The sequence below is a fragment of the Enterococcus wangshanyuanii genome, from assembly GCF_002197645.1.
Taxonomy (GTDB): Bacteria; Bacillota; Bacilli; order Lactobacillales; family Enterococcaceae; genus Enterococcus_L; species Enterococcus_L wangshanyuanii.
This window is the reverse complement of record NZ_CP021874.1, coordinates 1,614,804-1,671,690: the sequence shown is the minus strand read 5'-3', so window position 1 is coordinate 1,671,690 and position 56,887 is coordinate 1,614,804. Positions and strand designations below refer to the sequence as shown.

Below are 56,887 nucleotides of genomic sequence, written 5' to 3'. Positions count from 1 at the left end.
ATTAAGCGGTGGAGGCGGCTATGGACTTACACAGTGGACGCCTAAATCTAAACTAGTTGATTGGTGTGCTGAGCGAGGAATTGACCATCGAACAATGGATGCACAATGTCAAAGAATCCAATGGGAAATGGAAAATAATGTCCAATGGTTTTATAATCCTCAACGTCCGGATATTGGCTATATTTCTTTTAAAGAGTTTACCCAACTTACAAATGTCACATTAGCCGCAGACTATTTTATCGCATTGTATGAGCATCCAGCAGATCCATATCAGCCGATTCGAAGTCAACAGGCTCAATACTGGTATGACAAATTAAAAAATTTGAAACCCGGTGCATCTACAGGTGAAGCAGGTTTAGCGCATTTAGACTCTCTATATATGCAACGTTTAGGTAATGGACAGTGTTACGCTGTTTCCGCCGAATATTCAGGCTTTTTAGGAGGTTGCGGCTTAGGTGCGGGTACACAATATGGGTTAAGTCATGTGATTGGTAATACAGAAGCAGCGGCAGATATCGGTAGAGCATATAATTGGGCTGCTGTAGGCTGGAATGTGATTGAAAATCCAGAATATAAAGACTTAGTTGTGGGAGCAATAATCAACTGGAAACGTGGTGGGAACATTGGCGGCTTCAACGTTGATTATAGTTATGGACATACTGGCGTGATTAGAGGAATCAGTAATGGTGGTTTCCAAACTTATGAACAAAATATCGGCTTAGGACAAGTCGTAGGGAAATACGAACGTACATGGGTCGGATCGAGTGAAATCAGTTCAATCGTCATCCCGCCCAAATAATCGATTTTTAGAAAGGAGTGAGTGAATGTCTATCGTTTATCCAATTTTTTTATCCATCACACAACCGAATGACAATATTCCAACGATGGTCATACGTCAATTCGACGAAGGCACTCAAGTGTTGGATGTTACGATCACAGAACATGGCAAACCAAAAGACATTTCAAATTTAACCCCATTTTTCTGCGTAAAGCAAGGACATCATGCTGGCTTAGGGTTATCTGAACAAAAAGTCACTAAGATCATTGATGCAAAAAAAGGGAAAATTCAATATACATTAACCAATTATGATATGCAGTCAGTGGGAGAAAATACAGCCTACTTCAGCTTTAGAGAACTCCAAAAGGATCTAAGCTGGCGTCAGCAATTTTCAACGAGAGATTTTGCATATCAAGTCAAAGAAAGTATTTACGAAGACGGAATCAAAGACAGTAATTATATTTGGACCTTTGAAGAAATTCTTCGCTATTTTACAGAGTGGGTGAAAACCTGTCAGGAAATTTATGATGACTGGTATCTTGTTGCGCAAGCTGAATTACAGCGGATCATCAATGAATTTCAGGGCTGGATTACGTCAAATCAAGAACGCTTCGATCAGTGGACTGCTGTTCAAAGAGCAGCTTTTGATGACTGGTTTGCTTCTATTAAAACCATTCTAGATGAGAATGCAGCGGGAAATCTGCTGCATTTAATCGAAGATCTAAAACAATCTCATTTCACGTTGAAAAGCGGAGAAACAGGTATTTTACGAACGATTCGTGATGATAATTTCAGCTTGAATCATCATATGACAAAAGTAGAAACAGTTCCGCACAAAAAAGAAGCATCAGCATTGGTCATTGCTGAAATCGACAGTCAAAAACAAGATACGTTCTTTTTACGAAAGGTGGGTTCCGTTTAATGGCAAATGAGGTAGAAATTAAAAAAGTCATGGAAACAGATACGACAGGTGTGAAACGTCAAGTATTTCCGGAAACGCATGTAAGTGCAATTCTAGGACTTGAGAGTATCGAAAATGTAGGAACAGGTGTGACATCGATCAATGGTAAAACTGGAGATATCACGTTGACAGCAAAGGATTTAGGCGTCGAAGGAACAGGAATCACAATAGATAAGGTGGGATCAGTATGACAGATATCGTTGAATTAAAAAGCGATGGCATCGTTGTTTTTCCAAAAACGCACGTAAGTGCAGTTGAAGGGATCACAACGATCAAAGGGGAAAAAGGAGATACAGGACCAGCAGGCCCGCAAGGACTAACAGGAGCCCAAGGTCCTCAAGGTGTCCCAGGCGAAAAGGGCGCACAAGGAGCAACTGGCCCTCAAGGACCTGCTGGAACAAATGCAACAACGACTGCTGCCGCAACTCAAACAGTAAACGGGTTGATGAGCGCGACAGATAAGAAAAAATTAGATACATTACCAACAATAACATTTAATAAGGTGGGATCAGTATAATGGCAGATATCGTACAATTAGAAGAAAAAGGGAACTTGCTCTATCCAAAGACACATACAAGCGCGATTGATGGGTTAGATGAAACATTGGTGAAAAAAACGGGCGATGAAGATATTGCTGGTGTGAAGAATTTTACGGATGGATTGAAAATTAGTAATGAGGAAGTAGTATCGGGATACGATAAATATAGCCTTAATGACAAGCTAATTAATACTGCCGCTAAGGCTAACGTTTCTGAGTTAGCTGGAACTTTCGTTAAAGTGGGAAACATTGTTACTTTCAATGGTAGAATGAATATCAGTACAGTTATGACTGCGGGTCAGTTTGTAGAAGTATGTGATATCCCCAGTCAGTTTATCCCAAATTCGGCTGGATATTGGAATACAGCTGTTACAATTAATCAATTCAGTACTGCTGAGGCTAATAGAGTTGCTTTTCTTGATGGTGCTGCAAAGACTTTGAAAGTTTATACAAATAAAATAGGAAATCACTATTTGACAGCATCATGGAGTATATCTAAATAAAAAAACAGCTTGGAGCATATGCTCCAAGCTGTTTTCCATTTTTAATTGATACGCCAAGAGAGATTCGAACTCCCGACCGCTCGCTTAGAAGGCGAGTGCTCTATCCAGCTGAGCTATTGGCGCATGAATAACGCAACAAAATTTATTATAATGAACATGGAAAACAAAGTCAATCATTAATTAGAAATAACACCAAAAATTTTTGAAACAAGTATTAAACGATAGAGAAATCAAGTTTTCATTGACTCTCTTATCTTATTTTGATATAGTATTACTGTTGTAATTGTGGTCTCCACAGCTACAACCGCACAGAACAAGTCTTAAGCATGAGATTCTCATCACTTGGGATGGCGAGTCTAAGTCTAGAAGAAGGAGGTGCTGTATAGCATGTACGCAATTATCAAAACTGGTGGTAAACAAGTAAAAGTTGAGGTAGGTCAAGCAATTTACGTTGAAAAATTAGACGTAGAAGCTGGCGAAAAAGTTGTTTTTGACGAAGTTATCTTAGTGGGTGGCGAGTCTACGAAAGTAGGAGCTCCAACTGTTGCAGGTGCAACTGTCGAAGGAACTGTTGAAAAACACGGCAAACAAAAGAAAGTCGTGACTTTCAAATACAAACCTAAAAAACACACTCACCGTAAACAAGGTCATCGTCAACCATATACAAAAGTCGTGATCGAAGCAATCAACGCATAATTCTTTTAAGTTGCATAGGAAAGAAGGCCTATCAATGATTAAAAGTTCTTTTAAACGAAATGATGCAGGTCAGATCATTTCTTTTGAAGTAACTGGGCATGCTGAAGCTGGACCTTATGGCAGTGACATCGTTTGTGCAGCAGTTTCTGCATTAACGATCAGTACGGTCAATGGTATCGATGCTCTAGCTGGTTTTGAACCGATCGTTGAAACCAATGAAGATGAAGGTGGCTACCTTTATGTTGAAATGATTTCAAAAGCGAATCAGGAACAAACCAATATCGCCCAAATTCTCTTGGAAAACCTTTTATTAGGTTTACAAGCAGTCGAGCAAGAAAATCTTGAATTTATTCAAGTCAAAACCATAAACGAAAAATAGGAGGTGCAGACGATGTTACTAAATATGAATTTACAATTATTCGCCCATAAAAAAGGTGGAGGTTCTACTTCCAACGGACGTGATTCAGAATCTAAACGCTTAGGCGCTAAGAGTGCTGATGGCCAAACTGTTACTGGTGGATCGATTTTATACCGTCAACGCGGAACTAAAATTTATCCAGGAGCTAACGTAGGTATTGGTGGCGATGACACTTTATTTGCTAAAGTTGATGGCGTAGTACGTTTCGAACGTAAAGGCCGTGACAAAAAACAAGTGTCTGTTTATCCAGTAGCTCAATAATTTTAGAACGAATGAACTCTGTCTCTTATAAAATAAGAGACAGAGTTTTTGCGTTATTATCCTTTCCAATCTATGTATGTAAGAATAAACTCATTCACTTCATTCTTCACTAGGAGAAGAAAAAGCTTTATGGTATGATAGATTTGTTTGGTATAAACGTTAAACGGAGGCTATGAAATGTTCAAGTTATCGTCAATTAAACACTCGAAAAAACAAATTCTTCAAGCAATTATTATTATTGGGTTATTATCTTTTCTGATACTTTCTCCTCAATTATATAAACATGCATTGATTATCTCTAATGATTTTATATTCCATATGAATCGTTTTTATGACTTGAGTCAACAATTGAAGACAGGTCATTTTAATTACTTTCAATCTTTATATGGTTTTGCTCAGTCTGGTAGAATCGTCAATGCGATGTATGGCATGGATTTTGCTTTTATACAAGCAATTCTATTGACTATTTTTGGTACCTGGTTCAAGTTTCAATTAGTTTCATCATTTTTATGTTTTTTTGTCAGTGGAATCTCAATGTATAGTTTGGCGCGCTACGCAAAAGTTAAGCATTCTTATTCTCTAGTAGCTGCTATCTTTTATATGTCGACCTCAACGATTGCTTATTATGCATTAGTAACAAACTTTTCCGGTTGGGGAGCAGCTTTTTTACCACTGGCTTTTCTTCCAGTAGTCTATATGTCCCAAAATAAAGAACGACCGATCAAACCTTTGTTATTGGGTCTACCGATAGCATTACTGCTTTCTGTTCATTTATTTTCAACGGTATTGGCAGTATTGGCTTTGATTCCTTTTTATATATATACTTTCTTTACTTGTAGAAATAAACTAGCTATGATCAAAGATACATTGTTAGCTATTTTGATTGCTGTCTTGCTTTCTACTAACACGTTTGGTGCTATATATGATTTATCAAGTGACAACTTAATTAGCCCTTATGCGGTTAAGGATATGATGGCCAATAGCACTTCTTTTTCAATTGGGATGCCTGGATGGGCAACGCTTGGTTTGATTTTTTCTTTCTTGTTCATTTTTCAGGCAGTTTCAACAGGTGTCTTTTGGAAGCAACTTTCTCATTTTGAACGATTACTTAATTCAGTAGGAATTTTCTTTTTATTCCTTTCTTCAAAATTCGTTCCTTGGAATAGTATTGCAGCTCGATTTACGTTTATTCAGTCGATGCAGTTTCCTCAAAGATTTGTCTGCGTAGCGTGTATCTTATTGTTATTAGGTTGGGCAATTAGAATGCAGAGAATGAGTGAAGATTCATCCATAACCAATCAAACAGTTCAGCGAATCGTTATGATTTTCTTTGCTACACTAGCCCTTATCAGCTGTAATAACATTAATTTACAAATTTCTTCAAGCTCAGATGCTTGGAGCTCGGAACAACCTATCAAAGACAAAGCAGCAACTATTCTTGAAAATGATCCGGAAAAAATTCGACAAGCTTTTGGGGGGAATAATCCTTTAGGAACTGCTTTTAAAGCTGTTGATAAATCAACAGCTGATTATTTGCCAAGATATACTGACGAACAATTTAAGACATACGGAACTTATGCAGAAGAAATTCTCCAAAATGAAGTGAATTTGACACGAAAAATAACATCTGACAACCGGATAGAATTAACGTGGGAGAATAAGTTGCCAAATGATAAGAACTTACTTCCAGTAATTATCTACAACCGGACTTCCGTAGAGTTAAATGGTAAAAAGCTATCAAAAGCAGATTATGAAGTTTCTAATATTGGCAGCCTGATCATAAAAGCTCCTAAAGGTGAAAATACAGTTGTTGTAGGATATGATCCTAGTATTATCTTCAAAATATCTATAGTTATTAAGGTTTTATCCTTGTTAGCTTTGTTGATTTATGGCGTGAAAACTTTTATGAGGCTTTCTCTCAAAAATAAGAAGTAAAATAAAACTCTAGTAGTCTAAATTGTTCTTTGGGCTATTAGAGTATTTTTTATTGAGAAGATAAAAAATACTTACGAGAAACTTTTTTTTATGGTAGCATAATCTCTGTTATGAAAAAAAGAGGAGTGTATGTATGCCGAAAACAAAAAAAGAAAGTTTATTTTTTACAACGATTGTCTGTTTTTCCATGGTGTTTTCAATGAGTCTTTATAATTTGCTGTTGCACGATCAATTGTCATGGAGCCATCTAGTGGGTGGGTTAATTCCCGGTTTTCTAGTGGCTTTTTTAGTCGACGTGTTCATTGTGGCGAATACCGCAAAAAAAGTTGCTTTTGCTTTACCGATCAATAGAGAAAAACAGCTTCATATGATTGTTGCTGTTTCTAGTTGTATGGTGTTCGGAATGGTCTTTTTCATGTCCATTTACGGTGTCGTGATTCAAACTGGTTTTACAGAAGAATTTTTTAGCAACTATATAGGAGCGTTTAGGCAGAATTTAGTAATGGCCCTACCGTTGCAACTATTGATTGTTGGTCCTATATGCCGCTTGATTTTGAAGAAAAGCCGTCAAAGAGATTGGTTGAGTCAAGAAACGATCAATTGATTTGTAGTGGAAAATAAGCAGAAAATGTATCTCCTAAAATGCTTTCAAAAGGGTTTAGCTTTTCAAAAATAGCAGATAGTTGCTATAATTGAGTGAATAGCGATAAAAGAGGAGGCCTTTAGAAATGGAGATACATGAACGAATTGTGAGATTACTAAATTCCAGTAAAGTATTTTTACTTGCGACCATCGATAAAAGGGAATTTCCAACAGTGATTACCGTATCTACACCCTTATGGAGAGAAGGATTGTTGAAATTACAATTTTATTTGGATGGGGAAGGAGAAACAGTCAAAAATATTCGTTGTAACCCCAATGGGTCTGTTTGTTGCTATGAAGAAATTGCCCATGAAAGCTTGTTGCTAAAAGGAAAATTTTCTGTTGAAGAATTAGATTCTAATGATGAGATCGCCTCTAAATTATCTGATTATCAAAAAGAACTGAATCATCAAACACCAGTCTTAGTGACCTTTGAAACTTGGACAGCAAGAATCCATATGGATAAAAAAACAAAAGATATCATTGTTTAATGAATCAATGATCAATGAAAAGGAATAAGTCTGAGCATTTTTTGCTTGAGGCTTTTTTTCTTTTTTCTTAATAACTCTTCATAAAATATTCGAACCAATTTATGCTTTCGTTAAGCTTTCTAAGGTATAGTGATTATATTATCAGGAAGAGCAATAAGAAGGAGGGATGGCAATGTACGCTGTAAAAGTATTACATGGATATATTAGTAAAGACGGACAACGTACAAGAGATAAAAATCGAGCACGAGTCTTTGTTGATAAAAATTATGCAGAAAAATTTGCCAATAAAATTGGTGGACGAGTCAAAGAATTTTCTAGATAAATAAACAGGAAAAAGATAGAGGCTGAAACAAAAGTGTTTAGTTCCGAGAATCGAGTAGGTACTGTGCAAGACTGTTTATCTGCGACGAGTCTTTGACGAGAAAGCATCAACTTGTTCCTCGCTGTGTTTTACAGCAATTTCGGCTTATTTCGAAGCCTCCAACTCTTAGGGCTTTAGCACTTGGAATTTTGCTAGTTTCACTTTGTTCTTTGAACGATAGTGAAACTTTATGCGTTAGCTGATGTGATCGAAGCATAGCGTAGTAGTTGCTTTTTTCACCGTTTATTCGATTTTAGAGAGCAAGACAAAACTGAAAATCAGTTTTGTCTTGCTCTCTACTTTTTTTAAATATACAAATCAAATACAGCAATTTCCGGTGGTACTCTAAAACGGGCAGGTATTTTCGTTGTTCCTAATCCTGTATTGACATATAGCGTTGTGTCACCTGTTAGATTGTAAAAACCGCTAAAATACTTTTCTGCCATAACATTTTTGATCGTTAGAAAAGGAATATTGATTTGTCCGCCATGACTGTGACCGGACAAAATCAGCTGGATATTTTGATCCACTAATTGATCAGCTACATCTGGTTCATGACTAAGTAAAATCGTGTAATCGCTTTGACGGTTGCTCAAAGCTTCTTCAATAGAAGAGTTTCCTAATAAAGAATCATCTAAACCACTGATAAAAATATTTTTTCCATCTGCATTAGCAACGTTGATCCCTGTATTTTCCAATAATTGAAAACCAGCTGCAGCTAATATTTCCGGGTAAACACGAGAGGCTCCGCCGCCATAATCATGATTGCCCCAAACAGCGAATTTTCCTAGCGGAGCAGTTAATCGACTTAAGGCAGCTGTGACTTCTTCAGCAGGTCCGTACGTTGCATAATTATCAAATAGATCACCAGTAAATAAAATGATATCCGGCTTTTCCTGATTCACCTTTGTAACAATTTTTTCAAGCTGAGTCGTTGGATAGTTTTTTTGAATATGTATATCCGAAAGTTGAACAACTTTGACTGGTTTTTGTCCTTGATTATTTCCGAGTGTATAGTTGTGAGTGACGATTCGTTTTGGTTCTATCAAAAAGGCATAGAAGATCATACCAATAATTGCTAAAAATAGGACGAGAAAGAATATAGATCGTTTTTTCATTGATTACCTCGCTTTCTGTACAAAGTGTATCAAAATTATCTTAAAGAATAGTAAAGAATGTAGTGTAGAGTGGAAGTTTTAGAATAACTTAGAGGTTAAATTTTCTTTTAGATAAATTAATTTTTCCGGATTAAAACTAAAATAAAAAGATTCCCTAAATTGAACCGAATAGGTAACAAACAAAGTGAAAATTTGCTACAATTGAAGAGGATGCTATAAAGAAAGAAGGAAAAACAATGATGAGCAGAGTAAATAAATTAAGAACTCTAATGAAGGAAAACAATCTAGATGCCTTTTTAATCACCAGCGCGTATAATCTACGGTATTTAACAAACTTTACAGGAACTACAGGATTAGCAGTGATCACATTAGACAAAGCATTTTTTGTCACAGATTTTCGTTATACAGAGCAAGCGGCAGCACAAGCACAAGGCTACGAAATCGTTCAAAATGCAGGGCCGATCTTTGATGAGGTTGTTGCGATTGCAGAAAAAGAACAGCTGAAAAATATCGCTTTTGAAGAGTTATTTGTCAGCTTTGCTGAATATAGTGTGCTGGAAGAAATCACCCCGTGTGAATTAGTTCCAGTAGCTGGTTTGATCGAAGAACTACGTGAAGTGAAGGATGAAGAAGAGATTGCGATCATTGAGAAAGCATGTAGCATTGCTGATCTTGGCTTCAAACATATTTTAACAGTCATCAAACCAGGGATGACAGAAATTGAGATCGCCAATCAATTGGATTTTTATATGCGTTCATTAGGAGCAACTGACGTTTCATTTGAAACGATCGTTGCCAGTGGGGTGCGTTCGGCTATGCCACATGGCGTTGCCAGTGAAAAAATCATTGAAAAGGGTGATTTGATCACGTTAGATTTTGGCTGCTACTACCAAGGCTATGTTTCTGATATGACAAGAACGTTTTCAATTGGTGAACCTGATCCTAAGTTGAAAGAGATCTATCAAATCGTTTTAGAAGCACAATTGAAAGTGTTAGATGAAGCAAGACCGGGATTGACAGGTATTCAACTGGATGCGATCGCTCGTGATCATATTGCTTCTTATGGTTATGGAGAAGCTTTTGGTCATAGTACAGGACACGGAATTGGTTTAGAGATCCACGAAGGACCTAATGTTTCATTTAGAGCAGAGAAACAATTCGTGGCAGGGAATGTGATCACAGATGAGCCTGGGATTTATTTACCAGGACTTGGCGGTGTCAGAATCGAAGATGATCTACTGATCACGAAAGACGGCAATCGTGTATTGACACATTCACCGAAAGAATTGATTATTTTATAATTTGTAGAACACGTTTTCCTGACTCTTTTTTTGGTAGCGAAAACGATCATTTAATGATAAACTAGGTGTGAATGTAAACTTAGATAGGTATATGGACGAAAGCTTGAAAATAGAAGGAAAGTTTCTCGAACATAACTATTGAGGAGGATAAAAATGACTGACGAAAAAAATCTAGTGATTAATACAAAAGATGCTTTAGGTGAAATCGTGATCGCACCAGAAGTAATTGAAGTCATTATTGGTATTGCAGCTTCTAAAGTTGATGGCGTATATGGCATGCGCGGAACATTTGCTAATAATGTAACAGAGTTCCTTGGTCGTGCTGCTCACGGCAAAGGTGTCTTTTTAAGAGCGGAAGAAGAAGGCTTGAAAGTCGATATTTATTGCTACTTGAATTACGGGATCTCTGTACCGAAAGTTGCCTTAGAGATGCAGGATCGTGTAAAACAGCAAGTATTGTTTATGACTGATATCGATTTAGTCGAAGTAAATATCCATGTAGTGGCAGTCGTTCCTGAAAAGCTTCCTGAGCCAGATTTCGATGAATTATTCCCAGAGGAAGAGGGAGAAAATGAGTAAGCCGAGCTTTACTCGTCATGAGATTCGTGAAAAAGCACTACAAGCTTTATTTCCTTTGGATTTTAATATCGATTTGACGAAACAAGATGCGATTTATTATGCTTTAGAATTAGATAACCGTGATATCATCAGCGAAGATGGGGAAGAATTTGTTCCAACTTATCTAGATTTATTGGTTGGTGGCGTCTGTGACCGTAAATCAGAGTTAGATGAGGTCATTAAGAAACATTTAGGTACGAATTGGACGATCAATAGGATCGCTAAAATGGACTTGATCATTCTACGTATGGCTATTTTTGAAATGATCTATGCAGGAGATGTGCCTAATACAGTAGCATTGAATGAAGCAATTGAATTAACCAAAAAATTTAGTGATGACCGCTCAAGAAAATTTGTCAATGGCGTACTGTCAAATGTCATGAAGGATCTTGAAGAGTAAGAAGCGTTCGTTTCCTTTAACGAATAAAATTTAAAATGACTAAGGATGGCTCAGAGAGTTGCTCTTAGTCATTTTTTTTGTACATAAATCAGATAACAGACAAGATTATACAGTGTAAAGACTCCCTAATCTATGCTAAAATGAAACAATACAAACAAAAAAAGAGGAGTGATCTCATGGGAGAGTTAATCAACGGTCGTGAATTAGCAGACAAAATGCAGGCGCAAATCAAAGAAGAAGTAACAGAACTTGAAAAAAAGGGCATTAAACCGGGTTTAGTCGTGTTGTTGGTCGGTGAAAATCCAGCGAGTCAAACGTATGTGAAGAACAAAGATTTAGCAGCAGCTAAAATCGGGATTCGTTCAAAAATCGAACGTTTGCCTGAAACGATTTCAGAAGCTGAGTTACTTGAGGTGATCGAACGCTACAATCAAGATCCCGAATTTCATGGTATTTTGGTTCAGTTACCGTTACCAAAACATATCGATGAAGAAAAAGTCTTACTTGCTGTTGATTCGAACAAAGATGTTGATGGCTTTCATCCAATGAACATGGGACACTTATTTATCGGTGAGCCGACAATGGTTCCATGTACGCCTTACGGCATCATGAAAATGTTTGAAGCCTATAATATCGACTTAGAAGGGAAACGAGCAGTAGTGATCGGACGGAGTAATATCGTTGGTAAACCGATGGCTCAGTTAATGATGATGAAAAATGCGACTGTGACGATCGCTCATTCTAGAACTGTAGATTTACCGGCTGTTACCAGAGAAGCAGATATTCTTGTTGTTGCGATCGGTCGCGGCCATTTCGTGACAAAAGAGTTCGTGAAGCCTGGTGCAGTCGTCATTGATGTGGGCATGAACCGCGATGAAAACGGGAAGCTGATCGGTGATGTGAAATTTGATGAAGTCTCAGAGATCGCCAGCTATATCACGCCTGTACCAAAAGGTGTTGGTCCGATGACGATCACGATGCTGATGTATCAAACAGTCGAGGCTGCTAAAAAACAAAAGTAAGGTGAGAAGATGGAACAGCAATATTTAACAGTCACAGCTTTAACCAAATATTTAAAACGTAAATTCGATGCTGATCCATACTTGGAACGAGTATATTTAACAGGAGAAATTTCTAACTTTCGCTTACGGCCAAACGCCCATCAATATTTTAGCTTAAAAGATGATGGTGCAAAAATTTCTGCAATTATGTTTAAATCAGCCTTTCAAAAGCTGAAGTTTCAACCTAAAGAAGGAATGAAGGTCTTAGTTGTCGGTCGCGTATCTCTATATGAAAATGGCGGCTCGTATCAAATTTATGTTGAACATATGGAGCCCGATGGTGTTGGCGCGCTGTATCAGGCATTAGCCGAATTACGTGAAAAACTAGGAAAAGAAGGCTTATTTGAAGGACCTAAAAAAATGCTGCCTCGTTATCCTAAACGAATTGCAGTGATCACTAGTCCTAGCGGGGCAGTTATTCGAGATATTATTACAACGGTGAAAAGAAGATATCCGATTGCTCAGCTGGTTCTTTTTCCTACGTTAGTCCAAGGAGACCAAGCAGCAGATGATATTGTACGGAATATTCAACGAGTGGAAGAATTAGGTACTTTTGATACAATGATCATGGGTCGAGGCGGTGGTTCTATTGAGGATCTGTGGCCTTTTAATGAAGAACGGGTGGCCAGGGCGATTTATCAGGCGAAAACGCCGATCATTTCTTCTGTCGGGCATGAAACGGACGTGACGATCGCGGATATGGTTGCAGACGTTCGTGCTGCGACACCAACTGCGGCGGCAGAATTAGCGGTTCCGGTTTTAAATGAAGAATTATTGAAAATCAACGATCGCCAAACACGTTTAGAACAAAGCTTTATTTACCAATTGAAGCAAAAGACTGATCGCTATCAGCGTTTAAAAAATTCGTATGTCTTCAAACAGCCGGATCGTTTATATGAAGGACAAACCATCAAGTTAGACCGAATCACGCAACGTTTGATTCAGTCGATGGAAACTGTTTATCATCAAAAACAACGGACAGCGCAAGAAATCATAGGTCAGTTCAGACAACAAAGTCCTCAAAGTCAGATCAGAGAAGGACAGCAGCAATTAAAATTTTTGGACGAATCCTTGCATAATCGCATGGAACAGTACATGAAAGACAAACAAAAGCAATTTAGCTCTGCTGTGCAACAGCTAGATCTATTAAGTCCTTTAAAAATCATGGGTCGTGGCTATAGCTATACAACGAAAGAACAGCAAGTGATCAAATCGGTCACTGAACTAAAACCAAAAGAAAAAATCCAGATCCATTATGTTGATGGAGTCGTAGATACGGTGGTAGAAAAGGTTTTACCCGTGGAAGAGGAGCAATAAAATGGCGAAAGAAAAAACAGTCGAAAAAACTTTTGAAGAATCATTAACCGAATTAGAAGAAATCGTTCAGCGCTTAGAGCGCGGTGATGTTCCCTTGGAAGAAGCTTTAGCAGCTTTCCAAGAAGGAATGGCATTGAGTAAACAGTGTCAGGATACCTTGCAAAAGGCTGAAAAGACCTTAACAAAAGTGATGACAGAAAATAATGAAGAAGTTCCATTCGAAGAAGGCGGGGAAGCTTGATGGAAGATTTCACCAGTTTCCGTAAGCAAAGTTTACCGCTTATCGAAAAGGAAATGGAAGATTTTATCAATCAGTACACGTCGAATGAACAATTGAAAGAAGCGATGCTATATTCGATTCATGCTGGCGGGAAACGATTCCGTCCACTATTAGTTTTAGCTGTACTTCATTCATTTGATCGTTACCCGAAAACATACGATTATCAAATTGCTGCGGCATTAGAAATGATTCATACGTATTCGTTGATTCATGATGATTTGCCTGCAATGGATGATGATGATTTGCGTCGTGGAAAGCCGACGAATCATAAAGTATTTGGTGAAGCGCATGCTATTCTAGCGGGGGATGGATTGTTGACAGCTGCTTTTCAGCTTGTATCACTCAGTCAGATCCAGTCAGATCAAAAAGTACTATTGATCCAGCTTTTGAGCAAAGCTGCTGGAACACAAGGCATGGTTGCTGGTCAGGCTGGGGATCTTCAAGGAGAAAAACGTTCTTTGACTTTGGCTGAACTAGCGAATGTTCACGAAAAGAAAACAGGAGCGTTGATCGAATTTGCTCTTTTAGCTGGCGGGATTTTAGCTGAACAGCCGGAAGAAGTCGTTGATTTATTAGGCATTTTCGCTAAGCATCTAGGGTTAGCTTTTCAGATCAAAGATGATTTACTTGATGCGACAAGTTCGGAAGCTGAGTTAGGCAAACAAGTTGGACGTGATGAAGCTTTAAATAAAAGTACTTACCCAAGTCTGCTTGGTCTAGAAGGTGCAAAAGCTGCATTAGTAGAACAGCTGACATTAGGAACGAAAACTTTAGAATCTGTAAAAGAAATCAGCAGTGAATTTCAACCAGCATTCTTACAAGAATTTTTAAATCAACTGCATTTATCATAGAAAGAAGGCACTTATGAAAAAAGAGCGCGTAGACAGCTTAGCGTTTAACCAAGGATTATTTGAAACAAGAGAAAAAGCCAAACGTGCGGTGATGGCTGGTTTAGTTTATAACGATAAGAATGAACGGCTAGATAAACCTGGCGAAAAAATTTCAGTGGAAACTCCGCTTCAAGTCAAAGGCCAAACGTTACCTTACGTATCACGCGGAGGATTGAAATTAGAAAAAGCTCTAAAAGTTTTCGACATTGACGTAGCCGGTCAGACAATGCTGGATATTGGAGCATCGACTGGCGGTTTTACAGATGTCGGGTTACAAAACGGTGCTCGTTTAAGCTATGCTTTGGATGTAGGGTATAATCAGCTTGCCTGGAAAATTCGTCAAGACGAGCGAGTGGTGGTGATGGAGCGGACCAACTTCCGTTATAGTACGCCTGATGATTTTAAAGAAGGGGTTCCGGATCTTGCAACGATCGATGTTTCGTTTATCTCACTCAAGCTGATATTACCGCCATTGCATGCAATTTTAAAACCAGGGGGTCAGGTCGTGGCGTTGATCAAACCTCAATTCGAAGCAGGGAAAGAATTGGTCGGTAAAAAAGGGATCGTACGTGAGCCGGAGACACATAAGCTTGTTCTGAACGATATTTTATCGTTCGCTCAAGAGCATGGCTATACGATCAGTGGCTTAGACTATTCGCCGATTACAGGCGGCGAAGGAAATATCGAATTTTTAGCTTACTTGACATCTGTTGAAGGAGAAGGTGGCATAGTAGACTCGGTCGATATCGATGAAACAGTTGCAGCTGCCCATAATAAGCTAAAGAAATAAGCAAAAAATAGAATATTTATGATTGATTGCGGTTTAACTGAAATAGTTAAAACCGCAGTTTTTGGTTGTAGTCTTTTACTAAGCCGGTAATTCTACGGATTGGAACAACTGCTTTTAGACTTTCAAAATGCCTGAAAATACGCTATGATAAAATGGAAATGGATTTGTAAAGGAGCCTATTATTATGAGGAAAAAAGATCGGCATCGTCTGATTACTCGTTTATTAGCAGATAAAAATATTCAAAAGCAAGAGGATTTTGTGAATTTATTGCAGGAAAAAGGAGTCGAAGTGACTCAAGCGACGATTTCCCGTGATATCAAAGAAATGAAATTGATCAAAGTCCCTTCAGCAGAAGGCGGCTATCGTTATAGTGTCCCGATCCAAACCCAAGAAGATATGGCTCAAAAATTAGAGAAATTGATGAAAGATGCGTTTATTTCTGTCGATCAGATGGATAAGCAGGTTATTTTGCGTACTATACCAGGGAATGCTGCGGCAGTTTCTAACTTGATCGAAAAGCACTACAAGGACATTGTTTTTGCTGCAATCAATGATGATGATAGTGTATTGATCATTGCACGGACTGAAAAAAATGCCGAGTATTTAAAAGCTGAATTTTTCCAATATATTTAAACGTGAGGTGAACGAATATGCTGCAGGAGCTTTCTGTACAGAATTTTGCGATCATTTCTTCTCTACAACTGGAATTTCAAATGGGAATGACCGTTTTAACAGGTGAAACAGGCGCAGGTAAATCGATTATTATTGATGCGATGGGCTTATTGACTGGTGGCCGCGGATCAAGTGACTATATTCGTCAAGGGGCATCAAAATGTGTGCTTGAAGGACTCTTTACGATGCCGAAAAATCAAGAGCTGATCAACCTATTAGAAGAATTAGGAATCGAAACGGATGAAGATTCGCTGGTGATTCAACGAGATATTTCCGCTTCTGGAAAAAATGTTTGCCGCGTCAATGGCCGTATCGTCAATATCGCTAATTTACGTAAAGTGGGTGAATTTCTAGTAGATATCCATGGGCAAAACGAGCATCAGGAATTGATGCAAAGTGAAAAGCATCTAGGGATGTTGGATGATTTCGGTGATAAAGAATTGTTGAAAATCAAAGAGCAGTATGAGGAAATCTATTCTGAGTATCGGATGATCGAAAAGAAAGTGCGAAGCCGTCAGAAAAATGAAAAAGAATTTGCTCAGCGCATGGATATGCTGCAGTTTCAAAGCGATGAGATCGAAGCAGCTCAATTTGTAGTAGGCGAAGAAGAGCTACTGATGGAAGAACGGAACAAGCTGGGGAATTTTCAAAAGATAGCAGATGCTTTAGCAGCTAGCCACGAAGCGATCAACGGTGAAGGAGACAGCAGTCTAGATAAAATCGGGTATGCCATGAATGAACTTTCTTCTATTGAAACGCTCGATTCGGAATACAAAGCATTATCAGAAACCGTCCAAAATAGTTATTATCTATTACAGGAAGCTAGCGGTGATTTGGCACGGCATATCGATAGTTTAGAACTTGATGAAGATCGCTTGAATGAAGTAGAAATGCGCCTTGAACTGATTCGTCAAATGAAAAGGAAATATGGGGAATCGATTGAATCGATCCTTGAGTATTACCATGAAATTACTCGCGAGCTGGCGGATGCGGATTTTCTTGAAGGACGAACTGGTGAATTAGAGAGTCTTTTAGTGGAAAAGAAAGCCCAAGTGATCGAAAATGGCTTGAAGCTTCGTGAGATCCGAAAACAAGTTGCGAAAAAACTAGAAAAAGATATCTTAAAAGAATTAAAAGAATTATATATGGAAAGAACAGAATTTGATATTCGCTTTTTTGAGTTACCGGATGAACAGTTTACAGAAGAAGGGTTGGATCAGGTTGAATTTTATATTACAACAAACCCAGGTGAACCACTAAAACCTTTGGTCAGAGTTGCTTCTGGAGGAGAACTTTCTCGTGTGATGCTCGCTTTAAAAACGATTTTTTCAAAATCACAAGGGATCACGAGTATTGTTTTTGATGAAGTAGACACAGGAGTTAGTGGACGTGTAGCCCAAGCGATCGCAGATAAAATCCATCAAATCTCTGAAAATTCTCAAGTATTATGTATCACGCATCTGCCTCAAGTTGCAGCAGTTGCCGACTATCAATATTTTATCGAAAAAGAAATCATCGGTGAACGGACGGAGACAAAGGTACGACGTTTAGCTCAAAAAGAACGTGTAACTGAGATTGCTCGTATGCTTTCAGGTAGTGAAATCACGAAGCTTACAGTGGAACATGCGAAAGAATTGCTGAATATGGCTGGAAAAGAACGTAGCAATTAGTATCGATAAAGAAAAAAACTCTTTAGTTATCTATGAAAAATAGATAAACAAAGAGTTTTTTCTTTATTAAAATCAAAAAAAGGGAGACAAGCACGAATAGTTCAGTGGCCACATGTCTCCATAATTGTTTATATAGTCGATTATTTTAAGCTCATGATAGCCGTCAAAATAGTTGATCCGGCAATGGCAATCAGCATCAACCAAACAACGATTTTAGTTACTTTAGAAAAAGTACTGGTTTTTTTATTGTTCACTGATTATACACATCCTTATAGTTTGCTTTCTATAGTGTACAACCTTTTCATAAAATCAGCAACAGGAAATTTTACAAAAGGTTTCGTTTTTTCAGCCTGTAAATGACAAAAATACACGTTGCGGTAGTTACAACAGCAATCCAGAAAAAAGCATCCTCCCGATTGGCGAAAGGTAATTTAACATTCATTCCGAAGACACCGCCAATGATCGTTGGGATCGTTAAGACGATCGTAAGAGAAGTGAGTATTTTCATTACATTATTCAGGTTATTTGAAACGATAGCTGAAAACGTATCGCTGATTTTATCAACAAGTTTCAACTGGATCTTCGTCGTTGTAGCTGCCTGTTTTGTTTCCACGAGAATGTCATGCAGATGAGGTAAATGCGCTCTCGGATCATTGAAAATTCTAGCTGTATAAAGTCTATTTAACACTTCTAAGTTAGAATCGATCGCAGATTCAAAATAAACGAGACTTTTTTGTATATCCATAATTTGATAGAGTTGACTGTTCTCCGTAGAAACCTTCAATTCTCCTTCTAATTTGTTTGTCTCTTGAATTAAGTCTTTTAAGCAACGATTATAGTAAGTTGAAATGTGCCAAGATAAATATAGAATCAGTGATTCTTGAATCGGTAAGGTACTATCAGGCAAAGTTGTAGACAGTGCCTTTTGAAGAAAGTCAGCTGATTTATTGATGACCGTGATTATCTTTCCACTTGTTGTCAAAATCACAGCAAAAGGAAAAGTATCTAGCTGTGTGTAGCCGCTGGGACTGATTGTTGCATGCGGGTATTGGAGTAACATAAGCGCAGGTTCTTCTAATTTGTTTTGATGAAGACCCTCAAAACGAGAATTTTCATCATCATCCAGCACTCCTGTGATATAATCTTTAGGAAGCTTGTAGGTCGTTGTTAAATAATTGACTTCCTCTTCGGTCGGCCGTTCAACCGCTAACCAAACGGTATCTTCTGTATCTGTATGTGATGGGGCAAAATGTCCATCTTTCAAAGTTAAATAGTTGATCAAAAGCTCACCTCATTCTTTCGAGAGTTCGTTAGCTCCATTATAATCGAGTTTGTCTATTTTTGGGGAATAAAACCCTTGTCATTTAGTATTATTTAGGCATGAATTTTTAAACGAAATGAAACATCAATGTAAAGAAGATGAAGTATAGTTAACTAAGTGTGTTACGAAAGGAATTGTGTAGGAAATGGTGTCGTTTTCAGTCATTATGCTTTTTTGGTATGTATTTCCAGTAATTGTTTTATTTGCGTGTAATTTTATTATTTCAACGTTCTCATTGACGGAGCGCTATAAAGTAAAAGCACCAGATATTTCAATTCCATTTTTATTCATAGGATTAAACGAGCTGTCAAAAGACAGCTATGGGCAATCGATTGTGCCATATATGGTCATTTCTGTATTACTTTTGGGGATATGTGTTGCTGTTTTTCAGGCATACTATTATGGAGAGATTTTATACGGCAGATATTTTAAAATGTTTTGGCGTTTAGTCTTTCTTTTAAGCTTGATTTTGTATGCATTATTGATTCTGTTGAATATCGTTCATTATCTTGCATAAATCCTTTTTGATGAAAATGGATGGTATGTCATTGCGTGGGGGAAATGAACATTTCCCTCCACTTTCCACCACTAACAATTTCTGTAATAATTTTATGAGAACGAAGAGTGGTGGAAATGTGTAAACTGATCTTTGAAATACTGTTTTATAGGCGATGAGAGCGTTTTTTGAAAAATTCTTCTTCATTTTGTAATATTACAAAACTTTTAAATAACAATTAAATGGAAGAAGATTCTACGTTTTTGGTGGTAGAAAGTGGTAGGATGTGGTAGACTGTTTCTATCAAGTGGAAAAGTGGGGAATATTGGCTATGTTTATGGGTGAATTTCAACATAATATAGATGCCAAAGGCCGACTCATCGTACCTGCTAAATTTCGCGACCAACTCGGCGAGAAATTTGTAGTCACAAGAGGGATGGATGGCTGTTTATTTGGTTATCCAATGTCCGAATGGGAGCAACTAGAGGAAAAGTTGAAAGAAATGCCTCTGGCTAAAAAAGATGCCCGTACATTTGTCCGCTTTTTTTATTCGGCTGCAACAGAATGTGAGATCGATAAGCAGGGAAGGATAAATATTCCTGCTGCACTCAGAACACATGGCAGTTTAGAAAAAGCTTGTGTCATCATCGGTGTTTCAAATCGAATCGAGATTTGGGATGAAGCCCGCTGGCAAGAATTTTCTACAAAAGCTGAAGAGAATTTTGATGAAATTGCAGAAACAATGATTGATTTTGGTTTTTAGGAAGAGGAGCATTATGACGAAAGACTTTCAGCATTATACTGTTTTATTAAAAGAGACAGTAGACGGTTTACAAGTGAAAGAAGACGGCATCTATGTCGATTGTACATTAGGTGGCGCAGGTCATAGCGAATACTTACTTTCTAAGTTGAGTGAACAAGGTCACTTGTATGCATTCGATCAAGATCAAAATGCGTTGGATTTTGCAGCACAACGATTAAGACAATATGTTGATAAAGGTATGGTGACTTTTATCAAGTCGAATTTTCGACATTTGAAAGAAAAATTAGCTGAACAAGGTATTGACCACGTTGACGGGATTTTATACGACTTAGGTGTTTCATCACCTCAGTTAGATGAAGCCGAACGAGGATTCAGCTATCACCAAGATGCACCTCTCGATATGAGGATGGATCAAGAAGCGGAATTATCTGCATATAATGTAGTTAATGAATATAGTTATAATGAATTAGTGAAAATCTTCTTCCGTTACGGCGAAGAAAAATTTTCAAAACAAGTAGCCAGAGAAATTGAACGTGTTCGTGCAAAAGAACCGATCCAAACAACTGGTGAGTTGGTAGAAATCATCAAGGCAGCCATTCCGGCACCAGCCAGAAGAAAAGGCGGTCATCCTGCAAAACGGATTTTTCAAGCGATTCGAATTGCTGTGAATGATGAATTGAGTGTTGTAGAAGAGTCATTGGAGCAAGCAATTGCTTTATTAAATAAAAATGGTCGAATCAGTGTGATTACGTTTCACTCTTTAGAAGACCGCATCGTTAAGACGATGTTTAAAGAGTACAGCACGATACAAGATCTACCTCCGGGAATCCCAGTCGTGCCGGAAGAGTTTCAACCAGAACTAAAAGTAATCACAAGAAAGCCAATTTTACCAGGTGAGACTGAATTGGCGGAAAATAATCGCTCAAGAAGTGCAAAACTAAGAATTGCCGAAAAGGCAAAATCAAACAATTAGAGGAAGGGGTACCGAGATGGCTGAGTTAAAAAGACTGGATGATTTTCAATACGATGTTCCAGTAATGGATGAGCCAATCGTAGAGGTTGAACATGAACCAAAAATTCAAAAAAATCCAAACTTGCCCCAATCTCCGAAAAGGAAGCTGAGAAATATCTCACTCTTAGAAAAGACCATCGGCTTTTTGTTGTTAGTAGCGATTATTGGTATAGCAGTTCTCACCATTCAAGTACGTACATCTATTACACAAATGACGAATGAAATCACTGAAACGCAAGCGACGATCCAAGAAAAAGAAGAGTCTGCTTTGAAATTAGAGCAACAAAAAAATGAATTATCAAAAGCAGATCGGATCAAGGATGTCGCAAAGAGCAAAGGACTTTCAGATAACCTTGATAATATAAGGAACGTGAAATAATGAGTATGAAAAATAAAATAAAGAATTTTGTCAAAAAGAAGAACTTAAATCCAATGAACAATCGTAAAAAAGTAGGCATTATTTTATTTGCTACGAGTATTGGATTGTTCTTTTTATTTGCCTTTAGATTGACGTATATCGTCGCTGTGGGAAAAGTAGCGGGTGTTTCGCTGCCTGAAAAAACAGCTGACCTCTACCAAGGAAGTAGTGTAGTGAAAGCCAAAAGAGGGGCTATTTTAGATCGGAATGGTGAAGTGATCGCAGAAGATGCTACATCATACTCGGTTTATGCTATTTTATCTGAAACATATTTAGGTGAAGAAAACAAAAAGCTATATGCCCAAAAGAAAGATTTTGATGCACTAGCTGATATTTTGGATAGAAACACGGAGCTTAGTAAAGATGAAGCATTGAAATATTTGAATGCAGGTGTTAATGAAGATGGCACGGTGAAATTCCAAGTCGAATTCGGTTCCAAAGGGAAAAACATCACATTAGAAACAAGACAAAAAATTGAAGATGAATTAAAAGAGAAAAAACTCGCGGGTCTTTATTTTGAAGGTCACCCAGCTCGGATTTATCCTAATGGCGTATTTGCCTCTCATTTTATCGGATATACGGATGCAGCAGATGCAGACGACGATGCGAAGGGTCTGATTGGAAAAATGGGGTTAGAAGAATCATATAATGATATTTTAAGCGGGAAAGACGGCAAAATCGATTATAAAAAAGACGTCTATGGCAATCCACTTCCAGGAACGATCGCCAGTGAGAAAAAAGCAGTTGATGGAAAAGATATCTACACAACCTTAGATATGCGGATCCAAAGTCAATTGGAAACACTTATGGATCCCGTTTTAGAAGAATATAAACCTGAGGAAATGACTGCAATGTTGATGAAAGCTAAGACTGGCGAAATCATTGCTATGTCACAACGACCATCATTCAATCCTGAAACCAAAGAAGGTTTAGGCAAGGATGCTATCTGGCGTAACCTTTTAGTTGAGGATAAATTTGAACCTGGATCTACGATGAAACTATTTACTGCAGCAGCAGCGATTCAAGATGGGAAATTTAATCCAAATGCAACGTTTGCTTATCCGGCTGGTGGCTATAAGCTGGATGACCGTACGGTAAACGATCATGATTTTGGTGCGATCGGTACATTAACTTTCCGTCAGGCTATCTCTTGGTCAAGTAATGTTGGGATGTTGACGCTAGAACAAAGTATGGGCGGCGAAAAGTGGAAATCATATTTAGAAAAATTTGGGTTTGGAAAGTCAACAAATTCTGGTTTGGCGGGTGAATCTGCCGGAAGCCTTCCAGGAGATAACTGGGTCGATCAGGCGATGTCTTCATTTGGTCAAGCAGTTGACGTAACTAATTTTCAAATGATGCAGGCTTTTACTGCTATTGCTAATGATGGTTCAATGTTAAAACCTCAATATATAAGTAAAATCGTTGATAAAAACACTGGTGATGAAAAAGTCACACAGCCGGAAAAAGTTGGACAACAAGTTGTCACACCTCAGGCGGCAAGCGATATTCGGACATATATGGTAGATACAGTGGAAGATCCAACGTATGGAATTGCCTATGATGTTTATACTGTACCAGGCTATCATGTTGCTGCTAAAACAGGAACGGCTCAAATCACTGGTGAAAATGGCTATATGGCTGGTTTGACTGACTACACCTATTCTGTTGTCGAAATGGTCCCTGCTGACAATCCGGAATACATTTTATATTTAACGATGAAAAAACCTCAAACATATACAAGAGAAGCACTTGCAAAAATTGCTAATCCATTGATGAAAGTTGTGATGGATTCTGCAGATAGTCAATCAACTGGAACAGTTGAAACTGAAAAATAATTAGTTAAAAATGCTGGGTAACATAAAAAGAGTGGAATAATTAGGAGAGATATCATGGAGTGGACGCAAATTTTTATCCCGATCGCCTTTAGCTTTGCTATTACAGTGGCAGTGATGCCAGTGTTTATCGGATATTTTCAAATGAAAAAACAAGGTCAGACAACACGAGAAGATGGACCGACCTGGCATAATGTGAAAACAGGTACACCGACTATGGGCGGTTTGGTTTTCTTAGTTGCTAGCTTTATCACATCGCTGTTAGTGGGATTGTGGAAACAAGAGTTCACTCCTTCTTTACTTATTATTTTGTTTATTTTGGTTCTTTACGGGCTATTAGGATTTCTTGATGATTTCATCAAGGTGTTCAAAAAAAGAAATATGGGCTTGAACTCACGTCAGAAATTAGTTGGACAAATTATCGGTGGAGTCGTTTTTTATGCAGTGTATCGTTCAGAGGGCTTGCCGGATTCATTAGATCTTTTTGGGATCACGACACTGCCGTTAGGCATTTTTTATGGCGTATTTGTGATTTTTTGGCTGGTTGGTTTTTCGAATGCAGTAAATCTAACTGACGGAATCGATGGGTTAGTTGCTGGATTAGGAACGATTTCATTCGGAACTTACGCAATCATCGCATGGAAGCAACAACAGTTTGATGTAGTGATCATTTGTCTAAGTGTGATCGGTGGTTTGCTTGGTTTCTTCCCTTATAATAAAAAGCCAGCTAAAATATTTATGGGTGATGTTGGTTCGCTTGCCCTTGGCGGTTTACTTGCTGCAATTTCAATTATTTTGCGACAAGAATGGACATTGTTATTGATTGGTTTAGTTTATGTCTGTGAGACGGCAAGCGTGATTTTGCAAGTGACTTCATTTAAACTATTTGGTAAAAGAATCTTTAAGATGTCACCTATCCATCATCACTTTGAAATGTGCGGCTGGTCAGAATGGAAGATCGATATTGTCTTTTGGTTCACAGCCTTGATTTGTTCAGGAATTACTTTGTGGATTATTTTCTAACGATTATTCATTGATGTATCTAGAAGCGATTTTTAGGAAAATAGACAATCTTCGACAGAAATGAAGAGGTTCCAATCAAAGATTTCTAATTTTCTATAGAGTTGTCCGCTTCTTTCAGCTTTTAAGTGTCTAGCTTCAAGAAGCAGTCTTTAGGAAAATAGACAAATTATGATAGGAAACAAAGAACGTTTCATATCAAATTTCCTAACTTTCTACAAGACTACCCGCTTCTTTCAGCTTTTAAGTGTCTAGCTTCAAGAAGCAGTCTTTAGGAAAATAGACAAATTATGATAGGAAACAAAGAACGTTTCATATCAAATTTCCTAACTTTCTACAAGACTACCCGCTTCTTTCAGCTTTTAAGTGTCTAGCTTCAAGAAGCAGTCTTTAGGAAAATAGACAAATTATGATAGGAAACAAAGAACGTTTCATATCAAATTTCCTAACTTTCTACAAGACTACCCGCTTTTTTCAGCTTTTAAGTGTCTAGCTTCAAGAAGCAACTCTTAGGAAAATAGATAATCCTCGACTGGAACGAAGAGCGTTCCAATCAAGGATTCCTAATTTTTCTACAGAGTTATCCGCTTCTTTCAGCTTTTCTAAGATAAGGAGAATAGATTATGAAAAAAATTACTGATTATGAAAACAAAAAAGTCCTTGTTCTTGGGCTGGCAAAGAGTGGTGTTAGTGCAGCGAAGTTGCTTCATGAGCTAGGTGCATTCGTGACAGTGAATGATTTTAAACAATTTGATCAAAACCCGGAAGCCCAAGATTTATTAACCTTGGGTATTCGTGTTGTTACGGGTGGTCATCCAATTGAGTTATTAGATGAAGATTTTTCTTTGATCGTTAAAAATCCGGGGATTCCGTACACAAACCCATTGGTAGAAAAAGCGCTGGAAATGAAGCTGCCGATCATTACAGAGGTTGAACTAGCGTATCAAATTTCTGAGTGTCCAATCATTGGTATCACGGGAACGAATGGAAAAACGACAACAACAACAATGATCGGATTACTTTTAAATGCCGAACGAACCAAAGGTACAGCTAGATTAGCTGGGAATATCGGGTATCCTGCAAGTGAAGTAGCAGAGGAAGCAAAAGAAGTAGATGATATCGTCATGGAATTATCAAGCTTTCAATTGATGGGGATTCAAACATTTTGTCCGCACATTGCGGTCATAACGAACATTTATGAAGCGCACATCGATTATCACGGATCAAGAGAAGAATATGTCAAAGCTAAGTGGGCAATGCAGGAAAATATGCAAGAAACAGATTTTCTTGTTTTAAATTGGAATCAAGAAGAATTACAGGAATTAAGTAAAACGACCAAAGCAACAATTATTCCATTTTCAACAAAAGAAAAAGTTGCTGGCGCCTATCTTTCAGAAGAGAAAATTTATTACAAAGATGAATATATCATGGATGCTGCAGAATTAGGCGTTCCCGGTAGTCATAATGTTGAGAATGCACTTGCTGCGATTGCGGTTGCGAAATTAAAAAATGTTTCGACTGCTGCGATTAAGCAGACATTGATGGTATTTACCGGTGTTCCACACCGCACACAATATGTCGGAGAAGTAGCTGGCCGTAAATTTTACAATGATTCGAAAGCTACTAATATTTTGGCAACAGAAATGGCTTTAAGCGGATTCGATCACTCTACGCTTATTTTGTTAGCAGGCGGATTGGATCGAGGAAATGAGTTTGATGAGCTGATTCCTTCATTAAATGGGGTCAAAGCGATTTATTTATTCGGAGAAACAAAAGAGAAACTGAAGCGGGCTGCACTTGCTGCTGGTGTGAAAGAGATTCATCTGACTGAAAATGTCCAAACAGCCGTACAAGATGCCTATGATTTTTCTGAAAAAAATGATACTATTCTATTATCGCCTGCATGTGCTAGCTGGGATCAATATCCTAATTTTGAATTGCGTGGAGAAGCGTTTATTCAAGCAATGCAGCAGCTAAAAGACAAAGAAAAGTGAGAGAACTATGAAGATATTGATAACCGGAGGCGGAACAGGCGGACATATTTATCCGGCATTGGCTTTTGTTGATCACGTTAGAGCATTAGATCCTAATACAGAGTTTATGTATGTAGGAACAGAAAATGGTCTAGAAAGCCAAATCGTTCCGAACTATGATATTCCATTCAAAACAATTGAGATCCAAGGATTTCGACGCTCATTGAGTCCGCAAAACTTTAAAACGATTTATCTTTTCCTCAATAGTATTGGAAAAGCTAAAAAAATCATTAAAGAGTTTCAGCCGGATGTCGTAATTGGAACTGGGGGTTATGTTTCGGGTTCTGTCGTATATGCAGCGAAACAACTAAAAATACCTACGATTATCCATGAGCAAAACAGTATACCAGGAATAACAAATAAATTTTTAAGTAGATATGCAACAAAAGTAGCTATCTGTTTCCCAGACGTGGCTGAATATTTTCCTAAAGAAAAAGTTGTTTTAACGGGAAACCCTCGTGCGCAAGAAGTTGTGATGACTGAAAAAACAGAGGTTCTAAGAGAGTTTGGGTTACTTCCTGATAAAAAAACTGTGGTCATCTTTGGCGGCAGTCGTGGTGCTTTGAAAATCAATCAGGCATTTATCGAGGCGTTCCCTTTATTCGAAGAAAAAGAATATCAGGTATTGTATGCTTCCGGAGAGCGATACTACAAAGAATTAAAAGAAACCTTAAAGCTTTCCGAAAAGAAATTGACGAATATCAGTATTCAGCCGTATATTAATAAAATGGCTCAAGTACTGGCAGCTGTCGATTTAATGGTCGGTCGAGCTGGTGCAACATCTATAGCAGAATTTACAGCTCTGGGATTGCCTGCGATCTTAGTTCCAAGTCCCTATGTGACAAATGATCACCAAACCAAAAATGCACAAAGTTTGGTTAAATCAGGAGCTGTTGAAATGATTTCTGATCAAGAACTGACTGGTGAAAAATTAGTCGCAGAGATCGATGCCATTTTATTGAATGATGAGCGCCATCAAACAATGGCCCAGGCTTCTAAAAAAGAAGGGATCCCGGATGCTAGTGATCGTTTATACGCAGTGGTGAAAGAAATTACTTGATGGGGGGTGTAAAAGATTAGTAAGAAGAAAGAAGATCCAGGGGGAACAAAAGATTCATCGGAAGAGACAGCTGAATCGATCGAGGAACAATCATTGACCCCATGGCAAAAAGAAAACTTGGAATATTTGAAAACACAAGGAGATCAGCCTAGCTGGAATCCCTCTGTAGTCTCTGAGGAGACGGAAGAAAGCGATGATAAAAAAGAGTCAGAGTCAAAAGAGGAAGCATCGTCAGAAGCTTCTGAACCTGAGGAAAAACAGCAAAAAACTTACGAATCTTTTGCAGACCGCTTACCAAATATAAAAAAAGTACGCAATACGAGATTGTATCGTCGATTGACATTGATCGTCTCTGTTTTTCTGATTGCAATTTTGATTGTACTTTATTTTGTTTCACCGTTGAGTAAATTGGGTAATATTGGTGTTACTGGAAATAAATCTGTGGACAGTCAGAGCGTGATCACTCAATCAAAGCTTGAGAAGGGGACCAGTCTTTGGGAGCAGTTTGGCGATAGAAAAATTTATGAAGAAAAAATCAAGCGCCAATTGCCGCGTGTGAAAAAAGCAACGATCTCATTAAATGGCATCAACTCTTTCAACATCAAGATTGAAGAATATAAAGTAGTTGCTTTAGAATCAGTTGATGGTATCTATCATCCTATTTTAGAAAATGGGAAGATTTTACCAGAAGAAATGAAAGCTCCTGCCAGTGGAATGCCGGTTTTTCAGAATTTTGAAGATCAGGAAATCATTCGTAACTTAATAAATTCTTATAATAAGCTGCCAGAAGAAATCAAACAAAATATTTCTGAAATTCGTTATGCGCCTTCTAATGCAAATAAGGAATTGATCAATCTTCATATGAAAGATGCGAATGAAGTGATCGTAAATATTTCCCAATTAGAGCAGAAAATGGCGTATTACGGGAAAGTAGCTAGTCAAATGGAAGACCCAGGAATTATCGATATGGAGGTTGGGATCTTCTCATATCCTTTTAATAATGGGGAGACTGAAGACAGTACAGAGCAAACATCTGAGGTGCTGGAATAAAATTAAGAAAATAAAAAGAAAAAATAGTAGAATCTGCTTTCTAAAAAGCCCCTGTTTATGGTAAAATTGAAAGAAGTGAGTATTCATAAAAAATATATATGTCAGCAGGTCTTTTTAACCCTGCAGCATATTGGAATTAATAGGAGGAGGAACCCCATTCATGGCAAAGACAGGAATGTATGTAGGCCTTGATATTGGTACAACATCAGTAAAAGTTGTAGTGGCTGAATTTATTGAAGGTCAAATGAATATCATTGGCGTAGGAAATGCAAAATCTGATGGATTAAATCGAGGCATCATTGTCGATATTGATAAAACAGTGAATGCAATACAAAGAGCAGTAAGACAAGCAGAAGAAAAAGCGGGAATTCAAATTAAAAGTGTGAATGTGGGGTTACCAGCAAACTTACTTGAAGTGGAAAATTGCCAAGGAATGATCGCTGTAAGTAGTGAGTCAAAAGAAATCACTGATGAAGATGTACGTAATGTAGCATCTGCAGCTCTGGTTCGTTCAACTCCTCCTGAACGTCAAATCGTTGCAATCTTACCTCAAGAATTCACAGTAGATGGATTTGAAGGGATCAAAGATCCTAGAGGAATGATTGGCGTTCGTTTAGAAATGTTCGGCGTGGTCTTTACAGGACCAAAAACAATTATCCACAATACAAGAAAATGCGTTGAAAAAGCTGGCTTAACAGTAAACGAACTAGTAATCATGCCATTAGCATTGACTGAAACAGTTCTTTCAGATGGAGAAAAAGATTTCGGTACGATTGTTATCGATATGGGCGGAGGTCAAACAACGACGTCTGTAATGCATGATAAACAACTGAAATTTACACATGTCAATCAAGAAGGCGGCGAATTCGTCACTAAAGATGTTTCGATCGTTTTGAACACATCGTTCAATAATGCAGAAGCATTGAAGATCAACTACGGTGATGCTTATCCAGAAAGAACGTCTGTCAGTGAAGAATTTCCTGTGGATGTGATCGGTAAATCAGAACCTATCAAAGTTGATGAGCGTTACCTTTCAGAAGTCATCGAAGCTCGAGTGGAACAAATTTTCAAAAAATCAAAAGAAGTATTAGACGAAATCGATGCACTTGAATTACCAGGTGGTGTCATTTTAACTGGCGGCGGCGCAAGTCTTCCAGGTGTGGTTGATTTAGCACAAGAAATTTTCGATGCTAGTGTGAAATTGTATGTCCCTAATCATATGGGCTTACGTAACCCAGTCTTTACAAATGTGATCAGCATTGTAGAATATTCAGCTCAGCTTAGTGATATTTATCATATCGCTAAAGGCGCGATTCCAGGTGAAAAGGTAAAAGCTTCACCGTCCGTTGCCGTTCAGCAAGAGGTTCAGTATGATACATACGCTGACAGCGTACAAGAAGATTACGATGATTCAGAAATCCATGAATCTGGTGAAAAAGTTACTGGTAAAATCAAAGACTTCTTCTCAAACATTTTTGACTAACAACTAAAACAGGAGGAAACGATACTATGGAATTTTCTTTAGATAATAACATTAACAATGGCGCTGTCATCAAAGTTATCGGTGTGGGCGGCGGCGGCGGCAATGCTGTTAACCGCATGATTGAAGAAAACGTTAAAGGCGTAGAATTCATCGCTGCCAATACGGATGTACAAGCCCTTAAAAACTCAAAAGCCGAGACAGTGATTCAACTTGGACCTAAATATACACGCGGTTTAGGTGCAGGTTCTCAACCAGAAGTTGGCCAAAAAGCTGCAGAAGAAAGTGAACAAGTGATCTCAGATGCTCTACAAGGAGCAGATATGATTTTTATCACTGCTGGTATGGGCGGTGGAACAGGGACAGGAGCTGCTCCTGTTGTTGCTAAAATTGCTAAAGAATTAGGCGCTCTAACAGTAGGTGTTGTCACACGACCATTTAGCTTTGAAGGACCAAAACGCGGACGCTTTGCAGCAGAAGGTATCGCTCTTCTAAAAGAAAACGTTGATACGTTATTGATCATCTCAAACAACCGTCTATTAGAAGTTGTTGATAAAAAGACACCGATGCTTGAAGCCTTCCGTGAAGCTGACAATGTATTACGTCAAGGTGTTCAAGGAATATCAGATTTGATCACAGCACCAGGCTATGTCAACTTGGACTTTGCTGATGTGAAAACAGTGATGGAAAATCAAGGAACAGCCTTGATGGGAATCGGTGTTGCCAACGGTGAAGACCGTGTCATTGAAGCAACTAAAAAAGCTATTTCATCACCGCTATTGGAAACATCTATCGATGGCGCTGAGCAAGTCCTATTAAACATTACAGGCGGACTTGACATGACTCTATTCGAAGCGCAAGATGCTTCTGATATCGTCACAAGTGCAGCAACTGGTGATGTAAATATTATTCTTGGAACATCGATCAATGAAGATCTAGGTGATGAAATCCGTGTAACAGTTATTGCAACAGGAATCGATCCTTCAAAAAAAGATCGTAAGTCACCACGTCAAAATAGACCAACACAAATCCAAACAGTTCAACAAGCACCAGTGCTTGATATGGAACAGTCAAAACCATCACAGCCTCAACCACAAGAAGAGACTAGTGCATTTGGTGACTGGGATATCCGTCGTGAACAAAACGTAAGACCAAAAGTTGATGATTCAGCATTCGATAATGCTGAAAAGAAAGACTTTGAAACATTTCATCGTGATGAACCAACACAAAATAATGACGATGAATTAAACACACCACCATTTTTCCGCAGAAAAAGATAGGAGCGATTTTTGACCATGCTGGCTGATAACTTAGAACAAATAAACCAAAAGATTCAGCTGGCGTGCCAAAGGTCATCACGAGCAGTCGACGACGTAACAATGATTGCTGTGACCAAATCAGTGGAAAGTGACTGTGCCAAGGAACTTGCAGAACTTGGTATTGAGAATATGGCTGAGAACCGAGCAGATAAATTACTCGAAAAAAAAATGGCACTTAGTGATTTTTCAACAATTAAGTGGCATTTGATTGGTAATTTACAGCGTAGGAAGGTAAAATTAATAATCAACGAGATAGATTATTTTCATGCGTTAGACAGCTTGAAATTAGCTGAAGAAATACAAAAACGAGCAGAGAAGCCAATTGCTTGTTTTGTTGAAGTGAATATTACTGGTGAAGAAAGTAAACACGGCTTTCGATCAGATGAAGTACTTGATTTTATTCATCAATTAGCTTCATTTGATAAGATAAGAGTTATAGGGCTAATGACTATGGCGCCGCTGGATGCTTCTGAACAAGAGCTTCATGAGGTTTTTTCTAAGTTAAAAAAATTGCAGTCAACAATAAATAATCAGCATCTGTCACATGCACCATGTACAGAGCTCAGTATGGGAATGAGTAATGATTTCCCAATTGCTATCGAAGAAGGTGCAACTTTTGTACGAATCGGAACAGCAATATTCAGAGGTGCGTAAAGGAGGGGAATCTATGTCAATTTTTAGTAAAAATGCGTTATCGAGCTTTTTTGGATTATCTGGTGAAGATGATTATGATAATTATGATGAATACGAAGAGCAAAAGGTTGTCAATGAAAGACCTAGACAGACGGTTCGACAAACATCAGCACAGGTACAAAGACCAACTGGACCAACTGAGCCTTTAACTGAGAAGCCATCTGCTCGCTATCGTTCAACAGAGACACATCAAGATAAGAAGGAAAGCCGTCAGGAAACAGCATTTAATGAGAAAAAGGTTGTCTCCATGCGTAGTTCAAATAATTCAAATACTAAACGTTCGCAAGAGGCACATAGCTCAAGCAGAGCTGGCAAAATAACAATTATTGAGCCGCGTGTTTATTCTGAAGCAATGAATATTGCTAAACATATTATTGCTAGTGACGCTGTGTTGATCAATTTTCATTTAGTGGAAGAACATCAGGCTAGACGAATCGTTGATTTTTTAACTGGAACTGTCTATGCATTGGATGGAGACATTCAACGTGTCGGTGATGAAATTTTTCTATGTACACCATCAAACATTGAAATCGATAGTGCGACAGCACAGTCTTTAGCTAAGAAACAAATGTTTGATTTTTAGTTAGGAGGTCATTCGTATCGTTCTATTTATATACTTATTATATAAAGCTGTTCAAATTTATTCAGGACTTTTAATCATTTATGCATTACTATCTTGGTTTCCAGGCGCATATGAATCTACATTCGGCCGTCTGATTGCAAGGATCTGTGAACCTTACTTAAGTTTATTCGATCGTTTAAATTTAAGAATCGGTATGATCGGATTTAATGTAATGATAGCAATTATTGTGCTGAATTTAGCAGCAGGCGGATTAGGCAAGATTTTACAATCATTGTTGTATTAATATAAGAAAGGATGATTTATCTATGAACGCAAATGTATACCAACATTTTCGCAAAGATGAGCATCCTTTTATTGATTCTGTTGGTGATTGGTTAGAACAAGTCGAAAGCCAGTATGCTCCTTATCTGACTGATTTTCTAGATCCCAGACAAGCGTATATTTTAGAAACATTGATCAGACAAAATAGTGAGCTTGAATTTCAGTTTTATGGCGGTTATGAACAAGCAGAACGAACGAGATGCTTGATTTATCCTGATTACTATCAGCCAAAACAAGAAGATTTCGAGATCGATTTGGTTGAAATCGTTTATCCAGTCAAATTTTCCACACTATCTCATGGCAAGGTGTTGGGTACCCTTGTCAATACGGGGATCAAGCGTGAGTATTTTGGAGATATCATTTCTGATGGTGAGCGCTGGCAAGTCTTTCTTGCGAATGAAATCGCCAACTTTGTTTCTGTTCAGGTGGAAAAAATCGGGAAAATTTCTGTTCGGCTGGAACCAAGGAAATATACGGAACTGATTCTTCCAAAAGATGACTGGTCACATGAGCGGACAACAATCAGCTCTTTACGTCTGGATAATTTAATCTCCAGCGTATATAATATATCTAGACAGAGATCGAAACAGCTGATCGAGTCTGGCAAAGTAAAAGTGAATTGGACGGAAAATACTAGACCGGATTTTTTAGTAGACTTATTGGATATCGTCTCTATCAGAGGGTTTGGCCGGATTCAAATTCAAGAGTTAGAAGGTAAGACGAAAAAGGACAAGTTTCGTTTGTTATTGGGAGTTTTACGAAAATAATCCAAAGAGGTGAAGGAATATGGCATTAACTCCATTAGATATTCAAAACAAAAACTTCTCTACAAAAATGAGAGGATACAATCAAGACGACGTCGATGATTTTTTAGATCAAGTAACGAAAGATTATGAAGATGCGCTTCAAAAAAACCGTGAGCTTGAAAAATCACTAAAACATGCAGAAGAAAAACTACAATACTTCAATGAATTGAAAGATGCGTTGAATCAATCGATCATTGTAGCGCAAGATACTGCGGATAAAGTCAAAACAAGTGCGAACAAAGAATCAGAAGTGATTGTGACATCTGCTGAAAATACAGCGAATGAAATGATTTCATCTGCAGAAAAACGTTCAACAAATCTAGTGGCATCTGCGGAAGAAAAAGCCAAAGAAATTTTAACGGATGCAACGGATCGTGCCCGTCAATTAGCTGCTGAGACAGATGACTTGAAGAAAAAGACCCGCGTTTTCCATCAACGTTTAAGCTTGATGCTTGAAGCACAATTAGAGCAAGTGAAAAGTGAGGAATGGAATGAACTATTGAAACCATTCTCAAGCTACGTTAGCGATTCTCATACTGTGATCAAAGAAGTCCTAGCAGGCGAACTTGATAAAGAGGATGAAACGACAACAGCACCTGTCACAGAACCTGTTGTAGATGAACAACCAACATTAGAACAAGCTGCCATTGATCCAAAAGCAATGCTTGATCTATTAAACAAAGAACCTAAATAATCCAGTAAAGAAATAGAACAGAAAAGTCAATAACCATTCTTTTAGCGAGTCAATGATAGTGAAAGATTGACAGACCCTGGTGTTGAAAAGATCCTCTATTTTACTCAAGTTTGAATATAGTAAAACTTGACGAGTGATTTCGTTACCAATCACAGAGGAAATAATCACGTATTTTGATTATTTTAAATTTGGGTGGTAACACGAGTACTTTCGTCCCTAGGGATGAAGGTACTTTTTTGTTGTGAATCACTACGACTGGCTACGTCAGAGTAGATGATGAACAATACTTGGCGATCAAAGTGAGCGAAGTGTCCTTCGTACTGAATCACTGCGACTAGCTACGCCAGAGTAGATGATGAACAATACTTGGCGATCAAAGTGAGCGAAGTGTCCTTCGTACTGAATCACTACGACTAGCTATGCCAAAGCAGATGTTGAAAAGTACTAGGCGATCAAAGTGAGCGAAGTGTCCTTCATACTGAATCACTACGACTAGCTATGCCAGAGCAGATGTTGAAAAGTACTAGGCGATCAAAGCGAGCGAAGTGCCCTTCGTACTGAATCACTGCGACGGGCTACGCCAGAGTAGATGATGAACAATACTAGGCGATCAAAGTGAGCGAAAGTGTCCTTCATACTGAATCACCAAATTGCCAAGGTCAATCAAAAACGTTCGATCCAAAAGGATGTTCAAGCACAAAAGCAACTGACAAGAAGAGCTGAAAGCCTAAGCTTGTATCTCTTTGATCTATATATCAAACTGTAACAAAAGAAAGTGAGGAATAAAAATGAAAATGAAAGAAACATTGCAATTGGGAAAAACAGCTTTTCCAATGCGAGGAAATTTACCAAATCGGGAAATTGAATGGCAAAAAGATTGGGAAGAACAAAAAATTTATGAAAAGCGTCAAAAATTAAATGAAGGCAAACCGACATTTATTCTTCATGATGGACCTCCATATGCGAATGGGAATATCCATTTAGGCCATTCTTTAAATAAAATCAGTAAAGATATTATCGTACGTTCGAAATCAATGTCAGGCTTCCGCTCCCCTTATGTTCCGGGTTGGGATACACATGGGTTACCAATTGAGCAAGTATTGACAAATAAAGGAATCAAGAGAAAAGAAATGTCACTAGCTGAGTATCGTGAAAAATGTGAAGAGTATGCTCGTTCACAAGTTGATACACAACGCAATGATTTCAAACGTTTAGGTGTCGCTGGTGACTGGGATCATCCTTATATCACACTAGATCCATCTTATGAAGCAGCTGAAATTCGAGTGTTCGGTAAAATGGCTGAAAAAGGCTATATTTATAAAGGACTAAAACCTATTTACTGGTCGCCATCAAGTGAATCTTCATTAGCAGAAGCAGAAATTGAATACAAAGATGTCAAATCACCATCGATCTATGTTGCGTTTAAGGTAGCTGATGGCAAAGGAATTTTAGATACGGATACGTCATTGATTATCTGGACAACGACACCATGGACACTTCCGGCGAACCTTGGAATTTCTGTAAATCCAACATATCAGTATGTGGTAGTGAAAGCTTACGGCAAAAAATATGTTGTGGCAAAAGATCTTTTAGACACAGTCAAAGAAGCGATCGGTTGGGATGATGTAGAGATTCTTGATACGATTTCAGGACAAGATATGGAATATATGACCGCCCAACACCCTTTTTATGACCGCACATCATTAGTCATGTTAGGCGACCACGTTACTTTGGATGCAGGTACTGGTTTGGTTCATACAGCGCCTGGCCATGGTGAAGATGACTATATCGTTAGCAAAAAATATAATTTAGATGTTCTTTCACCAGTTGATAATCGTGGTGTATTCACGGATGAAGCCCCTGGTTTTGAAGGAGTATTCTATGATAAAGCTAATCCAATGATCACAGCATTATTGGATGAAAAAGATGCATTACTGAAATTAGACTTCTTTACACATAGTTATCCACATGACTGGCGTACGAAAAAACCAGTTATCTATCGTGCAACACCACAATGGTTTGCTTCGATCGATAAATTCCGTCAGAATATCTTGGATGAAGTTGAAAAAGTTGACTGGATCTTACCATGGGGTAAAACACGTTTGTACAATATGATCCGTGACCGCGGAGATTGGGTGATTTCTCGTCAACGTGCTTGGGGCGTTCCATTACCAATTTTTTACGCTGAAAATGGCGAAGCGATCATCACACCAGAAACCATCGATCATGTTGCAAATTTATTTGCAGAACATGGATCAAATATTTGGTTCAAACGTGAAGCTAAGGAATTATTGCCAGAAGGCTTTACACACCCAGGCTCACCAAATGGCGTATTCACCAAGGAAAATGATATTATGGATGTTTGGTTTGACTCAGGTTCATCTCATGAAGCTGTTTTACGTCAACGCCCAGAATTGACATTCCCGGCAGATATGTATTTAGAAGGTTCTGACCAATACCGTGGCTGGTTTAACTCAAGTATTACGACAAGTGTAGCGATCAACGGTGTGGCGCCATATAAAGCTGTGTTATCACAAGGCTTTACTTTAGATGGTGAAGGACGGAAGATGAGCAAGTCACTAGGGAATACGATCTTACCGGATAAAGTGATCAAACAAATGGGAGCAGATATTCTGCGTCTGTGGGTAAGTAGTGTGGATTACGAAGCGGATGTTCGTGTATCGATGGACATTTTGAATCAAGTATCAGAAGTGTACCGTAAAATTCGTAACACTATGCGTTTCTTATTAGCCAATACAAGCGATTTTGAGCCTACAGAGCATACGGTTGCTTATGAAGAGTTACGTTCTGTGGATAAATATATGGTTGTTCGCCTAAATCAAGTGATCGAAGAAATTCGTGAAAAAGGCTATGAAAAATATAACTTCATGCAAATCTATCGTTCTGTGATGAATTTCTTAACAGTAGATTTATCTGCCTTCTATTTAGATTTTGCGAAGGATGTTGTTTATATCGAAGCAGAAAATGATTACCAACGTCGTTGCATGCAGACTGTATTTTATCAGATCGCTGTTTCACTAACAAAACTATTAACACCGATCATTCCGCATACATCAGAAGAAATCTGGAGCTTCCTGAAGGAAGAGGAGGATTATGTTCAGCTAGCTGAGTTTCCTGGTTACGAAACATTTGCAAATCAGCAAGAGCTATTAGATTTGTGGGCAGCATTCATGGACTTTAGAGATAATGTCTTAAAAGCATTGGAAGAAGCACGTAACTCTAAACTGATCGGTAAATCATTAGAGGCTAAAGTGACGGTCTATCCTAATGAACAAATCCGTGAGTTATTAACGGCTGTAGATGCTGATATTGCTCAATTATTGATCGTATCTGATTTTGAAGTAGCGGATAAAGCTGCAGCAGTACCGGATGGTGTTGAGAAATTCGAAGATATGTCGATTCTTGTGGAAAAAGCAGAAGGTGAGACTTGTGATCGTTGTCGTGCCGTTCGTACAGATGTAGGCTTAGATGAAAAACTACCTCATTTATGTGGTCGTTGTGCAACGATTGTGGAAGAAAATTATCCTGAAGCAGTGGCAGAAGGATTTGAAGAATAAAAAACGAATTAAATCATCTGTGGAAATAGCTAGCTATTTTCTACAGATGATTCTTAAAAAGGGAACTAAAACGATGATATTTCGTTTTAGTTCCCTTTTTAGTTTACTTAGTAACGAGCGTTGCGTTTGTATTTAAATAGCCGATCCATTTTCCACTAGTGTTATCGTAAAGAGAGTAGTAAGCAGCACCAGAGAAGTGATAGTAAATCCCTTTTGCATGATAGGTTTTACCGTAGATCTCGGTGGTATTTCCCTTTTTAGTAGAAAATTTATCAATATCAGACCAAATCGTATAGTCTTTCTTATTGATTTTTACTTGTTCGTCATTTTTGATCCAAATCCCTTGAGAACCTGGTGCAACAGTTGCTGCACTTGAATTTAGATAGCCGATCCATTTTCCGTTGTTATCATAAAGAGAGTAGTAGGTAACGTTAGCAATATGATTGTATTTTCCTTTGGCGTGGAACGTTTGTTGGTAAATATCAGTTGTATTTCCTTTTTTACTTGAGAAATTATTGATATCCCCCCAAAGAGTTGTCCCTTTTTTTGTGATCGTTACATAGTCGTTATTACTTAGCCAAGTCCCTTGAGGCCCTGTAGCGACAGTAGGTCCATTGGCATTGATATAACCGACCCACTTGTTGTCATTATCATATAAAGAATAGTAGACGGCTCCTGCAATATGATTGTATTTTCCAGTGACTTTGTATGTTTTTTGGTAAAGATCAGTTGTGTTGCCTTTTTTACTGGAGAATGTGTTGATATCCCCCCAGATTGTTTGACCTTTTGTAGTGAGTGTAACATACTTATTCTCACTTAACCAAGTCCCTTGAGGTCCTGATGCAGAGCTTGCAAAATCCGCATTGATATAGCCGATCCATTTGTTATTATTGTCATATAAAGAATAATAAACAGCGCCATTCGCATGGTTATATTTTCCAGAAACTTTGTATGTTTTTTGATAAAGATCAGTTGTGTTGCTCTTCTTACTAGAGAAGGTGTTGATGTCGCCCCAAATTGTTTGCGATTTTTTGGTTAGTGTTACGTATTTATTTTCACTTAACCACAGACCTTGAGCGCCATTCGCTTTTGTTGTTGCTTCGGCATTGACATAACCCTTCCAGTTTCCATTGTTGTCATAAAGAGAATAGTAAGTACTACCGTTCATATGCTGGTATTTTCCGGTAACCTTGTAGGTCTTATTGAAAACATTCGTGGTATTTGTCAAAGCAGAATTAAAGTTGAAGTTTGACCAAATAGAGTAATTCTTCTTAGTGACTGTTACGTATTGATTTGCACTCAGCCATTTTCCTTGTGCACCATTTTCCAGATACCCCGTGTAATCCATTGAAATATCAAAAGGATGGGCGATCCCCGGAATATAATATTGAGAAGACCACTGCCATGAAGAAAATTCATTGTTCCAGTTCATACCAGCAGTTGGCGTATAAGGATATTGAGCAACCCACATATTTTTTGCACCAAAGGTACTTACAGAAAAATGTCCGCTTGTTGCGTAAGTTCGGTTCATATAATACATGATATTTGAAAAACCGTTGGCCTTTAAAACATTTACAAAGCTAGTTGTATTTGGTGTTAACGAACCATTCAGCATTTTCCCTTCCTCGATGTCGATGACCATGACAGTCGACTTAGGTAATTTAAAGGTATTCGCTAACGAAGCGAAATAATTTGCTTCACTAGAAGCAATCGCGCTGGACGTATAATGGGCGTAATGATAAGCAGAAACTTTCAAACCAGCAGCCGTTGCGTTATTGATTTGCTCTTGCGCATAAGGATTAACGTAGCTAGTACTTTCAGTTAGCTTAACTACAACACCTTTGATTCCATAGTTCTTCATCTTTTGAAAGTTTGCTACTGAGATCGAACCGTTATGAGAAGAAATATCGATAAAGTGTGAGCTTGGTCGATTGGCTTCTCCAGCATTGACCACATCCATTGAAAGAGCAGGCATGATACTGCGACTTTGGATCGTAGGATTCAAGTCTGACCGATTTGATGGAAGATAGTAGTCATCAAAGTAAAGAGAGCTATTTACTGCTTCTGTTTCTGTACTTTTTTCTGTTGATTCAGACGCAGCTGTACTTGACGGTGTTTCTTTCTCAATTGTAGTCGTTGTGCTTTCGTCCGTTGGATTTTGAACGGATGAAAGCACACTACTTGTTGTTGTTTCAGTATCTGAGCTGCTGATAGTTGTGTTTTCTTCGGCATAGGAAAGAGTAGTCAATCCGAGAGTCAAAAGAGCAGCTGTACAAAAAAGTGGGATTTTAATCGTTAGTTTATTCATTTATTCCTCCATAAATATTAAAGTTTGCCTCGTTCACGGTACCAGTTATCCGGCTGCCATTCCCAAGAAAAATGATCACGAGCAAGTAATTCAAAGGCGGCATCCGGCCCCATTGAACCTGCTGCGTAATTAGGGAAATCAACCGATGTTTTATCCCAAGCCTGACGTATGATATCAACGATCCGCCAAGATTGAGCCACTTCATCCCAATGAGAGAAGTTTGTGCCGTCACCATTTAAACTATCTAACAGTAGTTTTTCGTATGCTTCAGGGCTGTTTCCTGTTGTTTCCGCGCTATGACGATAGTCTAGCTTGACAGGAGTCGTAGAGAATCCTTGACCGATTTCTTTGCCATTCAATGTCAGAGAGAATCCTTCTGTCGGCTGAATATAAATCGTTAAAACATTTGGCGGTAAATCTGTTTTTTCTCCGCAATGGTCAACGTCATCTTTAAAGACATTGATCGGAACTTGTTTAAAGACGATATTGATACGTGTGCCTTTTTCAGTTAGACGTTTTCCTGTGCGGATATAAAATGGAACGCCTGACCAACGGAAGTTGTCGATCAAAAACTTACCTGCGACAAAGGTTTCTGTTTGAGAGTTTTCATCGACATTCGGTTCATCACGATAGCTGACGAAGTCTTGATCTTCAAGCTTACCAGCACCATATTGACCGCGAACAAAGTTCTCCAATGCTTCTTTTTCAGAATAGAGACGAATGGCTTGTAAAGCTTTAACCTTTTCTGATCTGATTTCAGCTTCTGAAAAGGCAACAGGCGGTTCCATCGCTAATAAAGCAACGACTTGTAAAATATGGTTTTGTACCATATCTTTCAGTGCTCCGCTATGATCGTAATAGCCGCCGCGATCTTCAACGCCAAGACCTTCAGCAAAAGTGATTTGTACATTATCGATGTAGCGGTTATTCCATTGAGATTCAAAAATATTATTAGCAAAACGGATCGCAGAAATATTCTGGATCATTTCTTTTCCTAAATAGTGATCGATTCTAAAAATATCTTTTTCAGGGAACACTGCACGGATTTCTTCATTAAGCTGATAAGCAGACTCGTAATCAGAGCCAAAGGGTTTTTCAATGATCAAACGATCAAAGCCCTTTTCAGTTAAGATTTCTTGGGATTTTAAGTGTTGAACGATCGTGCCGAAGAATTGAGGTGCCATAGCCAGATAATAAATGTGGTTGCCACCCAAATCATATTTTTCATTTAACGTATCTGACAATTTTTTTAATGTATCATAGTGCTCTGAATCGTTCACATTATGGGACTGGTAGTAAAAATGGCTTGAAAAAGCTTGTGCTTCTTCTGCCGTAGGGTTTAGATCTTTGATCGTTTCACGAACGATTTCACGGTAGTGTTCATCCGTCCATTCTCTTCTTGCTGTACCGATCACAGCAAAATGCTCGGCTAAGTTTCCTTTACGGTACAATCTGAATAAAGAAGGATATAATTTCCGTTTTGCTAAATCGCCAGTACCGCCAAAAATTGTGAACAATGCTATTTTTTCATTCATTTCAATTCCCCGCTTTCATTTATTGGATCAACAAAAATCGTACTCGCAGCCTTGTAACTGACCGCCAATCGTTTTTGTTTATTGCTGATGCTGATAGGTCCTTCATACGCTGCAATTTCATCTATTTGATATTCTTCATGGATGTTTAGATCGATCGAGACTAAATAGTCTAGCAATTCTTTTTCATCTAATACACGTGCAATACGGATCGTTGTTCCAACGGGATAATCGATCAATGTTTGACGCTTTTCTTCATGAACTGGCTGATCATCTTCCGGGATTACTCCGCCATGAGGACAAAATTTTGGCTTATTTAAATACTCAGATAAGCGATTGGCCAATGTTTGGGAAGTCACATGCTCCAGAACTTCTGCATCGTCATGAACTTCATTCCAGGAATAATTCAAATGTTCAACTAAAAACACTTCCCACAATCGATGCTTGCGAATCAATGTGCTGGCTTTTTTCAGTCCTGATTCTGTAAGCTGAACACCTTGGTATGGTGAATGTTCGACTAGCTGTTCTTTTACCAATTTTGAAATCATCTCGCTAACAGATGCTGCAGAAACATCCAGACCTGAAACGATTTGTTTGTTGTTGATTTTTGTTTCATCGCCGCCTAATTCAAAGATTAATTTTAGGTAGTCTTCACGATTCGGGGTCATATATTTCATCCTTTCAAAAAAGCCATCACGATAAGTTTATCAGAAAAAGCTTTTTTTGACCATTTAATAATATATTAATCTTTAAAAAAACGACTGTTTCGTTTATAAAATGGAAATTGGTAAAACAAACATAGAAATGATAACGTTTTCTCTTTTGTAAAACAATTTTTGTTCTATTGAACAAAAATAAAAAAATCTGTTTTATAGAGGAATATTAAAATTTGATTAGGGTGATTTAGGTAGATGCATTTAAGCGTTAGTCTGATTGATGTTATAATAATAAAAAAGATATCGATAAGGAAATGCGAATGTTTTGATCAAAGGAGGATAGTACATGACAGAATATATTCCTAAAGTTTGGCAGGAGCTGACAAATCACTATCAAGAAATCCAGCCTGATCTGCGCTTGAGTGCATATATTCAATCCTATTGGTTTAGTTATACTCGACCAAATCAGGAGCCAGCTCGTATTATTCCGGATTTATGTTCGGATTTGATTGTTCAGTTGACTCCAGCATTAGAGATTTTATCGGTCGAACTTTGTGGTCCGAGTACTACCTTTTTTTATTCGTATGCTGAAAGAGAATTACTTCATTTAGGCATTCGCTTTCATTTAGGTGGGATGTATCCATTTATAAATCAGTCATTCAAAGAATTGAAAAATCAGCTTAGACCATTAATAGAAGTAGAAAAAGCTTTGGCAAAAGAACTGGCAGCTCAGCTTTCAGGCAAGGCGACTGTTGCTGAGCTGATCAGAGTTTTGAATCAATATTTCCTAAAGCAGCTTAATCGTATGGATAGGCAGATCTCTGCAGCGATACCACTTTTTATCCATGAATATTCTGCTTATAAGTCTTATGAATCGCTCACTGCTAAGACATTGATTTCTGAACGAAGTCTACAACGCTTATTCAAGGAAGAAATTGGGCTCACCCCTTATGAAGTATTTGATGTGCTTCGCTTTCAGAACGTCTATCAGGAAATTACCAAGAATCCACAAATAAAACAGTTGGATTTAGTCGAGAAGTATGGGTTTGCTGATCAGTCTCATTATAGTAAGAAAATGAAAAGAATGACTGGTTTAACACCGCAAGAAATGACCAAGCATGTCGGAATAATACAAGACAAAAACAAACTGGCTGAGTATACTGAAGAATAGCTAAGAAAGGAGTGCATACGATGAAGCTTGATATGGTAGGAATCATTGTAGAGTCGATGGAAGAAGCAGTTTTATTTTACGAACGACTGGGTTTTCAAGCAGTGGGGGAAAAACAGGGAGACTACGTTGAACTAGAGCATGCGGGGATCAGGATCTCTCTAAATACAAAAACGATGATCACAGGAATTTATGGTTATCCGCCAAAAAGCACCGGTGACAAAATCGAGTTGGCCTTTTTATGCGCTTCTCCTGAAGAAGTAGATCAAGTTTGTGAGCGAATGAAAGGCTATGGCTACGATATTTTTAAAGAGCCCTGGCAGGCATTTTGGGGACAGTATTATGCGATCATCAAAGACGTAGATGGCAATCTATTAAGTCTTTTTTGTAATGAGTAGGAGGTGTTTTGATGAATAAAAGAAGTGACTATTTAAAAGCCGTTGCAAAGGAATGGCCAGGCGCATCTGTCTATTATCGTGAGGATTGGGACTGCGATTATTTTGAAATCGAGAAAAAAGGCTTCTGCATGCTTGGCACAAATAATCAGGGTGAGTTGGTTATGACAGTCAAAGGTCCTCCGGAAGAAAATGACGTATTACGAGAACAGTATTCAGATGTTGTTCCAGGCTATTATGCGAATAAAACGCATTGGAATTCTTTTAAGCTGGAAAATTCCTCTTTTACAGATGAACAGCTAGCTTCGTTTTTAAAACAGTCTTATACACTGGTGCTGAGTAAACTGCCTAAAAAAATGCAAGAGAAATATCAATAAAAGCGAATCCACAGGACAAGTACGGATTGTCCTGTGGATTCGCTTTTTAACTCACTGATTCAAAGTAGAAGCAATCAACGTGATCAACCATAAATGTGCGGGATAAAAAACATAAAAAAGATATTTGAAAAAAGGATTGTTACTGCCTTTTTTTCCATTATACAAATGAATGAAAGGAATCACAGTAATAAATAGGAATTCTGGATTTAACATCAGAGTCGTTTTGAGTGTTTCGATTGAATAGCTTGGTAGGCCAATCAGGTTCATCAGCAATAGACAGGCTGAAAAAATCAAATAGCCAAAATCTCTTTTTTTAGGACTCGTTCTGAAAAAATAACTGATCAGCATGAACGGAATAATGATTAAACCGCCTTCAACTAAGCCGACCACTGCAACGATGATCAAAAGGAATGCTAGTAAACCTGCAGAAATTCTAAAAAAAGGCTCTTTGATTCGGAGAGCGAAATCAATTGCCCATAGAATACTGACACCGACCGCTAAAGTTAGAAAAATATTGTTGTGTGCTTGCCAGATGGACTGTTTTAAAACTGTCATATTCAATAGCGTGTTACCAGCAAACATGAAAAGAGCCCAACCATATAAACGGAGTAAATAATTTTTACGATTACGAGTATAGTGAAAGCCTTCAACAGCCATAAAACCGAAAAACACACCGACACAGCGGGTCGCTATATTAAAGGGGACAACAAATTGCGGGGGTAATAACGGAGCTAAGTGATCTAAGACCATCAAGCTCATCATAAATAATTTTAATTGGTTTGCGTTCATTTTTATTCTCCTAAAGTGATTTTTCATTACGTGTATTAGTATAAAAAAAATAACCAGTTTTAGCGTGGGATTTAACGAACAGTTATCTTACAAAAATGTGCGTAGACGAGCAAGTAAATGCAAGGTAAGTAGCTATGTCAGCCATTCAATGATGTTTATTTTCATTGCAGGGTATGATAAGCTTGATATAGGTTGGTTGATTGGATTAAAGGAGAATATATAATGAAAAAGACGATCGTCGTTTGTGGGTTGATGCTGTTATTTATCAGCGGCTGCGGACCCAAAAAAGAAATAGAAACAGAGAATACAACAAAAGAAGTAACGATTTCAAGCAGTACGGTTGGAAGCACGACGAAAGAAACAAAGTACAGCACGAAAGAAAAAGAATCTTCAAGTACAAAGGAAAGCAGCAAAGAGAATACAAAAGGCAATGAAGCGCTAAATGACTCGCTATTTGTTCCGAATCCGGAAGATGATGATGAAGAGGTAAGTTATGAATCGTCAGGTGATGGAAATATTTCTGCGTTTGTGCCGGATTATTCACAATATACGAAAGCCGAAGTTATCAGTAAACTAGGTGAGCCAAGTCAAATCATTACAGATACAGCGGTGATCAGTGAGCGACTTGAGGGCGGAGAGTGGGAGTTGATCAAAGCTCAATTTGACGAAGGCAAGCTAACTGAAAATCAAGCTAAAGCGTTTATGTTTCAAACGAAAGACTTATCTTTGGCCGCATCGTTCAGTATGGAACTTGAATTACTTGTATATGAGGATCAAAATAAGCCAAATGTTTATCTGTCGGAAGACAGTGTTCAATTTATCACACCAATGACAGACTATATCCACTTTAATGGAAAGATCGAGACACTTTAAAAATATAAGAATGATCCAACACTACCTGTTCTAAAAAATTGCACTGAATCGCCTGCAGTTTTTTAGAACTTTTTTAGAATAAATAAAAATCAAAAGGAAAGAAGGAAGCAAGATGAGACCGGAAATCCAGTGTACGTATCAAACAATAGGAGAAGCTGCAGCAGAAAGAAAAAGTCAAACAACCCTTAAAATCATGCAATTATTCATCGAAAACGGTCAAATCAATATCGGTGAAAAGAGCTATCCGATCGTCTATGGAGATCTTTATTTTATCGCTGAAAAACAAAGTTACTCAATCACTGAGACCAATGAAGAGCTTATTCAAAGTACGATAGAAATTTCAGCTGAACATTTAAAAAAAGTAGCGAAATTGCTTGATTTTGAATCAGAATATAAGCAGATTTTCGAAGAACGAGGTAGCTTTCAAGTTGCTTCTCCCAGATATAAAGCGATCGATCAACGATTCAAAGAGGCTGCTAGTGTATTCAAAAAGGACCAACCTTTTGCCGAAGCATTATTTTTTTCACGAGTGATCGAATTAATGAATTATGCGGTAGTGACGATCAAAAAAACAATATAAAAAAGTTTATGATTTATAGTTGACCTTCCCCTTACTGGAAGCGATATGCTAAGAATGTCTCGAGGCAAAAATAAAAATTCAGGAGGTAACCATGCTATCGATCGGTGATTTTTCAAAGGTTTCCCAAGTGTCAAAAAAAGCATTGCGTTATTACGATGAAATCAATCTATTAAAACCAAGTTATACAGACATAGCCAGTGGCTATCGTTATTATGATGTCGATCAGCTGGAGACGATTCTACTGATCAAACGGCTAAAGGAATACACGTTTTCTTTAGAAGAAATCAAACAAGTATTGAATAGTGGACAAGATCAAGTGCTGCTGCAGCAAACGATCACTCAAAAGAGACTAGAAATCACACAAAAGATGCAGAATTACTCCTTGTTGCTGGATCGTTTAGCTAATGATCTACTCACACTGGAAAAGGGGAAAAAGCTAATGGATTATTTAAATAAAATCGAAGTGAAATTAACGGAAGTACCAGAAAAAAATATTTTTTCTATTAGAAAGCGAATGAATGTGAATGAATACGGAAAACATTTAGCCGAATTGTTTGAAAAACTGTCTACAGAAAAACTAACCCCAACAGGCCCACCGTTGACGATTTATCACAGTTCAGACTTTGATCCGGAAGATGCTGATATGGAACTTGCTGTTCCAGTCGCTGAGCAAACAAAAGAGACGCGAAGTGTTCCTTCTTGCTTATGTGCGTTTTCTACCTATGTCGGACCCTATGCCGAATTAGATTCAGTTTATAGTAAGTTAGTAAAATGGATCGAGGAAAAAGGCTATAAGATGGCCGGCGCGCCTTTTGAGATTTATCAAACCGATCCGAATACGACAGAACCAGATAAAAATGTTGTGGATGTTTATTTTCCAGTAGAAATTTAAATAACTATTGACTAAATTCAAAATTCGTGATAAATTGTTTAGAAATATATGAGAATTAAATGAAAAAACGGTGATCAGAATAGTAAATGAATCGATTCGTTTCAGAGAGTTTCCGGATGCTGCAAGGAAATAGCGATTCCTCATTGAACACGCCTGTCAGTTGTTTTTCTGAAAATCATTCGGATATTTATTATGAATCAGTAGGAAAAATCGGAGAGCCCGTTATCGCTTTTTAGTTATTGAACTAACAGAGGTTTTTGTCGTGAGATAAAGACAAATCTGAGGTGGGACCACGTGAAAATTTCTCGTCCTCTTGGCTTATTTGCCAAGGGGACGATTTTTTTATTTAATAAACAGCTTTTGAGGAGGGAAAAAAATGAAATGGAACCGCAGTTTACCGTCAGGAACGAGAGATAAATTATTTCGAGAAGCTAATGGTGCTTATCAATTAGAGAAAAAGGTCAATGATGTTGTGACACATAGAGGGTATCAACGGGTAGATACACCGATCATCGAGTTTGAGGAAGTTTTTTTGAATAAAGACAGCAATCTGCAGGATTGCTACCGCTTTTTTGATAAAAATGGACGATTGTTAGTTTTACGTCCTGACATGACTAAGCCGATCGGTCGGGTAATTGCTACAGATGGGATCCAGCCGCCATTGAAATTATCGTATAGCGGGAAAATTTTTCGAGCGAATGATGAAATGTTAGGTGAACAAAATGAGCTGACACAAGCGGGTATCGAATTGATTGGCTATTCTTCGTTGAAAGCAGAAGTGGAGTGTTTGGCTTGTGCAGTAGACATTTTAAATACATTGGCTATTCCCAACTTTCACATCGAGTTAGGACATGCCCAAATTTTTCGTTTGATCGTTTCGTCATTGAATTTAAACACAAAAGAAAAAAGTGACTTACAAAGCTGTTTTGAAAATAAGAATTTGACTGATCTATCACGATTCACGGTAAAACATCCAAGTAAACTAGATGCGTTTATCCGCGCTATCCCTGAATTGTTCGGTGAAGCAACAGAAGTTATAGAGAAAGCAAGAGCGATACTGCCAAAGCAATCAGAGATTATGCAGGTGATCGAGGAATTAGAAGAATTGACAACAGTGATGAACAGACAATATCCAGACTTATCATTGACGCTTGATTTAGGCCATGTGGCGCTAATGGATTATTATACAGGTGTTTTATTCAGCGGCTATGCAGATCTTGCAGCAGATATCTTTTTACGGGGCGGTCGTTATGATCATTTAGCTGAACAATTTGGCACGAAGATGATTCCGGCTGTTGGTTTGGGCATCAATTTAGATACTTTAGTAGCGATCCAGTATCAATGCGGGGAACTGGCTACTTTGAATCAACCAACCACTTTAGTTCATAGTTCACTAGCTTCCTTGCCGCAAGCAGAAACTTTAGTCAAGGAAAATACGGGGTATCAATTATCTCTATTTGACTCGTTGGAAGAAGCCCTGAACTACGGGAAAAAATGGCACTATAAGCAAATTATTGAAATCGATGAACTGGGAATCCAGACGAAAAAGGCGGTGAATGAATATGACTAAACTAACGATTGCCTTGACCAAAGGACGATTAGAGAAGCAAACGCTGGCACTTTTTGAAAAAGCCGGGATCGATATTTCATTTATGATGGACAAACAACGGAAATTGATTTTCGACAGTCCTGATCGACGCTTTACTTTTTTATTAGTGAAAGCAGCGGATGTGACGACCTATGTTCGTCATGGGGTGGCAGATATTGGGATCGTCGGGAAAGACGTCTTGCTGGAAAATCCCTTTGGGTATTATGAAATGCTGGATCTTGGGATCGGAAAATGCAAATTTTCTGTTGCTTCAATACCAGATTATCAGCCGAATGATTATAAAAGAAAACGGATCGCTACAAAATATCCAACTGTTGCTTCTGAACATTTTCGAGCGAAGGGCGAAGATGTTGAAATCATCAAAATCGAAGGTTCTGTCGAAATCGCGCCTGTTTTAGGGTTGGCGGATGCAATCGTTGATATCGTTGAAACAGGGACAACACTAAAGGAAAATGGGTTGGAAATTTTTGAAGATATTTGCCCTGTTTCTGCACGTGTAATCGTCAATAAAGCAAAGTTAAAACGAAAACGTCAAGCAATTTTTCAATTATTTACAGAGCTGGAAACGGTTATTGAAAGAGAGGAGCAATGAGGATGAAAAGATTAAAAGGAGAAGGATCTGACATTTTAACAGCATTGCAACGTGAGCATACGCAAGTGCAAAATGATACACTGGATGTAGAAGCACAAGTTGAAACGATCATTAAAGAAGTTGCACAATATGGGGATCAGGCACTTAGACGTTATTCTAGCCAATTTGACCACGTCGAACTAACGGAGCTGGAGGTTAGTAAAGATACGATCGAACAAGGCTATATTCGTGTAGAAAAAGAAGTGATCGACAGCTTAAAAAAGGCTAAAGAAAATATCATCAGCTACCATGAAAAGCAAAAACAACATGATTTTATGGATACTGAGAAGTCTGGTGTGATACGCGGACAATTGGTTTTACCTTTAGAACGGGTAGGCGTTTATGTACCTGGTGGAACAGCGGCGTATCCTTCTTCTGTATTAATGAATGTGCTGCCGGCAAAAATCGCTGGAGTAAAGGAAATCGTCATGGTCACGCCGCCGACAAGCTCGGGTATTCCGGATGTGATCTTAGCAGCAGCGAAGATCGCAGGAGTCGATCGGATTTTTCAAGTTGGGGGCGCACAAGCCGTAGCTGCATTAGCTCATGGAACAACAAGTATTCCTAAAGTAGATAAAATCGTCGGACCGGGAAATATCTATGTGGCGACCGCTAAAAAACAAGTATTTGGCTTAGTCGGTATCGATATGATCGCAGGTCCTTCTGAAATCGGAATTTTGGCAGATGAAACAGCGAATCCAGTGTATATAGCAGCCGATCTACTTTCTCAAGCAGAACACGATGTTTTAGCGAGAGCGATTTTGGTGACGACTTCTGAACGATTGGCAGATCAAGTAGAAAAAGAAGTTTATAAACAATTACAAACACTCCCTCGTAGAAAGATTGCCGAGCAGTCTATTGAAAACAAGGGTCAAATTATTATCGTTCCTACAATTGAAGCAATGTTTACCGTCATGAACGAGATCGCTCCAGAGCATTTGGAAGTTCAGCTTCCTGATCCGATGAGCTATTTACATGAAATAAAAAATGCAGGCTCAATCTTTTTAGGTGCGTATGCCTGTGAACCGGTGGGTGACTATTTTTCCGGCACTAATCATGTGTTGCCGACAAGCGGAACAGCAAAATTTTATTCGCCTTTAGGGGTCTATGATTTCGTAAAATATAGTCAGGTGACATACTATACAAAAGAGGCGTTAGCGAATGCGAAAGATGCAGTGACTATTTTAGCTAGAAAAGAAGGACTGGAAGCTCATGCCCGCGCCATTGATTATCGTTTTGAATAAAGGTAAGGAGGAAAGAATATGAGAACAGCAGCATTAAACAGAAGCACTGCAGAAACAAAGATCGAATTAAGCTTGAATTTGGATCAGCAAGAACCCGTAAATATTCAAACGGGTGTTGGTTTTTTTGATCACATGCTGACATTGTTTGCTCGTCACAGTAGAATCTCTTTAGAAGTTAACGTGAATGGTGATTTGGAGGTAGACAGCCATCATACTGTAGAAGATGTAGGGATTGTTTTGGGTCAATGTATAAAGGATGCGTTAGGAGATAAAAGAGGGATAAATCGTTATGGAACAAGCTTTGTACCGATGGACGAAACATTGGGAATGGCTTCACTGGATTTGAGCGGCCGTTCATTTTTAGTGTTTGATGCAGACTTTGATAATCCTAAATTAGGCGCATTCGATACAGAATTGACTGAAGAATTTTTTCAGGCGCTGGCTTTCAACACACAAATGAATCTACATTTAAAAATTCTGCATGGGAAAAATACACATCATAAAATCGAAGCATTGTTCAAAGCAACGGGTCGCGCGTTACGAGAAGCGATAACAGAAAATCCGGAGATCCAGGGAGTCAACTCCACGAAAGGAATTTTGTAGATGATCATTATCATTGATTACGATACGGGAAATACACGAAATGTTCAAAAAGCCTTAAATCATGTAGGACTTGAAAATAAAATTTCTGCAGATCCACAAGAAATTTTAGCTGCAGAAGGACTGATTTTACCGGGTGTGGGTGCTTTTTCTTTAGCGATGAAGGAATTAACAGAGCGCGGATTGGTAGACGTGATCAAAGAAGCTGCTCAACGGGGAACGCCAATCTTAGGTGTATGTTTAGGGATGCAGCTATTATTAGAGGGCAGTATGGAAAATGGGTTTACAGAAGGCTTAGGATTGATCGAAGGCATCTGTGAGCGACTGCCGGAAGATCCTGCAATGCCAGTTCCGCATATGGGATGGAATGAATTGGTCGTGATAAATGACACACCACTCACAAAAGAAGTACATGGGAAATATGTTTATTTTGTTCACTCTTATTATGCTGATTGTGAACCGGATGTCATTGATGCGTTTGTACAATACTCAATCAAAGTACCTGCGATGATTTCAAAAGGAAATATTTTTGGCACACAGTTTCATCCGGAAAAAAGTAGTGATGAAGGATTGACCATTTTACAAGGGTTTAAGGAGGTTATTATTGATGCACGTATTACCAGCGATTGATATTCGTGAAGGAAAAGCAGTTCGGTTAGTCCAGGGAGATTTTTCAAAGAAAACGATCGTAAATGAAGACCCATTAGCTCAAGTCAACGAATTTCACAAGGCTGGTATCCCGATGATCCACGTCGTGGATTTGGACGGGGCATTATTGGGACAGGCTGCAAATGCTTCATTGATTCAGCAAATGAAAGAAAGCACAGGGATCAAAATTGAAGTTGGCGGAGGTATTCGGACATTACAGCAAATTGATGAGTATGCAGCGCTAGGGATCGATCGAATGATCATTGGATCTGCTGCATTGACTGATCCAGACTTAGTCAAATCAGCGGTTGAAAAGTATGGCGATAAAATTGCAGTAGGGATCGATGCGAAAGAAGGGCGAGTTGCAGTCAGCGGCTGGCTGGATGTCAGTGAAACAGACTATTTACAATTAGCAAAAGAAATGGCTGCAATCGGTGTTCAGACGATCATTTACACCGACATCGCAAAAGATGGCACCTTGACAGGACCAACGCTCGAACACTACCAAGAACTAAAAAAAGCAGTGCCGCAGATGAAGCTTATTGCTTCCGGCGGTGTGAGTTGTAAAAAAGATTTGACTGATTTAGCAGAGTTGGATCTTTACGGAGCAATTGTGGGAAAAGCATTTTATAATGGGGCGATCACATTGACAGACATGCTGGAGGTGGAAAATAGTGCTGACTAAACGAATCATCCCTTGCTTGGATGTAACTGACGGACGAGTGGTAAAAGGGATCAATTTTGTTGATCTTAAAGATGTTGGCGATCCAGTTGATATTGCCAGAGTATACAATGACCAAGGGGCAGATGAACTTGTCTTTTTAGATATCACGGCTACTAGTGATGAACGGAAAACGATGGTCGATGTTGTGGAAAGAACAGCAGCCGAAGTATTTATCCCTTTAACAGTTGGCGGGGGAATTCGCTCCGTTTCAGACATGAAACAGCTACTACAAGCAGGTGCTGATAAAATATCTCTTAATTCAGCAGCGATCAGTCGGCCTGCTTTGATTCAAGAAGGGGCTGAAAAATTCGGCTCTCAGTGCATCGTAGTGGCGATCGATGCGAAAAAAAACGGAGATGCTTGGCATGTTTTTGTAAAGGGTGGTCGTGAGGATACTGGATTGGATGCGGTAGACTGGGCTAAAAAGGCAGTTGCTTTAGGTGCCGGAGAAATTTTACTGACAAGTATGGATGCGGATGGTACTAAAAAAGGCTATGATCTTGCTTTAAATCAAGCGATTTGTGAAGCTGTTAATGTTCCTGTCATCGCTTCTGGCGGCTGTGGAGATGCTGAAGATATTGTAGAAGTCTTTAAAGAGACTACAGTTTCAGCAGCTTTAGCTGCAAGTATTTTCCATTACGGTGAGGTCAAAATACCAACCTTAAAAGAAACACTAAGAGACAATGGAGTGGAGGTGCGCCGATGAAGCCGGATTTTTCTAAAGGATTAGTCCCAGCAATCATTGTTGAAGAAAGCAGCAAGGATATTTTAATGCTGGCCTACATGAATGAAGAAAGTTACCAGAAAACACTTGAAACCAGAACGACTTGGTTCTATTCTCGTTCGCGGCAAAAGCTATGGAACAAAGGTGAGACAAGCGGACATCAGCAAAAGGTCAAAGGAATCGTACTGGATTGCGATCAAGATACATTGTTGATCACTGTAGAACAGACCGGACCTGCTTGTCATACAGGCGCTCATAGCTGTTTTTATAATGTGATTCGTTGAAAGGAGCATAATGATGATCGAACAATTATATGAAGAAATTCTTTTACGAAAAAAAGAACCCAAAACTGGCTCATATACAAATTATTTATTTGATCAAGGTTTAGATAAGATTCTCAAAAAAGTTGGAGAAGAAGCAACTGAGGTGGTCATTGCAGCAAAAAATGATCAAGCAGAATTAATTGCAGAAACCTCAGATTTGATTTATCACATGCTAGTCTTACTGGCAGAAAAGGAAATTCCATTAAAAGCCATTGAACAAGAATTAAAAAGCCGAGAGGGTCTGTTAAGTAAGACTGAAGAGAGAAAACCAATCGACAGGCTTTAAGAATAATTACTCATATAGCAGAATTTTTTTGAGTGTATGCTATTAAAAAAAGATGAAAGAAAAGAGTGTAGTACTAATGCCAGAAAAGCAAATAGTTGATTACTTTAATGAACCTAAACAATATGAAAAAAGTGAACGAGAATTTTGGCTAGATCCCTATATTTCCAAGCAGCTATTAAAAGCTCATTTAGATCAGACGAATGATGGCGCAAGCAGAAAACTTTCGGTGATTAATCGATCAGTTGACTGGCTAAATGAAGTTGTTCCAGTTGCTGAGTTTAAGAGAGTCATTGATTTAAGTTGTGGACCTGGACTTTATCCAGAACGTTTAGCAAAAAAGAAGTACGATGTGACTGCGATCGATTTCTCTAAAAATTCAATTGATTATGCAAGATCAGCTGCTGAAGAGCAGGGCTTGACCATCGATTATAGATGTGAAAGTTATCTTTCGTGGAAAGAACAGGAGCAGTATGATTTAGCTTTACTTATTTATTGTGATTATGGTGCGTTATCGCCAGAGGACCGAAAATTATTGTTTGAAAATATCTATACTTCTTTAAAACGTGGAGGAAAGTTGATTTTAGATGTTTTTTCACTACAAAAACTAACTAATTTTCAATCTGAAAACAGTTGGACACTTCATGATAGTGATGGTTTTTGGTCAACGGGTAAACATGTTGTGGTAACAAGAAATAAAAAATACGATCATGGTGTTACTTTGGAACAGACGATTCTGTTGAAAGAAGACGACACGATAATGAACTTTAATATTTGGCATCAATATTTTGATTTACAAAAAATCACAAGTGAATTAGAAGAAGCCTCTTTTGAAATCGTTACTTATTATGCCGATGTCTGTGGAAATAAATATACAGAACAAAGCGAGACGATCTGTGTGATTGCAGAGAAAAAGAGATAGAGAAAAAAAGTAGTTCTCTCTTTTTGCGTAATGCTAATCTGGGGTTAGATAACCAGAAGTGAAATAGAAATAAATCATCAGGTGCTCTTTTTTCTGTTTTTGGGATCTTATTCTGTCAGTAACAAATAAAAAGCCTCACAACGTTGTCATTTTGATGTACAACGTTATGAGGCTTTTACAATCAAAGTAGCAATGCTGTACTGATTTTGTTTCCACCTAAGATGCTGACTCTAAAACATACGTCGCATCATCCGCTTCATCATACAAAGACGCAGGCTCATCATTGATGCATTGGACGATCAAATGATACCCATATTCATCTTGGGCAACTAAGCGCTTACTTGTTAATTCGATCAAGCTATAATTTACATTTTTTCCATCAATGCTGATTTGTAAATCTTCTTCGATACTCAATGTATGCTGTATTGCTTTTTGTTTGTTGACGAACCACCATCTACCGATATAACTTTTATATAAATTAGGAATACTAGTGCTAGTTTGTTGTTTTTCTTGTTGCTTTTTCAAAAACAACGAGCCTGCGATTCCAGTAATAAGTGATGCGCCTAAAAATAATGACCAGTGTTTTTTCATAGTATCAATCTCCTCTAAGTCAATCATAGCACGAAAAACAAGAACAAACTATTGGAAAATCTTTTCCTATAAAAAAACTTAATGAAGTCTTGTCCTCAGGGATTGAATGAAAAGTTTGACAATGCTTTTTCGTTCAAAATATGGTATTGTTTTGAGGAAAGGGTGTTACAATGATTACATATCCTAACGTGCATCTAGCACATTTTATTGACAGACCAAACCGCTTCATTGCAACTTGCAGAATACAGGCGACAGGGGAGATAGTCACTGTTCATGTCAAGAATACAGGTCGCTGTAAAGAGTTGTTTTATCCAGAGGTGGAAGTTGCCTTGTCTTATCAGCCATCTCCTAAAAGAAAAACAGCCTATGATCTGATTGCAGTCAAGAAAAAAGAGGCATGGTTTAATATCGATAGTCAGGTTCCTAACGCTTTAGCAAGCCAGGCGATTCTAGATGGAACGATTATTTTGCCTGAGCTTAAAGGAAAGATCATTTCTGTCAAGCGAGAAAAACGCTTCGCTCATTCACAGTTTGATATATTAATAGAGACAGATACAGGCAATCAAGCATTTGTCGAGGTCAAAGGAATGACGTTAGAAAATCAAGAAATCGGTGCTTTTCCTGATGCACCAACGCTTCGCGGCTTAAAGCACGTGACGGAGCTGATCGAGGCACACAAAGAAGGCTATCAAAGCTATGTTTTGTTTATCGTTCAGTTTGAAAAAGTTCAAGAAGCAACGATCCATACAGCGATGCAGCCGGCATTAGCAGAAATGATTTTATTAGGGCAAACACAAGGTCTAAGCGTCATTGCTTACAATTGTCGTGTTACTCCTG

The 56,887-nt window shown here is 38.3% G+C and carries 64 protein-coding genes, 1 tRNA gene and 3 other annotated features (2 of these 68 only partly in view); of the genes, 56 read left to right on the top strand and 9 right to left on the bottom strand.

Annotated elements, in window-relative coordinates:
• The 5 genes in view from CC204_RS08130 to CC204_RS08110 are tightly spaced (at most 25 nt apart) and all read left to right on the top strand, a layout consistent with a single transcriptional unit that may run on beyond the window.
• On the top strand, positions 1-799 hold the 3' portion of the coding sequence (locus tag CC204_RS08130; protein ID WP_227011243.1) for a phage tail spike protein. The gene continues 1,994 nt to the left of window position 1, outside the view; only the last 799 of its 2,793 coding nucleotides appear in the window; the start codon falls outside the window, past its left edge; its stop codon occupies positions 797-799.
• A gap of 25 nt (positions 800-824) precedes the next feature.
• On the top strand, positions 825-1,700 hold the full coding sequence (locus CC204_RS08125; protein ID WP_088269731.1) for a phage baseplate upper protein: 876 nt from the start codon (positions 825-827) through the stop codon (positions 1,698-1,700).
• Positions 1,700-1,930, top strand: coding sequence for a hypothetical protein (locus CC204_RS08120; protein ID WP_088269730.1), 231 nt, complete (start codon positions 1,700-1,702; stop codon positions 1,928-1,930). Before CC204_RS08125 ends, CC204_RS08120 begins: the two co-directional genes overlap by 1 nt.
• Positions 1,927-2,256 carry a collagen-like protein gene (locus CC204_RS08115; protein WP_088269729.1) on the top strand — a complete coding sequence of 110 codons (330 nt, stop codon included), beginning with the start codon at positions 1,927-1,929 and terminating at the stop codon, positions 2,254-2,256. The genes CC204_RS08120 and CC204_RS08115 overlap by 4 nt, the downstream gene beginning before the upstream one ends.
• A complete protein-coding gene (locus CC204_RS08110; RefSeq protein ID WP_088269728.1) occupies positions 2,256-2,780 on the top strand; it encodes a hypothetical protein in 525 nt (174 codons plus the stop codon). Before CC204_RS08115 ends, CC204_RS08110 begins: the two co-directional genes overlap by 1 nt.
• Before the next feature lie 49 nt (positions 2,781-2,829).
• On the opposite strand, the gene CC204_RS08105 is transcribed toward CC204_RS08110, so the two are convergent.
• A tRNA-Arg gene (locus CC204_RS08105) sits at positions 2,830-2,903 on the bottom strand.
• Between the two features lie 169 nt (positions 2,904-3,072).
• Positions 3,073-3,148, top strand: a sequence feature (ribosomal protein L21 leader region).
• A gap of 19 nt (positions 3,149-3,167) precedes the next feature.
• Between CC204_RS08105 and rplU the strand changes: the two genes are divergently transcribed.
• The 7 genes from rplU (at position 3,168) to CC204_RS21375 (ending at position 7,545) form a co-directional block, all read left to right on the top strand.
• Positions 3,168-3,476 carry a 50S ribosomal protein L21 gene (gene rplU, locus CC204_RS08100; RefSeq protein ID WP_069661579.1) on the top strand — a complete coding sequence of 103 codons (309 nt, stop codon included), beginning with the start codon at positions 3,168-3,170 and terminating at the stop codon, positions 3,474-3,476.
• Positions 3,477-3,510: 34 nt separating this feature from the next.
• Positions 3,511-3,855: a ribosomal-processing cysteine protease Prp gene (locus tag CC204_RS08095; RefSeq protein ID WP_088269727.1), complete on the top strand. Its 345-nt coding sequence runs from the start codon at positions 3,511-3,513 to the stop codon at positions 3,853-3,855.
• 12 nt (positions 3,856-3,867) lie between these two features.
• Positions 3,868-4,155, top strand: coding sequence for a 50S ribosomal protein L27 (rpmA, locus tag CC204_RS08090; RefSeq protein WP_010762831.1), 288 nt, complete (start codon positions 3,868-3,870; stop codon positions 4,153-4,155).
• 177 nt (positions 4,156-4,332) lie between these two features.
• Positions 4,333-6,090: a hypothetical protein gene (locus CC204_RS08085; RefSeq protein WP_088269726.1), complete on the top strand. Its 1,758-nt coding sequence runs from the start codon at positions 4,333-4,335 to the stop codon at positions 6,088-6,090.
• Positions 6,091-6,223: 133 nt separating this feature from the next.
• Positions 6,224-6,694: a DUF2798 domain-containing protein gene (locus CC204_RS08080; RefSeq protein WP_088269725.1), complete on the top strand. Its 471-nt coding sequence runs from the start codon at positions 6,224-6,226 to the stop codon at positions 6,692-6,694.
• Positions 6,695-6,818: 124 nt separating this feature from the next.
• Positions 6,819-7,223 (top strand): pyridoxamine 5'-phosphate oxidase family protein, encoded by a 405-nt coding sequence (locus CC204_RS08075; RefSeq protein WP_088269724.1) that lies wholly within the window; start codon positions 6,819-6,821, stop codon positions 7,221-7,223.
• A gap of 172 nt (positions 7,224-7,395) precedes the next feature.
• Positions 7,396-7,545, top strand: coding sequence for a hypothetical protein (locus CC204_RS21375; RefSeq protein WP_088269723.1), 150 nt, complete (start codon positions 7,396-7,398; stop codon positions 7,543-7,545).
• 344 nt (positions 7,546-7,889) lie between these two features.
• On the opposite strand, the gene CC204_RS08065 is transcribed toward CC204_RS21375, so the two are convergent.
• Positions 7,890-8,702 carry a metallophosphoesterase gene (locus CC204_RS08065; RefSeq protein WP_088269722.1) on the bottom strand — a complete coding sequence of 271 codons (813 nt, stop codon included), beginning with the start codon at positions 8,700-8,702 and terminating at the stop codon, positions 7,890-7,892.
• A 236-nt stretch (positions 8,703-8,938) separates the two neighbouring features.
• Here CC204_RS08065 and CC204_RS08060 point away from each other — a divergent pair, with 236 nt between their 5' ends.
• The 10 genes from CC204_RS08060 (at position 8,939) to recN (ending at position 17,702) form a co-directional block, all read left to right on the top strand.
• On the top strand, positions 8,939-10,003 hold the full coding sequence (locus CC204_RS08060) for a M24 family metallopeptidase (protein ID WP_088269721.1): 1,065 nt from the start codon (positions 8,939-8,941) through the stop codon (positions 10,001-10,003).
• Between the two features lie 153 nt (positions 10,004-10,156).
• Positions 10,157-10,582 (top strand): Asp23/Gls24 family envelope stress response protein, encoded by a 426-nt coding sequence (locus CC204_RS08055; protein WP_088269720.1) that lies wholly within the window; start codon positions 10,157-10,159, stop codon positions 10,580-10,582.
• Positions 10,575-11,021 (top strand): transcription antitermination factor NusB, encoded by a 447-nt coding sequence (gene nusB / locus CC204_RS08050; RefSeq protein ID WP_087641014.1) that lies wholly within the window; start codon positions 10,575-10,577, stop codon positions 11,019-11,021. Before CC204_RS08055 ends, nusB begins: the two co-directional genes overlap by 8 nt.
• A 176-nt stretch (positions 11,022-11,197) precedes the next feature.
• Positions 11,198-12,043 carry a bifunctional methylenetetrahydrofolate dehydrogenase/methenyltetrahydrofolate cyclohydrolase gene (locus CC204_RS08045; protein ID WP_088269719.1) on the top strand — a complete coding sequence of 282 codons (846 nt, stop codon included), beginning with the start codon at positions 11,198-11,200 and terminating at the stop codon, positions 12,041-12,043.
• A gap of 9 nt (positions 12,044-12,052) precedes the next feature.
• Positions 12,053-13,399: an exodeoxyribonuclease VII large subunit gene (gene xseA, locus CC204_RS08040; RefSeq protein WP_088269718.1), complete on the top strand. Its 1,347-nt coding sequence runs from the start codon at positions 12,053-12,055 to the stop codon at positions 13,397-13,399.
• Between the two features lies 1 nt (position 13,400).
• Positions 13,401-13,640 (top strand): exodeoxyribonuclease VII small subunit, encoded by a 240-nt coding sequence (locus CC204_RS08035; RefSeq protein WP_088269717.1) that lies wholly within the window; start codon positions 13,401-13,403, stop codon positions 13,638-13,640.
• On the top strand, positions 13,640-14,530 hold the full coding sequence (locus tag CC204_RS08030; RefSeq protein ID WP_088269716.1) for a polyprenyl synthetase family protein: 891 nt from the start codon (positions 13,640-13,642) through the stop codon (positions 14,528-14,530). The genes CC204_RS08035 and CC204_RS08030 overlap by 1 nt, the downstream gene beginning before the upstream one ends.
• Before the next feature lie 13 nt (positions 14,531-14,543).
• On the top strand, positions 14,544-15,359 hold the full coding sequence (locus tag CC204_RS08025; protein WP_088269715.1) for a TlyA family RNA methyltransferase: 816 nt from the start codon (positions 14,544-14,546) through the stop codon (positions 15,357-15,359).
• Between the two features lie 184 nt (positions 15,360-15,543).
• On the top strand, positions 15,544-15,993 hold the full coding sequence (locus CC204_RS08020; protein ID WP_088269714.1) for an arginine repressor: 450 nt from the start codon (positions 15,544-15,546) through the stop codon (positions 15,991-15,993).
• Between the two features lie 17 nt (positions 15,994-16,010).
• The gene (gene recN, locus CC204_RS08015; RefSeq protein ID WP_088269713.1) at positions 16,011-17,702 is read left to right on the top strand and encodes a DNA repair protein RecN; all 1,692 of its coding nucleotides are present in this window, start codon (positions 16,011-16,013) and stop codon (positions 17,700-17,702) included.
• 140 nt (positions 17,703-17,842) lie between these two features.
• Here the strand turns inward: recN and CC204_RS08010 are convergent, their stop codons facing one another.
• On the bottom strand, positions 17,843-17,956 hold the full coding sequence (locus tag CC204_RS08010) for a DUF4044 domain-containing protein (protein ID WP_088269712.1): 114 nt from the start codon (positions 17,954-17,956) through the stop codon (positions 17,843-17,845).
• 71 nt (positions 17,957-18,027) lie between these two features.
• Positions 18,028-18,984 (bottom strand): magnesium transporter CorA family protein, encoded by a 957-nt coding sequence (locus CC204_RS08005; protein ID WP_088269711.1) that lies wholly within the window; start codon positions 18,982-18,984, stop codon positions 18,028-18,030.
• Between the two features lie 184 nt (positions 18,985-19,168).
• Here CC204_RS08005 and CC204_RS08000 point away from each other — a divergent pair, with 184 nt between their 5' ends.
• From CC204_RS08000 to ileS, 17 genes are all read left to right on the top strand, one after another.
• Entirely contained in the window at positions 19,169-19,540 is a 372-nt protein-coding gene (locus CC204_RS08000; protein WP_088269710.1) for a DUF3397 domain-containing protein, read from the top strand.
• 310 nt (positions 19,541-19,850) lie between these two features.
• Positions 19,851-20,282 (top strand): division/cell wall cluster transcriptional repressor MraZ, encoded by a 432-nt coding sequence (gene mraZ / locus CC204_RS07995; RefSeq protein WP_088269709.1) that lies wholly within the window; start codon positions 19,851-19,853, stop codon positions 20,280-20,282.
• A gap of 13 nt (positions 20,283-20,295) precedes the next feature.
• On the top strand, positions 20,296-21,255 hold the full coding sequence (gene rsmH / locus CC204_RS07990; protein WP_162288334.1) for a 16S rRNA (cytosine(1402)-N(4))-methyltransferase RsmH: 960 nt from the start codon (positions 20,296-20,298) through the stop codon (positions 21,253-21,255).
• A gap of 16 nt (positions 21,256-21,271) precedes the next feature.
• Positions 21,272-21,673 (top strand): cell division protein FtsL, encoded by a 402-nt coding sequence (ftsL, locus tag CC204_RS07985; protein WP_087641025.1) that lies wholly within the window; start codon positions 21,272-21,274, stop codon positions 21,671-21,673.
• On the top strand, positions 21,673-23,547 hold the full coding sequence (locus CC204_RS07980) for a peptidoglycan D,D-transpeptidase FtsI family protein (RefSeq protein ID WP_088269708.1): 1,875 nt from the start codon (positions 21,673-21,675) through the stop codon (positions 23,545-23,547). The genes ftsL and CC204_RS07980 overlap by 1 nt, the downstream gene beginning before the upstream one ends.
• Before the next feature lie 54 nt (positions 23,548-23,601).
• Complete coding sequence (gene mraY / locus CC204_RS07975) at positions 23,602-24,567, top strand: phospho-N-acetylmuramoyl-pentapeptide-transferase (protein ID WP_088269707.1); 966 nt, start codon at positions 23,602-23,604, stop codon at positions 24,565-24,567.
• A gap of 620 nt (positions 24,568-25,187) precedes the next feature.
• Entirely contained in the window at positions 25,188-26,558 is a 1,371-nt protein-coding gene (gene murD, locus CC204_RS07970; protein ID WP_088269706.1) for a UDP-N-acetylmuramoyl-L-alanine--D-glutamate ligase, read from the top strand.
• Between the two features lie 7 nt (positions 26,559-26,565).
• On the top strand, positions 26,566-27,657 hold the full coding sequence (gene murG / locus CC204_RS07965; protein ID WP_088269705.1) for an undecaprenyldiphospho-muramoylpentapeptide beta-N-acetylglucosaminyltransferase: 1,092 nt from the start codon (positions 26,566-26,568) through the stop codon (positions 27,655-27,657).
• Positions 27,658-27,750: 93 nt separating this feature from the next.
• Positions 27,751-28,707, top strand: coding sequence for a cell division protein FtsQ/DivIB (locus CC204_RS07960; protein WP_088269704.1), 957 nt, complete (start codon positions 27,751-27,753; stop codon positions 28,705-28,707).
• A gap of 160 nt (positions 28,708-28,867) precedes the next feature.
• Positions 28,868-30,190 (top strand): cell division protein FtsA, encoded by a 1,323-nt coding sequence (ftsA, locus tag CC204_RS07955; protein WP_088269703.1) that lies wholly within the window; start codon positions 28,868-28,870, stop codon positions 30,188-30,190.
• Between the two features lie 26 nt (positions 30,191-30,216).
• Positions 30,217-31,467 carry a cell division protein FtsZ gene (gene ftsZ / locus CC204_RS07950; protein WP_087641032.1) on the top strand — a complete coding sequence of 417 codons (1,251 nt, stop codon included), beginning with the start codon at positions 30,217-30,219 and terminating at the stop codon, positions 31,465-31,467.
• A gap of 15 nt (positions 31,468-31,482) precedes the next feature.
• Entirely contained in the window at positions 31,483-32,160 is a 678-nt protein-coding gene (locus CC204_RS07945; RefSeq protein ID WP_088269702.1) for a YggS family pyridoxal phosphate-dependent enzyme, read from the top strand.
• Positions 32,161-32,173: 13 nt separating this feature from the next.
• A complete protein-coding gene (locus tag CC204_RS07940) occupies positions 32,174-32,782 on the top strand; it encodes a cell division protein SepF (RefSeq protein ID WP_088269701.1) in 609 nt (202 codons plus the stop codon).
• A gap of 10 nt (positions 32,783-32,792) precedes the next feature.
• The gene (locus CC204_RS07935) at positions 32,793-33,065 is read left to right on the top strand and encodes a YggT family protein (protein ID WP_162288372.1); all 273 of its coding nucleotides are present in this window, start codon (positions 32,793-32,795) and stop codon (positions 33,063-33,065) included.
• Between the two features lie 22 nt (positions 33,066-33,087).
• On the top strand, positions 33,088-33,870 hold the full coding sequence (locus CC204_RS07930; protein WP_088269700.1) for a YlmH family RNA-binding protein: 783 nt from the start codon (positions 33,088-33,090) through the stop codon (positions 33,868-33,870).
• A gap of 19 nt (positions 33,871-33,889) precedes the next feature.
• On the top strand, positions 33,890-34,603 hold the full coding sequence (locus CC204_RS07925) for a DivIVA domain-containing protein (RefSeq protein WP_088269699.1): 714 nt from the start codon (positions 33,890-33,892) through the stop codon (positions 34,601-34,603).
• Positions 34,602-34,824: a binding site (T-box leader), on the top strand. (Overlaps the previous gene by 2 nt.)
• Positions 34,825-35,391: 567 nt before the next feature.
• Positions 35,392-38,181: an isoleucine--tRNA ligase gene (gene ileS / locus CC204_RS07920; protein ID WP_088269698.1), complete on the top strand. Its 2,790-nt coding sequence runs from the start codon at positions 35,392-35,394 to the stop codon at positions 38,179-38,181.
• A 103-nt stretch (positions 38,182-38,284) separates the two neighbouring features.
• On the opposite strand, the gene CC204_RS07915 is transcribed toward ileS, so the two are convergent.
• From CC204_RS07915 to efaR, 3 genes are read right to left on the bottom strand one after another with little or no spacing between them, the layout of a single operon-like run.
• On the bottom strand, positions 38,285-40,489 hold the full coding sequence (locus CC204_RS07915) for a GH25 family lysozyme (RefSeq protein WP_088269697.1): 2,205 nt from the start codon (positions 40,487-40,489) through the stop codon (positions 38,285-38,287).
• Between the two features lie 17 nt (positions 40,490-40,506).
• Positions 40,507-42,024 carry a glucose-6-phosphate dehydrogenase gene (gene zwf, locus CC204_RS07910; RefSeq protein ID WP_088269696.1) on the bottom strand — a complete coding sequence of 506 codons (1,518 nt, stop codon included), beginning with the start codon at positions 42,022-42,024 and terminating at the stop codon, positions 40,507-40,509.
• Positions 42,021-42,689, bottom strand: coding sequence for a transcriptional regulator EfaR (efaR, locus tag CC204_RS07905; protein WP_088269695.1), 669 nt, complete (start codon positions 42,687-42,689; stop codon positions 42,021-42,023). The genes zwf and efaR overlap by 4 nt, the downstream gene beginning before the upstream one ends.
• Positions 42,690-43,023: 334 nt before the next feature.
• On the opposite strand from efaR, the gene CC204_RS07900 reads away from it, so the two are divergent.
• From CC204_RS07900 to CC204_RS07890, 3 genes are read left to right on the top strand one after another with little or no spacing between them, the layout of a single operon-like run.
• Positions 43,024-43,848, top strand: coding sequence for an AraC family transcriptional regulator (locus CC204_RS07900; protein ID WP_088269694.1), 825 nt, complete (start codon positions 43,024-43,026; stop codon positions 43,846-43,848).
• Between the two features lie 20 nt (positions 43,849-43,868).
• On the top strand, positions 43,869-44,243 hold the full coding sequence (locus CC204_RS07895; RefSeq protein WP_088269693.1) for a VOC family protein: 375 nt from the start codon (positions 43,869-43,871) through the stop codon (positions 44,241-44,243).
• A gap of 11 nt (positions 44,244-44,254) precedes the next feature.
• On the top strand, positions 44,255-44,617 hold the full coding sequence (locus CC204_RS07890; RefSeq protein ID WP_088269692.1) for an MmcQ/YjbR family DNA-binding protein: 363 nt from the start codon (positions 44,255-44,257) through the stop codon (positions 44,615-44,617).
• A gap of 51 nt (positions 44,618-44,668) precedes the next feature.
• Here CC204_RS07890 and CC204_RS07885 read toward each other — a convergent pair whose 3' ends face one another.
• Positions 44,669-45,406 carry a TraX family protein gene (locus tag CC204_RS07885; RefSeq protein ID WP_088269691.1) on the bottom strand — a complete coding sequence of 246 codons (738 nt, stop codon included), beginning with the start codon at positions 45,404-45,406 and terminating at the stop codon, positions 44,669-44,671.
• A gap of 222 nt (positions 45,407-45,628) precedes the next feature.
• Here CC204_RS07885 and CC204_RS07880 point away from each other — a divergent pair, with 222 nt between their 5' ends.
• The 13 genes from CC204_RS07880 (at position 45,629) to CC204_RS07820 (ending at position 55,459) form a co-directional block, all read left to right on the top strand.
• The gene (locus CC204_RS07880) at positions 45,629-46,279 is read left to right on the top strand and encodes a DUF4947 domain-containing protein (RefSeq protein ID WP_088269690.1); all 651 of its coding nucleotides are present in this window, start codon (positions 45,629-45,631) and stop codon (positions 46,277-46,279) included.
• A 112-nt stretch (positions 46,280-46,391) separates the two neighbouring features.
• A complete protein-coding gene (locus CC204_RS07875; protein ID WP_088269689.1) occupies positions 46,392-46,859 on the top strand; it encodes a hypothetical protein in 468 nt (155 codons plus the stop codon).
• A gap of 91 nt (positions 46,860-46,950) precedes the next feature.
• A complete protein-coding gene (locus CC204_RS07870; protein ID WP_088269688.1) occupies positions 46,951-47,751 on the top strand; it encodes a MerR family transcriptional regulator in 801 nt (266 codons plus the stop codon).
• Between the two features lie 61 nt (positions 47,752-47,812).
• Positions 47,813-48,067, top strand: a binding site (T-box leader).
• A 60-nt stretch (positions 48,068-48,127) separates the two neighbouring features.
• On the top strand, positions 48,128-49,321 hold the full coding sequence (gene hisZ / locus CC204_RS07865) for an ATP phosphoribosyltransferase regulatory subunit (protein ID WP_088269687.1): 1,194 nt from the start codon (positions 48,128-48,130) through the stop codon (positions 49,319-49,321).
• Complete coding sequence (gene hisG, locus CC204_RS07860) at positions 49,314-49,952, top strand: ATP phosphoribosyltransferase (protein ID WP_088269686.1); 639 nt, start codon at positions 49,314-49,316, stop codon at positions 49,950-49,952. Before hisZ ends, hisG begins: the two co-directional genes overlap by 8 nt.
• Before the next feature lie 2 nt (positions 49,953-49,954).
• Positions 49,955-51,235: a histidinol dehydrogenase gene (gene hisD, locus CC204_RS07855; RefSeq protein WP_088269685.1), complete on the top strand. Its 1,281-nt coding sequence runs from the start codon at positions 49,955-49,957 to the stop codon at positions 51,233-51,235.
• An 18-nt stretch (positions 51,236-51,253) separates the two neighbouring features.
• Entirely contained in the window at positions 51,254-51,838 is a 585-nt protein-coding gene (hisB, locus tag CC204_RS07850; protein ID WP_088269684.1) for an imidazoleglycerol-phosphate dehydratase HisB, read from the top strand.
• Positions 51,839-52,465, top strand: a complete 627-nt coding sequence (hisH, locus tag CC204_RS07845; protein WP_088269683.1) for an imidazole glycerol phosphate synthase subunit HisH — start codon at positions 51,839-51,841, stop codon at positions 52,463-52,465.
• Complete coding sequence (hisA, locus tag CC204_RS07840) at positions 52,443-53,168, top strand: 1-(5-phosphoribosyl)-5-[(5-phosphoribosylamino)methylideneamino]imidazole-4-carboxamide isomerase (RefSeq protein WP_088269682.1); 726 nt, start codon at positions 52,443-52,445, stop codon at positions 53,166-53,168. The genes hisH and hisA overlap by 23 nt, the downstream gene beginning before the upstream one ends.
• On the top strand, positions 53,158-53,913 hold the full coding sequence (hisF, locus tag CC204_RS07835; RefSeq protein WP_088269681.1) for an imidazole glycerol phosphate synthase subunit HisF: 756 nt from the start codon (positions 53,158-53,160) through the stop codon (positions 53,911-53,913). The genes hisA and hisF overlap by 11 nt, the downstream gene beginning before the upstream one ends.
• On the top strand, positions 53,910-54,215 hold the full coding sequence (gene hisI, locus CC204_RS07830) for a phosphoribosyl-AMP cyclohydrolase (RefSeq protein WP_088269680.1): 306 nt from the start codon (positions 53,910-53,912) through the stop codon (positions 54,213-54,215). The genes hisF and hisI overlap by 4 nt, the downstream gene beginning before the upstream one ends.
• 13 nt (positions 54,216-54,228) lie before the next feature.
• Positions 54,229-54,540 (top strand): phosphoribosyl-ATP diphosphatase, encoded by a 312-nt coding sequence (gene hisE / locus CC204_RS07825; protein ID WP_088269679.1) that lies wholly within the window; start codon positions 54,229-54,231, stop codon positions 54,538-54,540.
• Positions 54,541-54,616: 76 nt separating this feature from the next.
• Positions 54,617-55,459, top strand: a complete 843-nt coding sequence (locus tag CC204_RS07820) for an SAM-dependent methyltransferase (protein ID WP_157894258.1) — start codon at positions 54,617-54,619, stop codon at positions 55,457-55,459.
• Positions 55,460-55,675: 216 nt separating this feature from the next.
• Here CC204_RS07820 and CC204_RS07815 read toward each other — a convergent pair whose 3' ends face one another.
• The gene (locus CC204_RS07815) at positions 55,676-56,050 is read right to left on the bottom strand and encodes a DUF4828 domain-containing protein (protein WP_088269677.1); all 375 of its coding nucleotides are present in this window, start codon (positions 56,048-56,050) and stop codon (positions 55,676-55,678) included.
• A 173-nt stretch (positions 56,051-56,223) separates the two neighbouring features.
• Here CC204_RS07815 and sfsA point away from each other — a divergent pair, with 173 nt between their 5' ends.
• A protein-coding gene (gene sfsA / locus CC204_RS07810; protein WP_188634520.1) for a DNA/RNA nuclease SfsA crosses the window boundary here: on the top strand, positions 56,224-56,887 show its 5' portion. Its footprint extends 74 nt past the window's final position; the window shows 664 of its 738 coding nt (coding positions 1-664); it begins with the start codon at positions 56,224-56,226; its stop codon lies off the right edge, out of view.

Coding starts and splice junctions, on each gene's coding strand:
- CC204_RS08125 (WP_088269731.1), top strand. CDS start 825: ATGTCTATCGTTTATCCAATTTTTTTATCCATCACACAACCGAATGAC.
- CC204_RS08120 (WP_088269730.1), top strand. CDS start 1,700: ATGGCAAATGAGGTAGAAATTAAAAAAGTCATGGAAACAGATACGACA.
- CC204_RS08115 (WP_088269729.1), top strand. CDS start 1,927: ATGACAGATATCGTTGAATTAAAAAGCGATGGCATCGTTGTTTTTCCA.
- CC204_RS08110 (WP_088269728.1), top strand. CDS start 2,256: ATGGCAGATATCGTACAATTAGAAGAAAAAGGGAACTTGCTCTATCCA.
- rplU (WP_069661579.1), top strand. CDS start 3,168: ATGTACGCAATTATCAAAACTGGTGGTAAACAAGTAAAAGTTGAGGTA.
- CC204_RS08095 (WP_088269727.1), top strand. CDS start 3,511: ATGATTAAAAGTTCTTTTAAACGAAATGATGCAGGTCAGATCATTTCT.
- rpmA (WP_010762831.1), top strand. CDS start 3,868: ATGTTACTAAATATGAATTTACAATTATTCGCCCATAAAAAAGGTGGA.
- CC204_RS08085 (WP_088269726.1), top strand. CDS start 4,333: ATGTTCAAGTTATCGTCAATTAAACACTCGAAAAAACAAATTCTTCAA.
- CC204_RS08080 (WP_088269725.1), top strand. CDS start 6,224: ATGCCGAAAACAAAAAAAGAAAGTTTATTTTTTACAACGATTGTCTGT.
- CC204_RS08075 (WP_088269724.1), top strand. CDS start 6,819: ATGGAGATACATGAACGAATTGTGAGATTACTAAATTCCAGTAAAGTA.
- CC204_RS21375 (WP_088269723.1), top strand. CDS start 7,396: ATGTACGCTGTAAAAGTATTACATGGATATATTAGTAAAGACGGACAA.
- CC204_RS08065 (WP_088269722.1), bottom strand. CDS start 8,702: ATGAAAAAACGATCTATATTCTTTCTCGTCCTATTTTTAGCAATTATT.
- CC204_RS08060 (WP_088269721.1), top strand. CDS start 8,939: ATGATGAGCAGAGTAAATAAATTAAGAACTCTAATGAAGGAAAACAAT.
- CC204_RS08055 (WP_088269720.1), top strand. CDS start 10,157: ATGACTGACGAAAAAAATCTAGTGATTAATACAAAAGATGCTTTAGGT.
- nusB (WP_087641014.1), top strand. CDS start 10,575: ATGAGTAAGCCGAGCTTTACTCGTCATGAGATTCGTGAAAAAGCACTA.
- CC204_RS08045 (WP_088269719.1), top strand. CDS start 11,198: ATGGGAGAGTTAATCAACGGTCGTGAATTAGCAGACAAAATGCAGGCG.
- xseA (WP_088269718.1), top strand. CDS start 12,053: ATGGAACAGCAATATTTAACAGTCACAGCTTTAACCAAATATTTAAAA.
- CC204_RS08035 (WP_088269717.1), top strand. CDS start 13,401: ATGGCGAAAGAAAAAACAGTCGAAAAAACTTTTGAAGAATCATTAACC.
- CC204_RS08030 (WP_088269716.1), top strand. CDS start 13,640: ATGGAAGATTTCACCAGTTTCCGTAAGCAAAGTTTACCGCTTATCGAA.
- CC204_RS08025 (WP_088269715.1), top strand. CDS start 14,544: ATGAAAAAAGAGCGCGTAGACAGCTTAGCGTTTAACCAAGGATTATTT.
- CC204_RS08020 (WP_088269714.1), top strand. CDS start 15,544: ATGAGGAAAAAAGATCGGCATCGTCTGATTACTCGTTTATTAGCAGAT.
- recN (WP_088269713.1), top strand. CDS start 16,011: ATGCTGCAGGAGCTTTCTGTACAGAATTTTGCGATCATTTCTTCTCTA.
- CC204_RS08000 (WP_088269710.1), top strand. CDS start 19,169: ATGGTGTCGTTTTCAGTCATTATGCTTTTTTGGTATGTATTTCCAGTA.
- mraZ (WP_088269709.1), top strand. CDS start 19,851: ATGTTTATGGGTGAATTTCAACATAATATAGATGCCAAAGGCCGACTC.
- rsmH (WP_162288334.1), top strand. CDS start 20,296: ATGACGAAAGACTTTCAGCATTATACTGTTTTATTAAAAGAGACAGTA.
- ftsL (WP_087641025.1), top strand. CDS start 21,272: ATGGCTGAGTTAAAAAGACTGGATGATTTTCAATACGATGTTCCAGTA.
- CC204_RS07980 (WP_088269708.1), top strand. CDS start 21,673: ATGAGTATGAAAAATAAAATAAAGAATTTTGTCAAAAAGAAGAACTTA.
- mraY (WP_088269707.1), top strand. CDS start 23,602: ATGGAGTGGACGCAAATTTTTATCCCGATCGCCTTTAGCTTTGCTATT.
- murD (WP_088269706.1), top strand. CDS start 25,188: ATGAAAAAAATTACTGATTATGAAAACAAAAAAGTCCTTGTTCTTGGG.
- murG (WP_088269705.1), top strand. CDS start 26,566: ATGAAGATATTGATAACCGGAGGCGGAACAGGCGGACATATTTATCCG.
- ftsA (WP_088269703.1), top strand. CDS start 28,868: ATGGCAAAGACAGGAATGTATGTAGGCCTTGATATTGGTACAACATCA.
- ftsZ (WP_087641032.1), top strand. CDS start 30,217: ATGGAATTTTCTTTAGATAATAACATTAACAATGGCGCTGTCATCAAA.
- CC204_RS07945 (WP_088269702.1), top strand. CDS start 31,483: ATGCTGGCTGATAACTTAGAACAAATAAACCAAAAGATTCAGCTGGCG.
- CC204_RS07940 (WP_088269701.1), top strand. CDS start 32,174: ATGTCAATTTTTAGTAAAAATGCGTTATCGAGCTTTTTTGGATTATCT.
- CC204_RS07930 (WP_088269700.1), top strand. CDS start 33,088: ATGAACGCAAATGTATACCAACATTTTCGCAAAGATGAGCATCCTTTT.
- CC204_RS07925 (WP_088269699.1), top strand. CDS start 33,890: ATGGCATTAACTCCATTAGATATTCAAAACAAAAACTTCTCTACAAAA.
- ileS (WP_088269698.1), top strand. CDS start 35,392: ATGAAAATGAAAGAAACATTGCAATTGGGAAAAACAGCTTTTCCAATG.
- CC204_RS07915 (WP_088269697.1), bottom strand. CDS start 40,489: ATGAATAAACTAACGATTAAAATCCCACTTTTTTGTACAGCTGCTCTT.
- zwf (WP_088269696.1), bottom strand. CDS start 42,024: ATGAATGAAAAAATAGCATTGTTCACAATTTTTGGCGGTACTGGCGAT.
- efaR (WP_088269695.1), bottom strand. CDS start 42,689: ATGACCCCGAATCGTGAAGACTACCTAAAATTAATCTTTGAATTAGGC.
- CC204_RS07900 (WP_088269694.1), top strand. CDS start 43,024: ATGACAGAATATATTCCTAAAGTTTGGCAGGAGCTGACAAATCACTAT.
- CC204_RS07895 (WP_088269693.1), top strand. CDS start 43,869: ATGAAGCTTGATATGGTAGGAATCATTGTAGAGTCGATGGAAGAAGCA.
- CC204_RS07890 (WP_088269692.1), top strand. CDS start 44,255: ATGAATAAAAGAAGTGACTATTTAAAAGCCGTTGCAAAGGAATGGCCA.
- CC204_RS07885 (WP_088269691.1), bottom strand. CDS start 45,406: ATGAACGCAAACCAATTAAAATTATTTATGATGAGCTTGATGGTCTTA.
- CC204_RS07880 (WP_088269690.1), top strand. CDS start 45,629: ATGAAAAAGACGATCGTCGTTTGTGGGTTGATGCTGTTATTTATCAGC.
- CC204_RS07875 (WP_088269689.1), top strand. CDS start 46,392: ATGAGACCGGAAATCCAGTGTACGTATCAAACAATAGGAGAAGCTGCA.
- CC204_RS07870 (WP_088269688.1), top strand. CDS start 46,951: ATGCTATCGATCGGTGATTTTTCAAAGGTTTCCCAAGTGTCAAAAAAA.
- hisZ (WP_088269687.1), top strand. CDS start 48,128: ATGAAATGGAACCGCAGTTTACCGTCAGGAACGAGAGATAAATTATTT.
- hisG (WP_088269686.1), top strand. CDS start 49,314: ATGACTAAACTAACGATTGCCTTGACCAAAGGACGATTAGAGAAGCAA.
- hisD (WP_088269685.1), top strand. CDS start 49,955: ATGAAAAGATTAAAAGGAGAAGGATCTGACATTTTAACAGCATTGCAA.
- hisB (WP_088269684.1), top strand. CDS start 51,254: ATGAGAACAGCAGCATTAAACAGAAGCACTGCAGAAACAAAGATCGAA.
- hisH (WP_088269683.1), top strand. CDS start 51,839: ATGATCATTATCATTGATTACGATACGGGAAATACACGAAATGTTCAA.
- hisA (WP_088269682.1), top strand. CDS start 52,443: ATGCACGTATTACCAGCGATTGATATTCGTGAAGGAAAAGCAGTTCGG.
- hisI (WP_088269680.1), top strand. CDS start 53,910: ATGAAGCCGGATTTTTCTAAAGGATTAGTCCCAGCAATCATTGTTGAA.
- hisE (WP_088269679.1), top strand. CDS start 54,229: ATGATCGAACAATTATATGAAGAAATTCTTTTACGAAAAAAAGAACCC.
- CC204_RS07820 (WP_157894258.1), top strand. CDS start 54,617: ATGCCAGAAAAGCAAATAGTTGATTACTTTAATGAACCTAAACAATAT.
- CC204_RS07815 (WP_088269677.1), bottom strand. CDS start 56,050: ATGAAAAAACACTGGTCATTATTTTTAGGCGCATCACTTATTACTGGA.